General features: G+C 48.3%; 44 protein-coding genes, 3 pseudogenes and 1 riboswitch. Of the genes and pseudogenes, 36 read left to right on the top strand and 11 right to left on the bottom strand.

Annotation, left to right across the window (positions count from 1 at the left end):
- Window positions 1-240 precede the first annotated feature (240 nt).
- From JCM10914_RS24205 to JCM10914_RS24165, 10 genes and pseudogenes are all read left to right on the top strand, one after another.
- The gene (locus JCM10914_RS24205; protein WP_023965786.1) at window positions 241-1,365 is read left to right on the top strand and encodes a CapA family protein; all 1,125 of its coding nucleotides are present in this window, start codon (window positions 241-243) and stop codon (window positions 1,363-1,365) included.
- A 292-nt stretch (window positions 1,366-1,657) separates the two neighbouring features.
- Window positions 1,658-7,753, top strand: a complete 6,096-nt coding sequence (locus JCM10914_RS24200; RefSeq protein ID WP_036719936.1) for a phosphodiester glycosidase family protein — start codon at window positions 1,658-1,660, stop codon at window positions 7,751-7,753.
- A gap of 140 nt (window positions 7,754-7,893) precedes the next feature.
- Window positions 7,894-8,220 (top strand): antibiotic biosynthesis monooxygenase, encoded by a 327-nt coding sequence (locus JCM10914_RS24195; RefSeq protein ID WP_023965782.1) that lies wholly within the window; start codon window positions 7,894-7,896, stop codon window positions 8,218-8,220.
- A 37-nt stretch (window positions 8,221-8,257) separates the two neighbouring features.
- Window positions 8,258-9,246: pseudogene (locus tag JCM10914_RS24190) on the top strand (Gfo/Idh/MocA family protein).
- Between the two features lie 218 nt (window positions 9,247-9,464).
- Entirely contained in the window at window positions 9,465-10,010 is a 546-nt protein-coding gene (locus JCM10914_RS30965; protein WP_023965776.1) for a hypothetical protein, read from the top strand.
- Window positions 9,989-11,302 carry a metallophosphoesterase family protein gene (locus JCM10914_RS30960; protein ID WP_231638757.1) on the top strand — a complete coding sequence of 438 codons (1,314 nt, stop codon included), beginning with the start codon at window positions 9,989-9,991 and terminating at the stop codon, window positions 11,300-11,302. Before JCM10914_RS30965 ends, JCM10914_RS30960 begins: the two co-directional genes overlap by 22 nt.
- Window positions 11,245-13,527, top strand: a complete 2,283-nt coding sequence (locus JCM10914_RS30955; RefSeq protein WP_231638756.1) for an S-layer homology domain-containing protein — start codon at window positions 11,245-11,247, stop codon at window positions 13,525-13,527. Before JCM10914_RS30960 ends, JCM10914_RS30955 begins: the two co-directional genes overlap by 58 nt.
- A 301-nt stretch (window positions 13,528-13,828) precedes the next feature.
- Window positions 13,829-13,993: a hypothetical protein gene (locus JCM10914_RS30950; protein WP_231638755.1), complete on the top strand. Its 165-nt coding sequence runs from the start codon at window positions 13,829-13,831 to the stop codon at window positions 13,991-13,993.
- Window positions 13,972-17,382 carry a family 10 glycosylhydrolase gene (locus tag JCM10914_RS24170; RefSeq protein ID WP_231638754.1) on the top strand — a complete coding sequence of 1,137 codons (3,411 nt, stop codon included), beginning with the start codon at window positions 13,972-13,974 and terminating at the stop codon, window positions 17,380-17,382. The genes JCM10914_RS30950 and JCM10914_RS24170 overlap by 22 nt, the downstream gene beginning before the upstream one ends.
- Before the next feature lie 109 nt (window positions 17,383-17,491).
- Entirely contained in the window at window positions 17,492-18,124 is a 633-nt protein-coding gene (locus JCM10914_RS24165; protein WP_023965769.1) for a TVP38/TMEM64 family protein, read from the top strand.
- Here JCM10914_RS24165 and JCM10914_RS24160 read toward each other — a convergent pair.
- Together JCM10914_RS24160 and JCM10914_RS24155 are read right to left on the bottom strand one after the other, a co-directional pair.
- Window positions 18,105-19,709, bottom strand: a complete 1,605-nt coding sequence (locus JCM10914_RS24160; RefSeq protein ID WP_023965767.1) for a PH domain-containing protein — start codon at window positions 19,707-19,709, stop codon at window positions 18,105-18,107. The two genes, JCM10914_RS24165 and JCM10914_RS24160, sit on opposite strands and share 20 nt — an antisense overlap.
- 36 nt (window positions 19,710-19,745) lie before the next feature.
- Window positions 19,746-20,180 carry a PH domain-containing protein gene (locus JCM10914_RS24155; RefSeq protein WP_023965765.1) on the bottom strand — a complete coding sequence of 145 codons (435 nt, stop codon included), beginning with the start codon at window positions 20,178-20,180 and terminating at the stop codon, window positions 19,746-19,748.
- A 236-nt stretch (window positions 20,181-20,416) separates the two neighbouring features.
- On the opposite strand from JCM10914_RS24155, the gene JCM10914_RS24150 reads away from it, so the two are divergent.
- From JCM10914_RS24150 to JCM10914_RS24140, 3 genes and pseudogenes are all read left to right on the top strand, one after another.
- The gene (locus tag JCM10914_RS24150) at window positions 20,417-21,367 is read left to right on the top strand and encodes a YafY family protein (protein WP_023965763.1); all 951 of its coding nucleotides are present in this window, start codon (window positions 20,417-20,419) and stop codon (window positions 21,365-21,367) included.
- Between the two features lie 55 nt (window positions 21,368-21,422).
- On the top strand, window positions 21,423-21,929 hold the full coding sequence (locus JCM10914_RS24145) for a GyrI-like domain-containing protein (protein WP_023965761.1): 507 nt from the start codon (window positions 21,423-21,425) through the stop codon (window positions 21,927-21,929).
- Between the two features lie 41 nt (window positions 21,930-21,970).
- A pseudogene (locus tag JCM10914_RS24140) lies at window positions 21,971-22,150 on the top strand (pectate lyase); the annotation flags it as partial.
- A 61-nt stretch (window positions 22,151-22,211) separates the two neighbouring features.
- Here the strand turns inward: JCM10914_RS24140 and JCM10914_RS24135 are convergent.
- Window positions 22,212-22,685: a GNAT family N-acetyltransferase gene (locus JCM10914_RS24135; protein WP_023965757.1), complete on the bottom strand. Its 474-nt coding sequence runs from the start codon at window positions 22,683-22,685 to the stop codon at window positions 22,212-22,214.
- Between the two features lie 104 nt (window positions 22,686-22,789).
- Complete coding sequence (locus JCM10914_RS24130; protein ID WP_023965755.1) at window positions 22,790-23,575, bottom strand: YheC/YheD family protein; 786 nt, start codon at window positions 23,573-23,575, stop codon at window positions 22,790-22,792.
- A 163-nt stretch (window positions 23,576-23,738) separates the two neighbouring features.
- On the opposite strand from JCM10914_RS24130, the gene JCM10914_RS24125 reads away from it, so the two are divergent.
- Genes JCM10914_RS24125 through JCM10914_RS24115 form a run of 3 tightly spaced genes read left to right on the top strand, consistent with a single transcriptional unit; the run spans window position 23,739 to window position 26,964 of the window.
- A complete protein-coding gene (locus JCM10914_RS24125) occupies window positions 23,739-24,998 on the top strand; it encodes an AMP-binding protein (protein WP_023965753.1) in 1,260 nt (419 codons plus the stop codon).
- Window positions 24,999-25,003: 5 nt separating this feature from the next.
- Window positions 25,004-25,990, top strand: a complete 987-nt coding sequence (gene sbnA, locus JCM10914_RS24120; protein ID WP_231638753.1) for a 2,3-diaminopropionate biosynthesis protein SbnA — start codon at window positions 25,004-25,006, stop codon at window positions 25,988-25,990.
- A 2-nt stretch (window positions 25,991-25,992) separates the two neighbouring features.
- Window positions 25,993-26,964 (top strand): ornithine cyclodeaminase, encoded by a 972-nt coding sequence (locus JCM10914_RS24115; RefSeq protein ID WP_023965750.1) that lies wholly within the window; start codon window positions 25,993-25,995, stop codon window positions 26,962-26,964.
- 80 nt (window positions 26,965-27,044) lie between these two features.
- Here the strand turns inward: JCM10914_RS24115 and JCM10914_RS30945 are convergent, their stop codons facing one another.
- Together JCM10914_RS30945 and JCM10914_RS24110 are read right to left on the bottom strand one after the other, a co-directional pair.
- Window positions 27,045-27,473 (bottom strand): AraC family transcriptional regulator, encoded by a 429-nt coding sequence (locus JCM10914_RS30945; protein WP_231638752.1) that lies wholly within the window; start codon window positions 27,471-27,473, stop codon window positions 27,045-27,047.
- Entirely contained in the window at window positions 27,410-29,305 is a 1,896-nt protein-coding gene (locus JCM10914_RS24110; RefSeq protein ID WP_023965746.1) for a hypothetical protein, read from the bottom strand. Before JCM10914_RS24110 ends, JCM10914_RS30945 begins: the two co-directional genes overlap by 64 nt.
- A gap of 360 nt (window positions 29,306-29,665) precedes the next feature.
- On the opposite strand from JCM10914_RS24110, the gene JCM10914_RS24105 reads away from it, so the two are divergent.
- From JCM10914_RS24105 to rlmD, 11 genes and pseudogenes are all read left to right on the top strand, one after another.
- Complete coding sequence (locus JCM10914_RS24105) at window positions 29,666-30,574, top strand: sugar ABC transporter permease (protein ID WP_023965744.1); 909 nt, start codon at window positions 29,666-29,668, stop codon at window positions 30,572-30,574.
- Between the two features lie 15 nt (window positions 30,575-30,589).
- On the top strand, window positions 30,590-31,471 hold the full coding sequence (locus tag JCM10914_RS24100; protein ID WP_023965742.1) for a carbohydrate ABC transporter permease: 882 nt from the start codon (window positions 30,590-30,592) through the stop codon (window positions 31,469-31,471).
- A 36-nt stretch (window positions 31,472-31,507) separates the two neighbouring features.
- Window positions 31,508-33,133: an extracellular solute-binding protein gene (locus JCM10914_RS24095; RefSeq protein WP_023965740.1), complete on the top strand. Its 1,626-nt coding sequence runs from the start codon at window positions 31,508-31,510 to the stop codon at window positions 33,131-33,133.
- 652 nt (window positions 33,134-33,785) lie between these two features.
- Window positions 33,786-33,952: riboswitch (FMN riboswitch) on the top strand.
- 139 nt (window positions 33,953-34,091) lie between these two features.
- Entirely contained in the window at window positions 34,092-35,075 is a 984-nt protein-coding gene (locus tag JCM10914_RS24090; RefSeq protein WP_036719923.1) for a DMT family transporter, read from the top strand.
- Between the two features lie 430 nt (window positions 35,076-35,505).
- Complete coding sequence (locus tag JCM10914_RS24085) at window positions 35,506-36,468, top strand: sugar ABC transporter permease (RefSeq protein WP_023965734.1); 963 nt, start codon at window positions 35,506-35,508, stop codon at window positions 36,466-36,468.
- 12 nt (window positions 36,469-36,480) lie between these two features.
- A complete protein-coding gene (locus JCM10914_RS24080) occupies window positions 36,481-37,353 on the top strand; it encodes a carbohydrate ABC transporter permease (protein WP_023965732.1) in 873 nt (290 codons plus the stop codon).
- A gap of 41 nt (window positions 37,354-37,394) precedes the next feature.
- Window positions 37,395-39,020 carry an extracellular solute-binding protein gene (locus JCM10914_RS24075; RefSeq protein ID WP_023965730.1) on the top strand — a complete coding sequence of 542 codons (1,626 nt, stop codon included), beginning with the start codon at window positions 37,395-37,397 and terminating at the stop codon, window positions 39,018-39,020.
- 89 nt (window positions 39,021-39,109) lie between these two features.
- The gene (locus JCM10914_RS24070; protein WP_023965728.1) at window positions 39,110-39,913 is read left to right on the top strand and encodes a Nif3-like dinuclear metal center hexameric protein; all 804 of its coding nucleotides are present in this window, start codon (window positions 39,110-39,112) and stop codon (window positions 39,911-39,913) included.
- Window positions 39,914-39,948: 35 nt separating this feature from the next.
- A complete protein-coding gene (locus JCM10914_RS24065; RefSeq protein ID WP_023965726.1) occupies window positions 39,949-40,623 on the top strand; it encodes a GntR family transcriptional regulator in 675 nt (224 codons plus the stop codon).
- A gap of 63 nt (window positions 40,624-40,686) precedes the next feature.
- The gene (locus JCM10914_RS24060) at window positions 40,687-42,759 is read left to right on the top strand and encodes an alpha-glucuronidase family glycosyl hydrolase (RefSeq protein ID WP_081739888.1); all 2,073 of its coding nucleotides are present in this window, start codon (window positions 40,687-40,689) and stop codon (window positions 42,757-42,759) included.
- Between the two features lie 187 nt (window positions 42,760-42,946).
- Window positions 42,947-44,474: pseudogene (gene rlmD / locus JCM10914_RS24055) on the top strand (23S rRNA (uracil(1939)-C(5))-methyltransferase RlmD).
- A gap of 295 nt (window positions 44,475-44,769) precedes the next feature.
- On the opposite strand, the gene JCM10914_RS24050 reads toward rlmD, so the two are convergent.
- The 3 genes from JCM10914_RS24050 to JCM10914_RS24040 are packed head-to-tail and all read right to left on the bottom strand — an operon-like array spanning window position 44,770 to window position 46,233.
- Window positions 44,770-45,180 (bottom strand): CPBP family intramembrane glutamic endopeptidase, encoded by a 411-nt coding sequence (locus JCM10914_RS24050; RefSeq protein WP_052019913.1) that lies wholly within the window; start codon window positions 45,178-45,180, stop codon window positions 44,770-44,772.
- A 17-nt stretch (window positions 45,181-45,197) separates the two neighbouring features.
- Window positions 45,198-45,557, bottom strand: a complete 360-nt coding sequence (locus tag JCM10914_RS24045) for a hypothetical protein (RefSeq protein WP_052019912.1) — start codon at window positions 45,555-45,557, stop codon at window positions 45,198-45,200.
- A 1-nt stretch (window position 45,558) separates the two neighbouring features.
- Window positions 45,559-46,233: a TetR/AcrR family transcriptional regulator gene (locus JCM10914_RS24040; RefSeq protein WP_158442479.1), complete on the bottom strand. Its 675-nt coding sequence runs from the start codon at window positions 46,231-46,233 to the stop codon at window positions 45,559-45,561.
- 579 nt (window positions 46,234-46,812) lie between these two features.
- Here JCM10914_RS24040 and JCM10914_RS29050 point away from each other — a divergent pair.
- Window positions 46,813-47,253: a hypothetical protein gene (locus JCM10914_RS29050; RefSeq protein WP_148300253.1), complete on the top strand. Its 441-nt coding sequence runs from the start codon at window positions 46,813-46,815 to the stop codon at window positions 47,251-47,253.
- Between the two features lie 31 nt (window positions 47,254-47,284).
- On the top strand, window positions 47,285-49,078 hold the full coding sequence (locus JCM10914_RS24035; RefSeq protein WP_023965712.1) for an alpha/beta hydrolase: 1,794 nt from the start codon (window positions 47,285-47,287) through the stop codon (window positions 49,076-49,078).
- 423 nt (window positions 49,079-49,501) lie between these two features.
- Here the strand turns inward: JCM10914_RS24035 and JCM10914_RS24030 are convergent, their stop codons facing one another.
- Window positions 49,502-50,446 carry a ketopantoate reductase family protein gene (locus tag JCM10914_RS24030; protein WP_023965710.1) on the bottom strand — a complete coding sequence of 315 codons (945 nt, stop codon included), beginning with the start codon at window positions 50,444-50,446 and terminating at the stop codon, window positions 49,502-49,504.
- A gap of 151 nt (window positions 50,447-50,597) precedes the next feature.
- Here JCM10914_RS24030 and JCM10914_RS24025 point away from each other — a divergent pair, with 151 nt between their 5' ends.
- From JCM10914_RS24025 to JCM10914_RS24020, 3 genes are all read left to right on the top strand, one after another.
- A complete protein-coding gene (locus tag JCM10914_RS24025) occupies window positions 50,598-51,185 on the top strand; it encodes a TetR/AcrR family transcriptional regulator (RefSeq protein WP_023965708.1) in 588 nt (195 codons plus the stop codon).
- Between the two features lie 185 nt (window positions 51,186-51,370).
- Complete coding sequence (locus JCM10914_RS29420) at window positions 51,371-51,529, top strand: hypothetical protein (RefSeq protein WP_023965706.1); 159 nt, start codon at window positions 51,371-51,373, stop codon at window positions 51,527-51,529.
- Window positions 51,530-51,762: 233 nt separating this feature from the next.
- Window positions 51,763-52,209, top strand: coding sequence for an NUDIX hydrolase (locus JCM10914_RS24020; RefSeq protein ID WP_023965704.1), 447 nt, complete (start codon window positions 51,763-51,765; stop codon window positions 52,207-52,209).
- A gap of 105 nt (window positions 52,210-52,314) precedes the next feature.
- Here the strand turns inward: JCM10914_RS24020 and JCM10914_RS24015 are convergent, their stop codons facing one another.
- Window positions 52,315-52,611: a hypothetical protein gene (locus tag JCM10914_RS24015; protein WP_023965702.1), complete on the bottom strand. Its 297-nt coding sequence runs from the start codon at window positions 52,609-52,611 to the stop codon at window positions 52,315-52,317.
- Between the two features lie 356 nt (window positions 52,612-52,967).
- Between JCM10914_RS24015 and JCM10914_RS24010 the strand changes: the two genes are divergently transcribed.
- The 4 genes from JCM10914_RS24010 to JCM10914_RS29415 form a co-directional block, all read left to right on the top strand.
- Window positions 52,968-54,236 carry a hypothetical protein gene (locus tag JCM10914_RS24010; RefSeq protein ID WP_023965700.1) on the top strand — a complete coding sequence of 423 codons (1,269 nt, stop codon included), beginning with the start codon at window positions 52,968-52,970 and terminating at the stop codon, window positions 54,234-54,236.
- A 626-nt stretch (window positions 54,237-54,862) separates the two neighbouring features.
- Window positions 54,863-55,903 (top strand): Cfr family 23S rRNA (adenine(2503)-C(8))-methyltransferase, encoded by a 1,041-nt coding sequence (locus JCM10914_RS24005; protein WP_023965698.1) that lies wholly within the window; start codon window positions 54,863-54,865, stop codon window positions 55,901-55,903.
- A 172-nt stretch (window positions 55,904-56,075) separates the two neighbouring features.
- Window positions 56,076-56,339, top strand: coding sequence for a CD3324 family protein (locus JCM10914_RS24000; protein ID WP_036719916.1), 264 nt, complete (start codon window positions 56,076-56,078; stop codon window positions 56,337-56,339).
- 223 nt (window positions 56,340-56,562) lie between these two features.
- Window positions 56,563-57,671, top strand: a 1,109-nt coding sequence (locus JCM10914_RS29415; RefSeq protein WP_036719913.1) for a thioester domain-containing protein, incomplete at its 3' end; no start/stop codon positions are given.

Genomic DNA, 57,671 nt, shown 5'->3' with positions numbered 1-57,671 from the left:
CGCCATTCGGATAGTACATGAAATAACGCAATTAAATATGCTATTTTGATTACGAATAGTATAAATATATGATCATTTGGTTTCGATTTCAATCATTTTTGGAAAAAATGAAACTTTTGGGCTCGTCCCGCTGTCTATGATGGTGACATGTTCGATTGGAAGTCGTTCACAATTAGCGTAGTGGGTAAATAGATAACACATAGATTACATCTTGAATAACAAGGGGAGGAAGGTGCATTTATGGAGAGAGTCCTAAGTCTTGTCTTGGCCTGCTGTTTAATTCTTCCCGTTCCTGGGGTATCCGCTGCAACTTCAATTGGTAAAGAGACTCAAGTCAATGCGAATAAAGGTGCCGTCGCTGCTTCTGCTAAGCCCACGTCAGAGAAACCCAACACGGATAAAGCGAAGCCTAAATCCACGAAGCCGATTGAACTTATATTCGTGGGAGATATTCTGCTGGATGGCTTTGTAGGCAATCAGATCGCGCGTTATGGCAACAAGTTTCCCTTCGAGAAGGTTGCTCCCATATTGAAAAAAGCAGACATGGCTTTCGCTAATCTGGAAACCCCGGTCTCGGAACGCGGTACAAAAGCGAATAAGACGTTTGCTTTCCGCTCCAAACCGGAGACGCTGGAGGGATTAACCTACGCAGGCATTGATGGTGTGACGCTTGCCAACAATCACATTCTGGATTATGGTCCGAAGGCGATGCTGGATACGCTGACCCATCTAAAGCGCAACGGCATCGGATACACGGGGGCCGGACGGGATATCGATGAGGCTTTTAAGCCCTATGTTCAGACCATTGAGGGCAAGAAAATCGCCGTGCTTGGGGTGAGCCGGGTGCTCTCGGATACGTCCTGGATAGCGGGCAAAGACCATCCCGGAGCTGCGTCGGCGTATACGATGGAGCCGATGATCAGCCACATCAAACAATCGGCGAAGAACAATGACTATACGATTGTGTATATTCATTGGAATCAGGAATTCGCCGATTACCCTGAGGATTATGCGCGCGCGATGGCGAAGAAGATGATTGATGCCGGAGCAGACATCATCATAGGATCACACAGCCATACGCTGATGGGGATCGAGTATTACAAGAACAAACCGATCTATTATTCACTCGGGAATTTTGTGTTCAACCGTTCAACCCGAGGCGGTGACAAGACGCTGCTATCGATGATGGTGCATGTTGAAATTAAAGGATCGAGCATAAAAAGCAAGGTCACACCAGTCAAAATCATCGGCGGACAGCCGAATTTAATGAACAACAACTACAATCAGAACATCATCGCCATGCTGAATAAATTCTCATACAATGCCAAGATCGATTCCAAAGGCAATGTCACGCAGAAGAAATAAGTAACATTCCTTGAACCCTTCAATTCCGCTTTCCGGTGGATTTGAGGGGTTCTTTAATTTAAATCGAGGAGAAAGGCTTCTATTACGGCAATCGATCTCAAATTCCTGCTATAAAAATAAAATAAAATTTTACAAAATGTATTGTAATTTGAAATAATATTTCACTATGATAAAGAGGGGAGCATCATGGAATCGGAATTAACCCTACTCTTACACATAACGGAGGTGGAGTTAACAAGCTATCGCTATACTTTTGTAAATACTTCAACGGGATAAGGAGGAATTGATGTACATGTTCAGGAGTAAAAAGAGAATGTCGTCCCTGCTCAGCGGAGTGATGCTTCTTTCTCTGCTGTTTCCTGGAATACAAGGGCAGGCTGCCGCGGCCCAGCGTGATGCGGATGCTTCATCCGTTATCGATATGCGGCAGATGGAGATCGGACCGGGCGCTACATATACGTGGGCTAATATGCAGAAGGGCGGCGGTGAGCAGAAGGTCCACATGGTGGAGTTCGATCCTACGGACGGTCATCTCGCTCTTCAGCCCGGGCTGACCGATGGCAAAGTCTATGGCATGCAAGGCGTCAGCCAAATGGCCATGGACGCTGATCAGGAGGGGAATCGGGTCATTGCGGCCGTTAACGGCGATTTCTATGATATGTCGACCGGCATTCCGCTTGGATTGTTCATGGGTGAGGGGGAACTGCTCACGGATCCGCCCAGCACACGCAATGCATTCGGAGTCAAGGCAGACGGGACCACTCTGTATGGAATTCCGAAATTGACCCGCAGCTTGTCGATTCAAGGAGCGGAGACTCCGATCACTTCGATCAACAGGATGCGCGGCAATGACGCACTCGTGCTATACACGGATAAGTTTCACGGTTCCACGATGACGAATAATTTGGGGATCGAGGTCGTTCTCGACGTGGTAAGCGGAAGTGTCGCCAGTGGCGAGACGTTAACGATGAAGGTAGCTTCCGTCCAACCGGATCGCGGCAATTCTCCGATCGCCCCGAATCAGGTCGTACTGTCTGCTTCGGGAACGCAGCGCGGCAAGGTCGAGCATCTTAAGCCGGGCGATGAGGTAACGGCAAGCTTCGAGCTGGAAGGCGAGTGGAACGACGTTACGATGGCAATTGGCGGTACGGTGATGTTGGTGAAGGATGGCGCGGTACAGCAGCATCCAGATCCAGCTGTTCATCCAAGGACCGTGGTCGGGACGAAGGCAGACGGCTCCATCGTACTGTTCGAGGTGGACGGGCGGCAGCCTGGCTTCAGTGAAGGCGTGAACTATATCGAGCTTGGCGAGATGCTGCAAGAGCTCGGCGTCGTGAACGCCCTTAACCTGGATGGAGGCGGTTCGGCCACTTTCGTCGCCCGTTTGCCGGGCGAAACGACACGGAAGGTATTGAATTCTCCATCCGATGGAGGAGAGCGCAAGACGGCCAACGGTATACTGCTCGTTAACAAAGCGCCGGAGGGAACGGCAAGCAAGCTGGTGGTTTCCCCAACGCTGGAGCGGGTGCTGACCGGTTCTTCCACGACTTTCGAAGCCGCGGGCGTGGATGATTTCATCCATCCGGCCAAGATCCATGAGAATGTAACTTGGCAGGTGGATTCCGCTTTTGGCACGATAGCGGCCAACGGTGAATTTACGGCAGGGGAGCAGGTTGGAATCACCGAAGTTACAGCCCTATCGGGTGCTTTGGGCGGCACAGCCAAGCTGGAAATCGTGGATGATCTTACGGCTTTGGCGTTTAAGGATAAGGTTAGGGCATTCTCCTCGGGTTCGAGCGAGATGCTTAAGGTGAGTGCGCTCCGCAATGGTCAAGTCGTTCAAGCGGATAACCACCGCTTCAAGTGGAGTACGGTGGGAGAGATCGGGACCATCGATGAGAACGGCGTGTTCACGGCTACGAACGAGCAAGATGTGAGCGGGAAGATTCAAGTCCAATACGGAAATGTGGAAGCAACGCTCGAAGTGAACGTGGGCTTGCCGCCGGTCATGCTGGAAGACTTCGAGAACGGCCTGGATCGTTATAAACCAAGCTCAGGCGCTCTGTTTAAATCGACGAGCGTATCGATCGAGACCGATGAGACCTACATCCGTTCAGGCAATGGGGCCTTGAAACTGGAGTATGATTTTACGGGTACGACGGGGACATCGGGTGCTTATTTGGAGACGAAGAGTGCTGCTGAGAATATTGAAATACCGGGTTACCCGGAGAAGATCAGCATGTGGGTCTACGGGGACGGCAAGGAGCACTGGCTCCGGGTCCAGCTCCGTGACAGCAAGGGAACGATTCCGCTAAATATGACCGAGCAGAGTGAAGGCGTTAATTTCACGGGATGGAAATATCTTGAGGTGGACGTGCCGAAGGGAAGAACGCTTCCGCTGGTGATGGACATGCCGGTTCGTTACATGGAGACGCGCAACGACAGGAAGGATGCCGGGGCCATCTACGTTGATGAAATCCGGGCGCTGTACGGTCCGGCTGACGATGATATCGAGCCCCCGATCATGAAGGGCTTCTCCCCTGCCAATGGTGAGGAGATACAGAGCAATCAGCCGACAATTATCGTCTACGCCGAAGATGCGGGTTATGATCCGGCTGAGCATCCGGGCACGACCCTTATTGATCCTGACAAAATCCGCTTCTATCTGGACGGCGTGCTTGTGGAGCATACGCTCTATCCTCCGGAAGGACGGATTCACTACACCCCGAAGGTTCCGCTTGCTGATGGTGTACATCAGGCGAGCGTTAACGTGCGTGACCTATCCGGGAACCAAACGACGGAGACGTGGAACTTCGTTGTTAATACGGGAGCAGCGAAGATTGTATATGATACGCCGGATACGGTTTATGCCGGCAATAGTTATCGCGTGGATATCGGAGGCGTGCAGGCATCACAAATCCATAGCGGTCATATTGACTTTCAATTTGATCCTGCCAAGGTGGAGAACCTGGAACTCGTGATCGGAGACAAATTGGACTCTTCCAAGGTGGCTGCGGATATTGACGAGACGAAGGGAACGGTGAACGTAACCTGGTCGTCTATTCATATGGCGGGTTTACGTGATGACGATTCCATCGCATCGGTACGGTATGACGTAAAAAAGGTGGCCACTGGCGCTAACATCATCAAGCTGTTATCCGGTGGCGTATCATTCGTTGATTCAGGCAGTACGGAGTTCTCTTTCTTCGGCCTGCCGTTGGAATCGCGGATTGCGAATCATTACAGCCTGAACTGGAACGAAGAAGGAATCGTAGAAGGATATGAGACGGAATTTAAGGTAACGGACGAACAGGGGGCACCTGCCGCAGACGTGCTGATTATGGCGGACGACAATCTGGTCGGCACTACGGACCCTACCGGTATTTTGAGAACGAACGTCTTGACCTCCGAGATTAGAACCTATACCGTTCAAGCGGTTAAGGATAACCAGTACAGCCCGGCGATAGCGTTCAAAGTATCTCCATTAGCCGGAACGCCGACGCCGACTAACATAAGTGTCGGCATGGGGGAGGATCCGACCAGCTCTCGCAGGTTCAACTGGCATACGACGCCATCCATTGAACAGAGCGTGGTCGAATTGGCGAAGAAATCCGAGTTCACCACCTTCGATGCTCCGAACGTGCAGAAGGTAAGCGGGACGGCCGAATTGTACCATACGCTGGATCTGGGCTCGGTGAGGACGCATAAAGTAACGGTGGACGGTCTTGAGCCTGGCACCGAATACGTGTACCGCGTAGGGGATGGTCAAGGACACTACAGCGAGCAGGGCATGATCCGCACGACAGATGCCTCTGGCGATACAACGAAATTTTTGTATTTTGCCGATTCTCAAGCCGCATCGGCTAAGGAATTCGAATTATGGGGCAATACGATCGATAAGGCGGCTGCCGAGCACCCGGATTCGGAATTCATGGTGCATGCGGGCGATATGGTCGATAAAGGTTTTGTCGAGGAACAATGGAATTATTGGTTTGCTGAAGCGCAGCAGCATTTCATGCAGACCACGTTAGTTGCAGCCATTGGCAATCATGAAGTGATGGGCAGCAAGGAGAACGGTGACTTTCTTGCCCACTTTAATCAGCCGGGTAACGGCATTGAGCCATTGAAAGGCACGAATTTCTCCTTCGATTACAAGAATATCCATTTCGTGATGCTGAACAGCGAATATCAACTGGAGGAGCAGAAGGTGTGGCTCCAGCAGGATCTGGCTGACAATACGAAGGAATGGACCATCGCCATCTTCCACCGAGGACCGTATGGCAGCATCTACGATTCGGCGGAGGTGCGGGACGCTTGGGCTCCCGTGCTGGAGGAGCACGGCGTGGATCTGGTCTTGAACGGACATGACCACATCTATTATCGTTCTTACCCTATGAAGAATGGCCAGATTGCACCGGATGGTCAAGGTACTGTCTATGTGGTAGCGGGCTCTTCGGGTCCGAAGTTCTACTCGCATACGGAGCGCGGCTGGCATGAGGTTATTGACGAGGAACAGACGCAGATGTATGCATCGATTGAGGTGAAGGGAGACGAACTGGAGTATATCACCAAGACGGTTGGCGGTCGTGTGGTTGACCATCTGACACTCTCCAAGTCGGATAAGACTCCGAAGCCAGAACCGGAAGAGATTGTGGTCATGCCGGACGAGCTGACTTTGGCCGTGGGCCAAAGCCAGGAGTTGCAAGCCGAGGTGAAGCCAAGCGGTGCTGAAGCAACAGTAGTCTGGTCTGTGTACAGCTCTGAACCACAGGATGTGGTAAGCGTGACTGATGACGGGTTCGTAACAGCCAAGGCACTTGGCGAAGCCGTGGTCAGAGTAACCAGCAGCGTATCACCTAACGTATATGCGGATGTGCACATTGTGGTGGATCGCGTTCCCGTAGGAGAGATCGAATCGATTGTCCTTACGGGTGCTTCAGAACTAAAAGTCGGTGAGACCGCCGCGACGGTTACCGAAGCGGTATATATGGATGGGACTCGCATCCGTTTAGTGGAAGGCGTCACGTACGAGAGCACCCAAGCTCATGTGGCGGCGGTAGATATGACCGGAGTGATCACAGCTATAGCCGAAGGCGAGACGATCATATCGGCTTCCTATAACGGCTTGAAGTCTGAACTTCGTGTGAAGGTAGTTCCTCGCGGAGGCGGCAACCCGGGACCGGAACCGCCAGTCGATCCACCGGTTGATCCGCCCGTGCAACCGCCGGTCGTTACTCCGCCACCCGTGCAGCCGCCAGTTGTACCACCTTCGGGCAGCTTGAATATGACGGGGAGTGAACTTGTAAGCCAACTTGTGCATGGACAAGTGACTCTGAAGCTGGAAGAAGATTTTACGGATCTTACGCTGCCGGGTAATGCGGCAGAACTGATACGGGATGGCGTTATTCAGATCGAGGCAAGGAATATGGGGATGCGGATTCCGTCAGGAGTGCTGCGTCAGTTAAGCGGTCTGGCGGGAGATACAGCACTTGATACGGCCCAAATCACGCTGACTGCCACCACCTTGGAGGAGGCAGATGCGAATAAACGCCTTGCCGAGGCTGCCCGGACATCCGGAGCGAAGCTGAGTACGGCAGGAGTCTGGATCATGTTCGAGCTGCAACTGACTACCGCGGCTGGCAAGGTGGTCAGCCTAAAGGAATTCGAGCAACCGATCATGCTCGAGCTGCCGATCAAGCCAGGTACCGATAGCAAACGAACCGCACTTTACGGTCTGTTCCCTACAGGTGCGTTGGATTATATCGGAGGTGTCAAGAAGGACGGACGAATTGCCGCGGCTGTTACGCACTTCAGCACATATGGCTTGCTGAATTTCGAGAAGAGCTTTACCGACGTGCCGTCCTCTTTCTGGGCAGCAGAAGTGATTGGCGATCTCGCGGCGAAGCAACTCGTAGAAGGTATAAGTGCTGATCGCTTCGGACCGAACCAACGCATAACGAGGGCCGAATTTGCGGCTATGCTGGTTCGACTTCTCGATCTTCCAGCGGAGGCGGCACTGCCATTTACCGATGTTGCCGCTGATAAGTGGTACGCGGATGCCGTGGCGGCAGCCGTTCAAGCCGGTATCGTGAATGGACGAAGCGAGGATACCTTTGCGCCCGATGCGCCGATTAAGCGTCAGGAAATGGCTGCGATGATGGTACGTGCTTATGCGTATGCGATGAACGAGCAGGAGGAAACCACGACATCGAGAAGTCCGTTCACGGATTTATCCGATGCGCCTGGCTGGGCTCAAGAAGCGATTGAAACGGCCTATGCACTCGGTTTCATACAGGGGCATAGCGCAAGCCGCTTCGCACCGGAAGGTCTGACCACGCGTGCAGAGAGCGCGCAGGTCATCTATCATTTGCTGAGCAAGCTTCAGTAAAAGCAAGGATGAATTGAAGCCGCTGTTTCCCTCTTACCCGAGTGGAAGCAGCGTTTTTTTTACCTGATTATAGTTAAAGATTGGCTCAGACTGATCTATAATGGATACAAGCGAGAGCAGATTAAGGGAGTGTGAATGTGATGGCTGGATATGCGAGGACGCCCAATCCACCCTATTATGCCTGCATTTTTGTATCCACACGGACAGAGGGGGACCGGGGTTACGGCGAGATGGCTGACAAAATGGAAGAACTTGCGGCCAAGCAGCCCGGCTATTTGGGCGTGGAGTCCGCTCGAGATGATAGCCTGGGGATTACGGTATCATACTGGGACTCGCTTGAGGCTATTCGTCTATGGAAAGAGAATGCCGCGCATCAGGTAGCCCAGGAACGGGGCAAGAACGAGTGGTATAACAGCTTTGGCCTGAGAATTTGCAAGGTGGAGCGAGATAGCTTCTACACGATCTAGCAAGACCGAAACATGGAGAAGAAGAGGAGGATATATGATGCTAAAGGACAAAGTGAGATGGGGAATCATGGGGACCGGCTGGATTGCGGAGCAGTTTGCAGCGGATCTGGCGTATGTGGAGAATGCCGAGTTTCTCGCTGTGGGATCCCGGACGGCCAGCAGTGCAGGAGAGTTTGCTTCGAAATACGACATACCGCGGGCCTATGGCAGTTATGAGGAACTTGTGTCAGACCCCGATGTCGACGTGGTGTACATAGCGACTCCGCATCCGCTCCATCGGGACAACGTTATGTTGTGTCTTCAAGCCGGTAAAGCTGTCCTGTGCGAGAAGCCCTTCACGATCAACGGGGATGAGCTGGAGGAGTTGATTGCGGCTGCGAAGGAACACAAGCTGTTCCTGATGGAGGCCATGTGGACGCGTTTCCTGCCGCCGATAAGGCAAGTGCGTGAATGGCTGAGCGAAGGCTGATCGGTGACGTACAGCTGTTGAAGGCCGATTTCGGCTTTCGAAGCGGCTGGAATCCGCTAGGTCGACTGCTCAATCGGGAACTGGGCGGAGGTGCGCTGCTGGATGCGGGCATATATCCGGTGTCGTTTGCATCCATGGTCTTTGGGACGGAGCCAGAGAAGATATGGAGTACCGCGCATATCGGCGAAACGGGGGTTGATGAGCAGTTCTCGGTTATTTTATCCTATGAATCGGGCAAGACGGCATCGCTGAACGGAGCCATTCGGCTTGGCTTGACGAATGAAGCTTATATATATGGAACGAAGGGACATATCCATGTGCCGTCCTTCTTGAATGCAACAACCGCTTCACTTTATGTAGATGGAGCAGAGCCGGTACAAGTTACCGATGATCGTCAAGCGAAGGGGTATCACTATGAAGCATACGAAGTGGGACGGTGCCTGTTGGAAGGTCGACTTGAGAGCGATGTGATATCGTTGGATGAGTCGCTGGAGATCATGAAACTGCTCGATCAGATTCGAGGGCAGTGGGGACTTCGGTATCCTTCGGAAGGATAGCATTCTTGGTTAATATAGCAGGGCGAGGGTTTCTTCTCGCGCTGCTTTTCGTTTTTTTAAGGAAGGAGGACGAAGGCAAGGAGCGAACAGATCGTATAAGTGTCATTATTTACATAAGTTTTACGTTAGGATAACAAGCCATTAATCTCCCGTTGTTATGATGGAACTGTTTGAGAGCCTTCATGCAGACCCATCCTACATAATAAAAGGAGAGAATAATGATTAAGCACATGTACAAAAAGCTATTATCGATGCTGTTATCCACGGCACTCGTATTTGGATTCTTTGCAGGTATTGGATCCCCGGCGGCGGTGGAAGCCGCAACGCAGGACCAACCGGATATTTTGCTACAGCGTAATGCTCAGTGGAAGTATTTTGATCAGGGTCAGGATTTAACAACCGTTTGGCGTGCGACCTACGATGATTCCTCATGGAGTTCCGGACTGGCTCCATTCGGATATAAGGATAACGGAAAGGGCATATCCACCCCTGAATTTGGACCGCTTCAGACCGAAGTGGACTATGGTGCTAACAAAAGTCTCAAACACACCACGACGTACTTCCGTACGAATCTTCAGGTCAACAAGGATCAAATCGACGGTTACGGCCAGATTCTCGGAACGTTTGGCATTGATGACGGTGCCGTACTTTACGTAAACGGACATGAAATCAGACGTATGGGCATGCCGGAAGGAGAGATTACATACTCCACCAAGCTACCTCCAACAAGGACCTGCCGGTTGTGTATGCGGATGTGGATCTGACTCAACCACTGAAAACATACCTTCAGGACGGTGACAACGAAATTGCAGTCGAGGTTCACCAGCAGAGCGACGGCAGCTCGGATCTATACTTCGATATGGAGCTGATCGCGTTAGCCCAGGCTCCGGTGCTGGATATCTCGAAGATTACGGTAACCTTCTATGGAGATGCAACAAGCTCCAAGGGCTTTACATGGTATACTCCGCTGGGATCGTCCCGGAGCGATGTACAGGTTGTAGAGAATCGCGGCAGTGCGCCTGATTTCGCGCAAGCGCAATTGTTCAGCGGCCGGACTACGGTCTCTTCGAACTCACCAGGCGAACATGTTCATAAAGCGGAAGCGACAGGTTTAGCGGCGGATACGTCCTACTATTTCAGAGTCGGGGACGAAAGTTTGAACATCTGGAGCGAGGTAGGAACCTTCGAAACGGCCCCTGTAAGCGGCCCCTTCTCGTTCATCGACCTGACGGATACGCAAGCGAAGGAAGAAGACGAGGCGATGCTGTCGGCAGCCACCTTGTCCAAGGCGCTCGCTACGATCCCTGATGCCAAATTCGTTGTTCATAACGGGGATGTGGTAGAGAACGGTACGTCGGAGCAGGAGTGGAACTGGCTGCTTGGCCATTCACAGTCCAGTCTATTGAATACAACGATCGCTCCGTCCGCGGGCAATCACGAGAATAGGAATTATGCTTTCTACGAGCATTTCAATGTGAAACAGCCGGATCATGCAGCAACCGTAACCGGCGCATATTACTCTTACGACTATAGCAATGCGCACTTCATCGTGCTTAACTCCAATGAGGATTCGAGCGAATATGCGAACTTCTCCGCGGAACAAGTAGCATGGATGAAGCAGGATGCGGAGCAAGCGAAGGCTGCGGGCGCAGAATGGATTATCGTTAACATTCACAAAGGTCCGTACACAACTTCGAATCACGCAACCGACAGCGATATTATTGGCGCTAATGGGGTGCGAAACCAAATCGCGCCATTGATGAATGAATTGGGGATCGATCTCGTGCTTCAAGGTCATGATCACATCTATGCACGAACGAAGCCGATTAAGCGTGACGGAACGGCCGAAGATGTTACCAAAATCACCGAGACATTGAATGGTGAGAGCATCGAGTATGCGGTCCAGCCCGATGGAACGATCTACATGATCCCGCTACCGCAGGCGCCAAGGTTTATTTCAAGAACCAGAAGCCGGAGCTGGGGGACGCGTACTTCAATTTGTTCGAGCGCGCGGAAGAGAACCACGCCCGTCAGTATGGGAATACGACCAGCTTAGCGAGAGGACATGTGCAGAATTTCGTCGGCATTACGATTGACGGCGGCAAGCTGACGGCTGTCACATACGAGATTGATCAGAATCAGAACCAAGCACAGCCGTTCATCGTGGATCAATTCGGCATTATGAAAGAGACAAAGCCGGGTCCTGTTCAGGAAAAAGTGAGCAAAGTGACGGTTACGTTCCATGGTGATACCACAACATCCAAGGGTTTTACCTGGTATACGTCCCAGCAGGTAACGGGCAGTGACCTTCAGGTAATCGAGAAGACGTCTGCCGCACCGGATTTCATGAACGCGAACTCGTTTAGCGGGCGTCGGACGCCTTCTACCAATTCGCCAACTGAGCTTGTGCATAAAGCAGAAGCCACCAAACTCAAGCCTAATACCACTTATTATTTCCGGGTAGGCGATGCGTCCCTCAACGTTTGGAGTGACGTTGGAACCTTCCAGACCGCACCGGAGAAGGGAGCGTTCACATTTATTGATCTGGCCGATACGCAGGCGAAGGAAGAAGATGAAGCCGTGCTTTCTTCCGAGACGCTTGCCAAGGCGCTCGCCACCGTACCGGAAGCGCAATTCGTTGTTCACAATGGAGATATCGTGGACAAGGGTGTAAAGGAAGAACAGTGGGATTGGCTCTTAGGACATTCGCAGGAAAGCTTGCTCCATACGACGTTAGCGCCTTCCGCTGGTAATCATGAGGACGAGAATTATGCTTTCATTGAGCATTTCAACGTACAGCAGCCGGAGCATTCGGCAACCGAGACCGGAGCTTATTATTCTTACGATTACAGCAATGCGCATTTCGTGGTCCTGAATTCCAATGAGGATTCGGCTGAATATGATAATTTTTCGGTTGAGCAAGTAGAGTGGCTTAAACAAGACGTTCAGAAGGCTAAAAAAGCCGGAGCGCAGTGGGTGATCGTCAACATTCATAAAGGTCCGTATACTACGTCGAACCACGCAACGGACTCCGATATTATGGGGGCTAACGGGGTTCGCACCAAGATTGCTCCAATCATGGCTGAACTCGGCATTGATTTTGTATTACAGGGTCATGATCACATCTATGCCCGCACCAAACCGATCAAGTCGGATGGCAAAGCAGCAGAGCCTGAGAAAATTACGGAGATGTTGAACGGCGAGAAGCTGGAATACTCGGTAAATCCTGACGGTACGATTTATTTGATTCCGGCCACCGCAGGACCGAAGGTATATTACAAGAACCCTAGCCCAAGTCTGGGGGAAGCTTACTACAATCTGTTCGAACTTGCAGAAGAAAATCATGCGGCCAAATACGGTCCGGACCCGAGCGATAACCGGCGTCCGAAACGCAGCCAGGTACAGAACTTCGTCGGCATTACGATCGACGGCGGCAAGCTGACAGCTGTCACGTATGAAATCGATCAGAATCTGAATGGAGCGCAGCCATTTATTATTGATCAATTCGGGATCGTGAAGAAGGATGTTCAAACGCCGAATCCTGATCCAGGCACACCAGGCCCGGGACCGGGCACAGGCACACCAGCTCCAGGACCGGGCACATCCAATCCAGGCCCAGGAAGCAACCCGGGCTCCGGCAGTAATCCAGGTTCCGGTTCAGATAATGAAACGGATCCTGGCAACGGTTCGGGCACAGGCCCTCAACCAGGCGGCAACCCAGGCGGTTCAGGCGGCGGTAATCAGCCGGCGTTGAAGGATACGGCGGGGCACTGGGCGAAATCAGCCATCGATAAAGCAGTGGCCGCGGGCTTCGTGAACGGATATGGAGACGGAACGTTCCGGCCGAACCAACAAGTGACGCGTGCAGAATTCGTCACGATGCTGGGACGTGCTTTGGGCCTGAGTGCTAGCGGTACTCCGCTTACATTCACGGATACGACAAAAATTCCTTCCTGGGCGAAGGATGCTGTATCCCAGGCAATCGAGGCCGGCATCATTAGCGGTTACAAGGATGGATCCTTTGGTCCACTTAAACCCTTAACGCGCGCAGAATTGGTTGCTATGATTGTTCGTGCCGGTGGACTGAATCCCGATCCGGCAGCGAAGCTGAATTTTAAGGATGCCAAGGATGTTCCGGCTTGGGCAGTGCCATACGTAGCGGCTGCAGTTGATGCTGGACTTGTAGGCGGAGTCGGAAGTAATCGATTTGCCCCGCAGCAGACGGCAACGCGAGCCGAAGCGGTAACCCTGATTATAGGATTGCTAGGGTTTATCAATTAATTTCAAACGACTAGAGAGCCGATGCGGGAGTGTTTCTCCCGCATCGGCTTCTTTTTATGCCGACTACGTCATCGGCCATGAAAATTCCTGCTAATATTATAAAATATTATTTTATAATAACTATTGATATTTGAAATAAAATTTCAATATGATAGAGATAGAGATTAATCTCTGTAAGGCCGTTCTATATTGGTTCAACAACTTCTACAACCAGGAGGTGATCGTTGCCGTTCAGTTTGGATACGGTTTCATAGTGTTATACACAGGCTCAATCAATAATATATGGGGAGTGAATTCATGAATGATATCCAACAGGCGCATTCAATGCAGCAGTGCCGTGCTTTCGCTAACGCTTGCAATCGCCGTCATGTTTAGTACGGCTTTAAGCGGCTGGGGCCCTTGGCGCAAGTACATGCTGATCCGCTCGGTACGGGGAGTTTCGTCGTGGAAGAGTTCGAAACGGTAGCGAATGTATCTGGCAGTGCAGTGAGAGGGAGTGCTCAATTGGGATTGGTCGGCAGACCCGATCCGGTATATTACGGCTATCACGCAGCCAGTCTGAGTTATGATTTTACGGGCGAGACGGGAACTTCCGCTGCTTACTTGAACTTTAAGGACCCGGACGGGACCGCTGGCCGCAGCATCCCTGGTACCCCGAGAGCTTTCGGCGTATGGGTGTACGGGGACGAGGGCAACCATTGGCTGCGGGCACAGCTTAAAGATGCCGCTGGCGTTAACCATGTGGTGGATTTGACCGGTTCTACCGGGTTTAATTGGAAAGGGTGGAAGTATGTCAAATTTAACGTTCCAGCCTCCATTTCCACACCGCTTAAGTTGAATCAGATCTATATCGCCGAACTGAAGGATACGAATAAGAACAGCGGGACGGTGTATTTTGACCAACTAACCGCTTTCTATACAACATCTAACGTATATGGGCTGGATATAGGGGGGTTAACACCGATGGGCGTCGGTGAGACCATTACCCCACAGGTCTATGCAACGTACGAAGGTCAACAGGAACCGACTCTACTTCCCTCAGGGCCCCGTTTTACGAGCAGCGATGAGAGCATAGCGACGGTGACCGGTTCTAACTATGATACCATCGAGGCTCTGGCGCCCGGGACGGTAACCATCACCGCCGAATATGGGGATGCACCAAGGGCGCAAATGGAACTGCATGTGATGGAGGAGGTTCCAGTTCCGACTGAATTGCTATTGTCCGGTCCGCTGCATCTGGAAACGAGCGTTACCGATAAGCTTAGGGCGAGCGTAGTTTATTCGGTATATGGTAACAACACGAATCCGATCTGGTTGGCTGAAGAGGTTGCATACGTAAGCGACCAGCCGCATGTGGTGTCCGTAACGGCCGATGGACAATTGACAGCCGTAGGAACGGGCTCGGCCATCATCTCGGCGACTTATAAAGGAACCACCGCCCAGCATACCATTACGGTATCCGAGCCGGTTCCGGTTCTGCAAAGTATCGAGCTTCAGGGGCTGACGGCCGTAACGGTTGGCGACACTTTCCAGACACGGGTGTCCGCGACCTATTCCTGGATTGAGGAGCCGGTAACGGTAACGGAAGGCGTCACCTACGCCAGTACTAATCCTGCTGCGGTTGCAGTGGATGACAAGGGGGTTGTGACAGGCTTGCAGATCGGTTCTTCAAGAGTAACCGCAACCTATGAAGGCAAGACGAGTTCGCTGTACATCGTGGTGAACGAGGTGTCCGAGCAGCCGAAGACGGAGATGCGTGCCGCCTGGATCGCCACCGTGGATAACATCGATTGGCCAACGAAAGGGGTGACGGACCCTGCTCAGCAGAAGCAGCAGTTCATTCAACTCCTTGATCAGTTGGAAGATGCCGGAATGAATGCAGTGATCATGCAGATCAAACCGACGGCGGACGCCTTTTATCCATCGGAGTATGGTCCTTGGTCGGAATGGCTGACAGGGGTGCAGGGCCAAGATCCCGGTTATGATCCGCTCGCCTTCTTGCTGGAGGAAGTGCATCGCCGTAATATGGAATTCCACGCCTGGTTCAATCCGTATCGCATCAGTCTTCAGCCCGATATCAATAAGCTTGTGGCGGATCATCCGGCCCGGCAGAATCCGAGTTGGGTAGAATCCTATGGCGGCAAGTTGTACTTTAATCCGGGTGTGCCGGAGGCACAGCAATTCATACTCGACGGCATTATGGAAGTTGTTCGCAATTATGATATCGATGCGGTGCATTTCGACGATTATTTCTACCCGTATCCGGTAACCGGATTGGATTTCCCTGACGAGGATACGTACAACCAGTATAAAGGCAGCTTCACCAACAAAGGCGATTGGAGAAGGAACAACGTTAACCAGTTCATCCAGAACGTCAACGCGGCAATCAAAGCAGAGAAGAGCTATGTGAAGTTCGGTATCAGCCCGTTTGGTATTTGGAGGAATAAAGCGAATGATCCTGCCGGTTCCGAGAGCAATGGATTGGAAAGTTACAGCGCGATCTATGCGGACTCCAAGAAGTGGGTGGAAGAAGAGTGGATCGATTATATTACACCACAAATCTATTGGAATATCGGTTACGCAGCAGCCCCATACGATAAATTGATTGAATGGTGGAGCGACTTGACCGCAGGTAAGAACGTACATCTGTATAGTGGCCAGGCGGTCTACAAGATCGGAGATGCAGGCGATTGGTCGAACCCGGAAGAGATGCCGAACCAGGTCATCTACAATCGCAACTTCGAGGAAGTTCGGGGAAGCATGTATTTCAGCTCGAAATGGTTCAAGAATAATGCGCTCGGCTTTACGGATCGACTGAAGAATGATCTGTATCGTTACCCGGCCTTGATTCCGACGATGCCATGGCTGGACTCTACTGCACCGGCAGCCTTGAGTAGGCTGGAAGCAGCCTACGTTTCGGATGCCGTGAAATTGACATGGACGGCATCGGATGATGAGACCTATTATGCGGTTTACCGCTTCGACGGAAACAGCGCCGGCCAACTGAATGATCCGTCTCATCTGCTGGGCACCTTCCGGAAAACGGCAGGCCAGCAACAGAACTATGTTGATTCATCCATCGTCAAGAATCAGCAGTACACCTATGTCGTTACCGCGCTGGACAGGCTGCATAACGAGAGTGGAGCGAGCCCAGCGACCACGATCACGGCGAAAGGTGACATCCTGGCACCAGTTGATCCGCCAGCGACCTCACCAAGTAGTCCAAATCCACCGATCACACCACCGGTGACTCCAACGGTCACTCCCCCAGTGACTCCACCGATATCGCCGCCAGTTACACCTGCGGGGCCGATATTTAACGATCTGGCCAACGTTAGTTGGGCGTCAGAGGCTATTGAGAAGCTTGCATCTATTGGGGTTGTTGAAGGCACGGGCACGGGTTTATTTCAACCTCAGAAGTCTGTGACCCGGGCTGAGTTTCTAGCCATGCTCGTTCGTGCTTTTCATCTGAGTGGAGTGGCGGATCTTGAATTTGTTGATGTAAACGAATCCGACTGGCATTATGTGGTGATAGCTGCTGCGGTTGAAGCAGGGCTTGCTCAAGGTGTGGGTGGCGGGAAGTTTGAACCGAACCGCCCGATCACTCGTGAAGAAATGGCAATCATGAGCGCCAGTGCGCTTAGGCTATTAACAGGTATACGTGTAGAAAATGAAAATGCAGCTTTAGCGAAATTCAAAGACAGCATCCGTATAGCCAGCTATGCTAGAGAGGCTGTAGCCTTATTGGCGGAGCAAGGCGTCATCCAGGGAACAGGGGGGGATTTGTTTACTCCGAAAGGGACAGCTACTCGTGCACAGGCAGCAGTTATTATATTTAATTTGTTGAATCTGTAAGTAAGAAAAAGGGGCATGTCGCGCAGTTAGTTTGCGGCATGTCCCTTTGTGTTCGTCCACTTTCAGCGTTCATGGTACAATAGGTGCATTACAACATGGAGTGTGGTGCATGGTCAAGAAATTTGTAATGGCCCTGATGTATGTTGCCATCGGTGGCTTGATCTACGCGTATGGTGACGCAATCCTGTCATGGTTCCAGGCTGCGGATCATTTACTGCTTATCGTCTTGATGGCGATTGTCATGGCCTTATTCCCGGTGATACCTTATCCGATCGTAGGCGGTGTTATCGGCGCGGCCTTGGGACCCGTTCTCGGCGGGGTGATTACCTGGGTCGGCTCAACAGCGGCTTCCATCCTGATGTTCATGTTCATCCGATACGGATATCAGGAATGGGGGAACCGCATTCTGCATCGATACAACCGTCTGGGAAAAGTGACCTCAATGTTTGAGCGGAATGCGTTCTTAACGATTCTGTTCTCACGTCTCATTCCCTTTATTCCTTCGATCATTATTAACGTATACGCTGCTTTAAGCAAAGTTTCTTTCACCGCGTATACCGTTGCATCCGCGCTCGGCAAGATTCCCGCGATGCTGCTGTTCTCGATGGTCGGTGATAATCTAATGACAGATCCATCGAATATCGTCATGACCATCGGGGTGTATGGGGTATTTCTCACGCTGACGCTGCTCATCTATAAATGGTCCGGCGTTGGCGGGAGAGTTAAGAAGAGTGCAAGTTAGGATCTACGAAAGGGGTGTGAGTCTGCGGTTCTGGATGAACGGGGTTTACACCTCTTCTATGTTGGAACCAGGTTCGCACCCTCTCCATGTCCTCTTGCTCCATTCCCTTCAAGTTAACGTTGATTTCACTGAAAATCATATTCGTCTTTAAGGATAAAAGCTTCCGCCGCCGCTGTCGACGCGTGCCGTTAATCTCCAATGTCAAAATTTGTGGACGTCTGACATATCTGGTGGTGAGCGCAATGAACCGACTGCGGATCGTAAGCTGCTTGTCGGATAGATTCATGCCGGAGTCGCGATGAGACATCAGACCGCCGATTAAGGCCAAGGGAAGCAGCAACAGCGTCAGCCAGCCGAAGCGATCGAAATACCAGATTCCTGCTGCACTTGCCGCGGCAGCAAAGGCCAGGTTCCAACGCAAGTAGATCCACCGTGCACGTGCGGGCGGAGCAGAGGTTATGGAATGGGCTTTGAATTGCGGCGTTACGGATTCCAGCAATGCCGCGATCTGGTCCGTCTTCAGCAAGGGATGAAGCAGAAAGTGCTTCTCCGATTCGGAGGTGAGTACGTGCACCTTGACCTCCGCATATCCGAATAACCGGCGGAATATCCCTTCTTTGACGGTAATTGCAAGTACTCGCTCCGGCGAGAACAAGAGTCTCTTGCGATCGAGTAAGCCGCAACTGACCGAAATTTGCTTACCGATTCGCTCCACGGTAAATCCGGCATATTTTATGGTATACAAGACACCTGACAACAACCAGGACAGGATCAGCACAGCTACAGCGATCAGCATCCAGCTGCCGAGCAGCAGCGTGCCTGCCTGTTGGAATACGCTTTGATAGATTTGATCGGGCAGCAGATCGTCGGCAAACGACAGCACACCGCCGACAAACGCAAGGGCCAGCGAGAAGTTCGGCGACGTGAGCGCCGCGATGAGCAGACGCCCGGAGGATAGCTTCAACAGGGTGCTACGTTCCTCTTCTAGTGCTTCCGGAATTGCGCGAGCAGGTGCCTCAACAGGGAGTTCGTCCGGCCGAGTGCCCGCATCCGCTAGGGTCGCATCGCCTATTGGATGGACTGCTTGTTGTGGATCTGAAGGCTCAAGCGGCGTCACCGTTTCTTGACTGCGAGTGCGCTCACGTAACCAGCGTTGGAGCCGCTCTCCCTCTTCGTTGGAGATGGCCGGGAGTATCCCGCCGTCCTTGCTTTTGCCTGGGGTCTCGATTCGAGCCTGCGTTAACCCGAAGATTCGTTGCACAAGCGGCTGCTCCATATTCATGGAATGAATCCGTCCTGTATAAATGGATAGCTCCTCGCGGAACAATATCCCGCGGCGAATTAGGATTTTATCCTCCTCCAGCGAGTAGACAAACCGCTTCCAACTCAGATATCCGTAAAGAAGCAGCAGCGAAGCGACCACCACCAGGATACATCCAGCCCAGAACCATGGAAATTCGTGCAGCGAAGAATTGTTCAGGAAGCGAATGGACAATAGGATCGCTAACGGCACCAGGGATTTAATGCTGCCAATCAGCGGGAATACGATATACAGTTTATGCAGTTGGGTCGGTTTATTCTTCATGATCGACTACCTTCGCCAACTCGCCAATCTGCTTCTTCAAATTCTCGCTTCTTCCAGTTCCAGCGCCAGGATGACATGTGTTGTCGCCGCGGTCACAACCTTAATCTTGGCTAAACCATACTTGCGGAGCAAAGGCCCCCGTTCTAACTCCACATGCTGGATGCGCGTCATCGGAACGATGGTATCTCGCAGCCAGATCCAGCCGGATCGGAGTTCCAATTCCTCTTCGCTGATCTTAAACCCGAACTGCCTGTAGATGAACGCCGGGATCATCCAGTTGAGCCATGTACTGAATGCCAACAGCCCGAGCGCGATCCAAACCGGGATCCAAGTCCATTCGAACAGTAAGGCCAGTATGGAATAAGCAATGGCGGTTAGCAAGATCGTACCATCTGTGATGATGCCGCTAATGCGAGACACCTTGACATAATGGGGGTGGCATCGTTGCATCGCGTCCAGTCGATGGTCCATGATGATTTCCTCCTTGATGTTTAGTCGAGTCATGAAATGTAACTTCATATGTATGTCTACGTTGTGAAGGGAAGAGCGTTTCAAGCTGCGCTTCACTTGCTTGTGCTTATTGATTGTAGCACAGCGGTATGAATAAGAACTAAATCCAGCTTTACCATTACATGAACGGATTACAGGTCTGTTAAGCTTGAATTAAGGAAGCGCCTACAGAATGAAGGATGAAAGGAAAGTATGGGATGAAAATAGATCGGCTATTAGCCATTACCGTCCTCCTTCTGAATAGAGGAAGATTGAGTGCGAATGAACTCGCCGAGCGGTTCGAGGTCTCCAGCAAAACGATATATCGAGATATGGATACCTTGTCCCAAGCCGGAATACCGATCATCGCACACCAAGGAATGGCCGGTGGATTTGAGATTATGGAGCATTACACGATCGATAAGTATTGGTTGTCACGTGAAGAGATGAGTTCGCTTGTTATGGCCGTCAAGGGTTTGAGCCGTGCGTTGGATGATACGCAGGTGAGCATGCTGCTGGAGAAGGTGAAGTCGCTGCTTCATCGCGTTGAGCAGGGGCTGGACGTCGAAGATCGTCATGAAGCCATCGTCATGGATTTTCAGCCCTGGGGTCAGCGTCAAGGAATGAAATCAACGGTGAGTTTGCTGAGACAGGCCATACAAGATAAGCACAGGGTTACGATGAGATACATTGATGTGAAGGGCGATCACGAACGAAGAACGGTGGAGCCTGCATCGTTGATACTGAAGGGGAATGTGTGGTATCTGCACGCCTTTTGCCTGGAGCGCGAAGATCAGCGCATCTTTCGATTGTCACGTATGCAGGATATGGAGGTTCTGAATCAGACGTTCGGTCCGAAGCCCGTTTCGAGTATGGAGCGATTGGAGTGGGAGCCTGCATGGTCGGAAACTCGGGAGCAAGAAGTCGCGTTGTTGTTCGATACGACGGTGGGTCAACGGGTAGCAGATATGTTTCCACCGCATCTTATCACATACAGCTTGGAAGGCTCCATACGTGTCCAGGTGTCCTATCGGCTGGATGAGTGGTTCTACGGCATGATTTTAAGTTTTGGTGATCACGTGAAGATCGAATCTCCGACCGAGGCAGCTGCGGAGATTCAGAGGCGTGCACGGTTGATTTTGCAACGCTACGATAACCAAGACAGATAGATGTCCAGGTTACCTCTTTAGAATGGAGTTATATCCATCTTAAGGAGGAAGCAGTATGAGTCAGAGTGATAAGAAGTACGGCGAAAGATCTATCAAGGTAGGTTCTGCCTTTCGTATTCTGGGTGTGGGTGTCAGAACGTCGAATGAGACAGAGGCTGGCCCACAAAGGAAAATCCCGCTATTGTGGGAACGATATTTTCGGAGTGGAACGCCCCGTTCATCATCCGACAAGGATTCATCGATTTACGCCCTATACACCGATTACGAAAGTGACGCGTCCGGCGCCTATACCTTGATTATCGGCCAGCAGATGGAGGAGGGAGAAGCGACATCATCCTCCGAGGCCTTGCTGGAGGCAGTCGTTCCTGCATCCAAATATTTAGTATTTCGGAGCAGACGCGGCCCCATCATGGAAATTGTACCTCAGCTGTGGTATGAAATTTGGAGTTATTTCGAGCATGCAGAGGAAACCAGGACGTTTACCGGAGACTATGAGTGCTATGACATGCAGACATTTGATCCGGAACATACGGTGGTTGACGTGTACATTGCAATCCAATAATGCTTAACCAACAAGGCAGCCCGATGGAGGGGCTGCCTTGGTTCAAAGTGGTTATGAACGTGGAGAACAGTGACATTTCCCAAGTGAAGGATGCCATTCTGAGAACGGACAGCGGCACAACGACGGGGCGGATCGTCAACACGCGGTATTCCGGCGTACCTACGCTGTTCAAAGGGTTTGCATCGGGCAATACGTCTCAATCCGGCAATACGCCGTATTGATATTGAAACGAACTAAAGCAAGACCCCTTAAGATTTCAACGTCTTAAGGGGTCTTTGTCTGTTAAGTAAATTTCTCCATTGTGATGAACGTATGGCTTCCATTAGAGAATGTCGCCGTTTGAACAAAACCAGCAGCTGTGTACAATGCGATGGCGCGGGTATTAAATTCAGCTACGGTTAACCGGAAGGATGGGGGATCGTGCAACTGCGAGATGGACTTCAGGACGAATGTGAAGAACTCACGCCCACGGCCCTGTCCCGTCAGAGCCGGAAGCATTCCAATGCCAAGATCGATTTGATTCTTATCATATACGCCCAGCTGGACACCTGCCGGTACTTGGGCGGCAACGCCGACACAGAAGAATCCGACCAGTTGACCCGTTTCATTCAATACGGCGGTATAAGGCTGCTCCAACAGCTCCTGCAACGACTCTTCATCTTCATCCTGATTATACAGATCATAGGGGGACTCGTACTTCCATTGCAGAATTTCTTTTGCGAGCGCTGTCGTCATCCCGGACGCTACATAAGACATGCGTACCACCTTCTCCTCACTACCTATAATTATAGTAACCATTGTACGTGAACAGGCATTATTAAGATAGCAAGAGATTCAATTCTTAATAGCCGTTTTTGATGCTATTCACCCTGTTTCGATTTCGTACAGTTAAGCGGATACCGCCTTCCGTATTTTTTGCCATAAGCTATGATTCGCTGAATCGTGGTTTGATCCTTCAATTTCGTAAACGGACATGGGTCGGGAAGTGTATTCACTTCGAGTATCCAGGGTGTGAGGTCTCGATCCATAGCTAGGTCGAGTCCGAGTTCGTTTAATGCCGGATAGGTCTGGCTCATTTGGGTAGCCACAGACAGCGCAATCCGATCGATCTCTTCCAGAAGTTCCTCTGTCCTGGATTCACTCGCATTCGCCCGAATCAGATGGTCCGCTGCGTAGATCGTACCGCCTTGACTGCCGTTAGTGACCGCTTTCCGCGGATGAGCGACGCGTCCTACCGTTCCGGTAGCTTCCCACTCCCGTGTGGGATTTCGCTGAATCATGACCCGCAGGTCGAAGGGACGATCTTCGTACGTTAACAGATGAATCCCTTGCTGGATTAAGTAGCGCTTGCTGCCGATCTGCTGGCTCAGGGAGCGGAACAATCCATCGAAAGTACGGAATGACGACGTCGTTACGCCGTTCTGATACGAAAATGCGGCCCCATCCTTCTCCACGCGCATGACGCCTTTGCCTTGTGAACCGACATCGGGTTTTACGTATACCATGCGGTAGCGCTTCAGCATGTCAAGCAGATGCCGACGAGAGAATAGCTTGGTAGCGGGAACGAACTTCGTTAATTCCTGCTGACGCTGCAGGAGCTTGGTTTTGGTCCATTTGCTTTTCACTGTGAACCGGGAGGTTTTCATTTGATGTACCTCATTTCTGGAGATATGGTGTTATTGTACGAAGCCGACGGTCAAAGTGTAACCGTGCGGCTTTTTTCCATAGGGGGAATCGAACGAAATGAAGGAAGCGACATAGACTATAGTCAGGGGTGGTGGACCCCAATCGGTTGAAGGGGGAAGCGAAGTGGGGGATTCCAATATTCTGCAGCAGGCCTTGGTCCGCTCCCGTCGTTATTTGCCATGGTATGAGGACTGGGCGCGGGCAAGCATCGGGGGAGCATTGGATGAAATGGCGCTGGAATTTGAGCTGATACCAGGGCTGGAGCGACTGCCACTGATGACACACGCCATACTGGAGGAGCAATACTATACAGACGACAATCCGCTGGCCGTTCGCAGCGACATCCATTATTATCGTACGTCCGGCACGAGTTCGGGTCGGCGCAAAGCGATCTATTACTCTGAAGCCGATGAAGAAGATTATGTTCGGGTGAAGCTCGAGGTGTACCGACAGATTCTTGGAGGGGATGCTTATCAATCAGCGCTGGCCGATATGGGTACCGGGCACGCCGAGGCAACGTCGATCGAAGTGTTCCGCAGATTGGGGATGCTCGCAGAGTCGATCCCTTTCCAAGCGCCGATTGCGCAACATCTCGAGCATCTTGAACAGTGCAGGCCTGAGGTCTTGTATACCATGCCCTCCATATTGGATCGCATCCTGAACGCTTCGAGCAACCCGGCCGCATATGGCATACGTCACGTCATACTAGTCGGCGAGATGGCTTCCCCCGCCTGGATTGAGCTCACCGCCACGCGGCTCGGAATCAGCGTGGATCATATCACGGATACGTACGGTTCCATCGAGATCGGTACGATTGCTTATTACTCCCATGAGCATGGACGCTATCTGCTGACGGACGGTTTGCTTGCCGAAGGGGTACGCCCGGAGCAACTGGACCCTGATTTGGAACCGCTGGTTAATGCAGAGGAATCCGTGCTCGTCCTAACATCGGCTCATCGAGAAGCGTTTCCCGCGATTCGATACGTTACCTATGATGTCGTGCGCGATTTGCGCCCGATTATGGTGAATGGAAGACTCCGCCAAAGCTTCAGCAGTATCGTCAAACGGATCGGACCTGATCTGAAGCATGGAGAGAAGATTAGCATCTATGATATTGAAAATGTCGTCCTGCGCCATCTCCATGCAGGCAGCGTTCGGGTGAAGGTGGCCCATAACGCCTTGATTATATACGTATTCCATTCCAAGGTAGAACCAGCGATATTACAGAAGATCAAGCACGATATTGAGCAGCAGATTCCCGAGATCGGCATGATGATCCAGTCCGGCATTCTTGGCGAAATCCAAGTGATTCGCGGGGATGAGGAGCTTGGATCTGGATCAGGCACGGCATCGGTTAAGCATAAAAAAATATGGTACGAGTAAGGAGAATGAGCTTGGAACTTCGAGACGGGATTGCCGGCGTGATTGGCGTCACCCCATTAATCCGCCTTAGTCGATTGTTTAACAACGATCCGTTCGATGTATACGGCAAGCTGGAGTGGATGAATCCCGGCGGCAGCACGAAGGATCGACCGGCGCTTCATATGCTTCGGGAGGCCATGCGCCGTGGCGAGATCACGCCGAGCACGGTCGTCATTGAATCCAGCTCAGGCAATTTGGGGATTAGCCTGGCACAACTATGCAACTACCTGGGACTGCGTTTCATCTGCGTCATCGATCCGCGTACAACGGAACAGCATCGGCGCATCATTCGCAGCTTCGGCGGGGAGATTGAGCTTGTCACCGAGCCCGATCCGCAGACGGGCGAATTTCTGCCGGCGAGAATTCAAAGAGTCGGCGAGCTGGTAAGTCAGCTGCCCCATGCCTACTGGACGAATCAATACGGCAATCCGGATAACTATTTGGCGCATAAGTATACGACCATGGAGGAGATGGCCGAGCAGCTAGGGGAAATGGATTATTTATTCTGCGGCGCGAGCTCATGCGGCACGATACGCGGCTGCCACGAGTATATCGCGGAGCGGGGCTGGTCCACGAAAGTTGTAGCCGTCGATGCCAAGGGCAGTGTTATATTCGGTGGCGAGAAAGGCCCGCGCAAATTGCCCGGCTTAGGTGCCGGCATCACGCCGCGTTTGTATCATGGGGACATCGCGGATCACGTAACGTATGTATCGGATCTGGATTGCATTCGAGGCTGCCGCGATCTGGTTACGCATGAATCGATTCTGGCCGGCGCTTCTTCCGGCGGAGTTATTGCCGCGGTTCAGCGGATGGCGGGCACGATCCCACGGGGCGCGGTCTGCGCGGTGATCTTACCCGATCGGGGGGAGAGGTATTTGGACACCGTATATAATGATCAATGGGTACAGAAGGAATTCGGGGTGGATTCGGTTTCTTTCTCAGATGGAGGATAGGTATGCTGTATTTACATGATGGACATATACGTGAGCTCGGGATGGATTGGAAAGCGCTGGTTGACTTGATGGAAGGTATCCTTAGGATCAAGGATAGCGGGGATAGCGTACATCCGTTGAAGCCCTATCTTCGCTTCCGTGCTCCGGAGAATCGGATCATTGCGATGCCTGCTTACGTCGGTGGAAGCGTCGATATGTCCGGCATCAAATGGATCGCAAGCTTTCCTGGAAATCGTCAGTTGGGCTTGCCAAGAGCACATAATACGCTGATTTTAAATCATACATCGACGGGAGAGCCGCTCGCCGTCCTCTATAGTGGCATGCTGAACGGAATCCGAACCGCTGCAGTAAGCGGAGTTATGCTCACAGCGTTCCAGGCGGCGAGACAATTAAAGCACGTTCGGGTTGGCATTATCGGCTGGGGGCCAGTCGGGCAGATGCACTTGCGAATGTGCAAGGCGCTGCTCGGGGATAGGCTGGAGCGCGTACGGCTGTACGATTTACAACATATCGACCCGCAGACCGTCCCTGCGGATGTGCGGAACATCACGGATATTGCAGATACTTGGCAGTCGGTCTACCAAGCTGCTGATATATTGATTACGTGTACCGTCTCGGAGAAGCGATATATCGATCAGAAACCGGCAGAGGGGATGCTGCTTCTACACGTGTCGCTGCGTGATTATACCACCGACAGTGTGGCCAATCTGAAGGCGATTGTTGTTGATGAATGGCAGGAGGTTTGCCGTGAGAACACGGACATCGAGCTGCTGCATCTAAATAATGGTTTGCAGGAGGCGGATGTGCTGACGCTTGCCGATATCGTATGCCGGGATGGGCTGAATGCCTTCGAGGGGCGTGAAACGGTATTCTTTAACCCGATGGGGCTCGCCGTATTCGATATCGGGGTAGCGAGCTATTATTACCAAAAAGCACGGCAACTTGGCATAGGCAACGTATTGGAGCAAGCATAATAGTTTCTCATAAGATAAGGGCATCCCATAAGATCCAAAATCTTGCGGGATGCCCTAGTTCCGTTGTCTGCTCTATGAATCTAACCGCTCGCATGCGAGTGCACGACATGCTGCCTGCGGTAGGCACCCGGGGTCATGCCGATCGTCTTCTTGAACGTCCGGTTGAAAGACGTAATATTCAAATATCCGACACGCTGGCTGATCTCGTTCACGGTTAAGTCCGTGTAGGCCAATAGTTCTCTGGCCTTGTTCATCCGAATACCCAGCAGATGTTCGCTGAAGTTGAGTCCGGTCTTCTCCTTTATATAGACGGAGAGATAGGCGCTGGAGAGATTCAGCTTGGCAGACAGGTAGTCAAGCGACAGATCATCGGCATACTGGTTGTGGATAATATTCATGAACATGGCGATCAGCGGTTCATCGCCCGTATCCTTCTTCTTGCGAATCAGGCGCAGGATGCCTCGATTAGTTGGCGGAAGACGCCTTCGTATTCCGCCAGGCTGTGGCATTCGGCCAGACGGGCGCTCCAATGTTTCAACGATTGGACGGAGGTCTTGTCAATCTGAGCCATCTCGACATAACTTAGAATCTTAGATGCAACCGAGTCGGCGAAGAAGCGGAATTGGGCGATGCCGGCTTCCTTCTTCTGCAAGGCGTCCAGCGCTTGTTCTATAATCTGCAGCGAGCGGCTATTGCTGCCGGACTGGAGTGCATCCAACAGTCCTTTTTCCTGGGATGGGCTCAGGTTAACGGTTGTCGGTAGTATGCGCTGAGCCGTGACAATCTGGGATTCCTCGAGCAGCGGTGCTTGTGCCGTCAATCCTTTGATCTGATGATATGCCTTATTGAAACTCGAGGAATCGCTCACTTGTGAGCTGACGGCGATGGTCACGAGGAATAGATTCTTCTCTTCGTTGAGCATGGCTTTGATTTCTTGCAGCAGCACCTCAAGGTTCGTTGCCTCTTCTCGTTTAAAAATGGATACGATTTCATTTTTCTCAATCTGAAACGTATGCGAGCCCGGATACCGCTCTGCCGTATGCAAATGGATATGTTCCAGCATATGGCGCACCGCCTGATCGCTTTGGAGCGGCAGTTCATAGACGGGATTCATACGGAAACGGATGTGGTACAGCACGACAATGAAACTTCCGTCATCCGAGAGGAAATCCTCCCATTCGCTAATATCCGTATTGATGCTCTTCAGTTGGCTAATATACGAATAGCTGGTCAGAACCGATTGGTGTTTGTCCATGCGTTCCCTGATCTCTTCTTTCTCGCGGACCAGCTCCTGAATCCGATTATGAATCAAGTCATATTCGGATATATGGGCGGAGTCGGAAGCTTGAACGGCCGGCTTGCGATTTAACACGGTTGTCAGTATTTGTTTGACCGGTCGATGCAATCTGCGGCTGAAGAAGTAGGATGCGGCTAAAGCAACGGCTACGGAGAGGCAGAAAATAAGTAATAAAGCGCCCGTAATCCGGCTAAGCTGCGCCGACACATGACTGTACGGAACGGAAGAGATATACGTGAATCCGTTCATATCGGTATCCATGAAATAATACGTCCCATCGTGCAGCATGGATTTCTGTCCATTGAATGCCGGGAGTTGCCGGAATGAATCTTGACCTGTGGCGTACAATACTTCGCCCGAAGTGTTCAGAATCGCGAGGGAGCGATCTCCTGATTCGCCGAAGAAGGACTGCGCGGCTTTGTCAATGTCAATCAAGGCGATGATCTCGTATGGACTCTCCGGTTGTTTGAATACGAACGGCATCAGTCTCTTCTGGGACAAATCGTGGTTAATCCGATATGTAGCTGATGGAAGCAGCGTGAAGGATTCCCGCTGGTTATTGTCATTTCTCCAGAACGAGTATGGATATTGCGCGCTGCTATAAGACCTGCCAAGCATATAGGATGCTTCGCCGCTGCCGGATTTGCTTAATACAAAATCGTGCTCCGGTAAATAAATGAGCGTATCTTCCAGGAAGAAGAGCGGGTTGTAGATATCGCTGCGCATTTGGAGCATTACATCACGAGCCTTCAAGTAATTCACTTCGGTGCCGAATTGATGGCGGAGCTGATTATTGAAACCGATCAGATCGGAGTGGTTATAAATATCGAACATCAGCACTTGCAATCTGCTGAACTGGTTCGAGAATCGTTCCATCGTATCCCGAACCGAGCGCTGGTTCGTTTCGATGATTTCTTTTTGCAGGCTGGTCTTGAACAACTGGAAGATCACCATATAGAACATGCCAAATAATACGATAATGGCCAGAAAGCTCAGAAAAATTTTGAGGAATAAGCTTTGACTTTTATTTCTGATCCAATTCATGATGACGCCCCCTTGTATTTTTTGCGTTCTATGGTCTTCCCACATTATATAGGACAAGTATTAAGAATCTTGTACTTCTCTGTAAATTCTTCGTAAGAACGGCATAGCAATATTTTAGATTATAGACATTGCTTTGGATTTCAGGTGATTTCGCCTGTACATCCAATGAGATGCGTCATATCCAAAGAACCGTCAATACCCCTCCCGGAGCGGAAGCCTTATGATGCAATCATGGACCACAGCACAAGTTAACACTGGCGAAAGTTGGTACAGAACATTAGACAGAAAGTGAGGGGATCGCCAATTTTACAACGACAACTGAGCAATGTGGAAGCGCATTCAACAATAGGCAAAAGAAGCATGTGGCAGCGAGCGCTTAAGCAGATGCGCAAAAACTGGCAGCTCTACGCCTTGTTCACGCCGGTCCTGATCTATTTCATCGTATTCCATTATGTGCCCATGTACGGAGTACAGATTGCGTTCAAGGACTTTATTGCGAACCGGGGCATCATGGATAGTCCTTGGGTCGGATTCAAACACTTCGAACGCTTCTTCAACAGCTTCTATTTCTGGCGCATCATTAAGAATACGATGGGCATTGGACTTTATGAGCTGATCGTCGGATTTCCGATTCCGATCATACTGGCACTGATGATCAATGAAGCGAGATCGAGTAAATTCCGGCGTTTTGTCCAGACGGTAACCTATGCACCCCATTTCTTATCCACGGTAGTCGTGGTCGGTATGATCATGATGTTCCTGTCACCGGTCAGCGGCCTCGTCAATAATGTCATCACCTCCTTTGGTGGAGAGCCGATTGCCTTTATGACAGAGCCTTCGTGGTTTAAGAGCATCTATGTCTGGTCCGGCGTCTGGCAAGGCATGGGCTGGAGTTCAATCATCTACCTGGCAGCTCTCGCCGGCATTGATCCGCAGCTGCATGAAGCGGCTAAGGTCGACGGAGCAAGCTGGTTGCGGCGGATATGGCACATCAATCTGCCGGGAATCGCACCGACGATGACGATTCTGCTGATCCTGAACATCGGCTCCATACTGGGCGTAGGCTTCGAGAAGATCTTCCTGATGCAGAATTCATTGAATATGGAAGCATCGGACGTCATCGCCACGAACGTGTATCGAAGCGGGATCTTGGGAGCGCAGTACAGCTTCTCGGCCGCGGTAGGATTGTTCAACTCCATCGTGAACTTCATCATGCTGATTACCGTCAACCGAATTGCACGCAGAGTCAGCGAGAACAGCCTATGGTAAGGAGGATGATGGCGTATGCCCCAAAGCCGAAGTGAGCGGATAGCTGGTATATTTATCTACATTATACTCTCTTTTATCACGCTCCTTGTACTGTATCCATTATTTTTTGTATTGATTGCTTCGATCAGTGCACCCGAGACGGTGATGCGCGGAGAAGTATGGTTATGGCCCAAAGAATTGTCGTTTGTCGGATATGAGCGCTTGTTTGCCAATTCGGAGTTGATGAACGGATTCTTAAATACGCTGCTCTACACGACGACCGGTACGGCGCTTAATCTCGTCATGACGATATGCGCGGCATATCCGCTATCCCGGACGGATTTCAAAGGCAGGAACGCCTTCACGCTGCTGATCGTCTTCACGATGTTCTTCAGTGGGGGGATGATTCCAAACTACTTGCTGGTGAAGCAGCTCGGCATGCTGGATAGCATCTGGGCGATGATTATTCCATCAGCGGTTTCGGTATGGAACATCATCATTATGCGTACGTTCTTTCAAAATTCCATCCCCAAGGAGATGCAGGAGGCGGCTTTCATCGATGGCGCATCGAATATGCGCGTGCTGATGCGGATCGTGCTTCCGTTATCCGGACCGATTCTGGCGGTCATGATCTTGTTCTACGCGGTGGGTCACTGGAATTCATATTTTACCGCGCTGATCTATTTATCCGATCGTGCCAATTATCCGCTGCAGTTGTTCCTGCGTGAAATTTTGGTCCAAGGTCAAATGCAGGAGATGGTGGATATCAGCGACGATTCGCTGGCGCGCAGCCTGATGGATGCCGAAGCGATCAAATATGCGGCGGTAATCGTGACGAATCTGCCGATGCTGATGCTGTATCCGTTCTTGCAGAAGTATTTTGTCAAGGGTGTCATGATTGGTGCAATTAAAGGTTAGTTCGAGTCATGCGAAGAATAAAGGGAGGAAACATTGATGACGTTGAAAAAATGGACGACACTAACACTTACGGCGGTGCTTGCGGCAGGATTGCTTGCAGGTTGCAGCGGTGGAGGAAATAACGAGGGAAGCACGGGAGAAGGCAGCGAAGCAGCGCAATCGAACCTTAACGAAACAGGCTTCCCGATTGTGAAAGAACCAATCGACCTGACCTTCTTCACAGGTAAATCCCCTACGAACGGCAGCAAGTTCGAGAATACGCTCGTCTGGAAAACCTATCAGGAGATGTCCAACGTGAACGTGACTTGGAATCTGATCCCGTTCGAAACCTTGACGGAGAAGCGAAACTTGGCCTTGGCCGGCGGTGATTATCCGGATGTCTTCTATTCTGCTCGCGTAAGTTCTGCGGAATTGACTCGTTATGGAGAGCAGGGGGTATTCATTCCGCTGAATGATCTAATTGACAAGCATGCACCAAACATTAAGAAGCTGATGGAGGAGTACCCGGATATTAAGAAAGGCTTGACGATGCCGGACGGCAATATTTACTCCCTGCCATCCTTCTATGATCCGGCGCTGCTGTCCATGCTGATTGGAACGCCGCTCTGGATTAATCAGGATTGGCTCACGGAGCTTGGGATGGAGGAGCCTCAAACCACCGATGAGTTCTATGCGTATTTGAAAGCAGTGAAGGAGACGGACCTGAACGGAAACGGAAAGAACGATGAAATCCCATATGGCGCAACGGGAATTACGGGCATCATCGATCACCTGAAAGGATCCTGGGGACTTGGAACCAGCGGTCTCGGCCACAAATTTGTAGACGTTGATCCTGCTTCAGGCAAACTTCGCTTCACGAAGGCAGATCCGAAGTACAAGGAGATGCTTGAGTTCATCAACAAGTTGTATGCTGAGGGACTGCTCGATAAAGAAATCTTTACAATCGAGGGCGGCGCGCTGAATGCCAAGGGTCAGGAAGGCTTGCTCGGATCGACGGTTGTGCCGAATCCGGAGACGGTTATGGGCCGTAAAGAATATATCGGTCTTGGCGCCTTAAAGGGGCCACATGGCGATCAATTGTATTCTCATGTCAAAGTTCCGCTCGTACACGTAGGCGCATTCGCGATGACGGATAAGAATCAGAATCCGGAAGCGACTATCCGCTGGATGGACCACTTCTACGGTGATGAAGGTGCACAGTTCTACTTCATGGGCAAGGAAGGCGAGACATATAACAAGAACGCGGAAGGTCAACTGGAATACGTGAAGGAAATAACGGAGAACGCTGACGGGCTGACTCAGGATCAGGCGATGGCGAAATACTTCACCTGGCTTGGCGGCAGCTACCCGGGACTCGTACGCGAGCAGTGGTTCAAAGGTTCGGAGACGCTTCCTACAGCGATGGCGGCTGCCGAGAAAGCTGAACCGAATGCGGTCAAGGAAATCCTGTATAACTTCAACTATACGATTGAAGAGACCGACATTATGTCCTCCATCGGTAAGGATATTCAGGATTATGTAACGGAGATGGAAGCCAAATTCGTCAACGGTTCCGCGTCCTTCAGCCAATGGGATGAGTATGTGAACACGCTGAACAAGATGGGACTTGATCGGTACATGGAAGTGTATCAAGCCGCATATGATCGTTACCGCGCAGAATAGGTAAGAGGAAGCTGAGGCGCGTTGTGGATATATCCGCAGCGCGCTTTTTATTTATTATGGTGAAATATCCCAGGAGTATGATAAGATCGAATTACGATGATGGGTCAATGTTCTATGGGTGAGGGGCTTATGAGATGGAGACTAAAAGCGAAGCCGATGTACAAACGAATGAAAAACATGAAAGACCTCAGGTGAATACAAGCATTTATACGATACCCAGAGGCTGATGTGGCTGCTAAAGCCGAGACGAAGGTACAACTCCAGCAAAAAAATCGAGTGGATCGTGGAGTGGTTGATCAAGGGATTTCTTGTTTTTTGGGCATACACCTTTGTGCGGGCGATCATCATCCTCATCCTCGGTACCATGAGGCATTATGGAGTCATTGAATGAAGCCGTTGACTGTTAGAGTCACGGCTTTTGTTGTGTAACGAGAAATACCAATCATTTATTGTGGTAACAAAATAATACTTGCTATATAATTATCAGTGTGAAATGCTCATACAGGTGAATTTACCATTGTAACTTAAATTTATTTCGTATATTGTGAAAAAAGATGTATTTACATGAAACAATTCATGCTATAATTTCAATATTACTACTAAGTTTATTGGAATTATCGGTATATTTTTCTTTTAAAAATAAAACATGAATATGGATCTTCGGGGTAAGGTGAAATTCCTGACCGGCGGTGATGCTTCTATCTTGAATGAGATGAGGCTCAGCCCGCGACTCGCTAAGTTTGCGATTGAAGCGAACCTAGCGACTGACTTGGTGCAATTCCAAGGCCGACGGTAAAGTCCGGATGGGAGAAGATCAAGAATGAGTTTGTCTTGGCGCGCGATTTTTGTGCATCCCATGCAAGCTTATTTGATCAGCCCCCGTACACATCGACTTTCGTCGATTGGCGGGGGCTTTCTGCTAGTAAGACCTCCGTATTCAAGACAAGGGGAGAGCAAGATGGGTAATGTTAATACCGGGACTCAAGTCGGGTCCTACAATGCTGATGCAGAGGCAAAACGGCGTGCACGAGGAGGATTTTGGCTTGTTGTGCTCGGTGCTGCCTTATGGGGCGCGGACCCGTTATTCAGGGTCATCCTCCTTAAGAACTTAAGTTCCGCGCAAATTGTGCTTCTGGAGCATATCATCATCGCGCTCATCGCGATTCCGGTTCTGTGGAAGAACCGATTGGAATTAAGGGGGCTTGGCTGGCGGCATGTCGGTGCGCTGCTGTTCATTTCATGGGGCGGTTCCGCCCTGGCCACCGTACTATTTACGATGGGACTGTCAAGCGGGAATCTCAACGCAGTGCTGTTGCTGCAGAAGCTGCAGCCGCTCTTTGCCATCATTCTGGCGAGCCTGCTCTTGAAGGAGAAACTGCCGCGTCACTTTGGAAAATTGCTGGTTGTAGCCCTTGCAGGTACGTATATGCTAACCTTCGGCTTTACGTTGCCGATCGGGCATTGGAATGAATTTATCCAAGTCGGCAGCCTCTTGTCACTGGGGGCGGCGGCGCTATGGGGCGGCTCTACGGTCATGGGGCGCCTGATGGTCGGCAAGCTGAAATATGAGACCGTCACCTCCTTGCGATTTGTGCTTGCGCTGCCGCTATTGACCATCATTACCTGGACCGAAGGAGCAGCTTGGAATATGCCGAGCTTCGGCACGGGTGAATTTGCCCTCGTGTCCTTGAATCTGATTGGCCAAGCGCTCTTGCCGGGGCTGCTAAGCTTGCTGGTCTATTATAAAGGCTTGACCACAACCAAGGCTTCCGTGGCCACGTTGGCCGAGTTGAGTTTCCCAATGGTCGGCGTGCTGATCAATTGGATCGTCTTCCAGCAGATGGTTACTGGACCCCAATTACTCGGATTTCTTCTAATTTGGGTCGTATTGTTCCTAATATCCAGACAACAATCGGCATCTGCGCCGCCGATCCAGTCTTGATTATGGTTTTATAAGGATGGGAGTCTCTTTTCTCGTTTGTGGGTAGGCGTTGAGCTATGACAGACGCGAGAAAGGAGGCTCTCTTTATTCATGCCCCAATTTATTTCTAAAAAATGTATTGAAATTATCCAATGCGTCCTTTACAATAAACCCAACTACCATACTAGTTATACTAGTATACAAATTATGATTTCCTACATAACCATGAAGAGGCGTGATACCTCCGTTCGATCTGTCAGTGAATTCTCAGGAAGTCTAATTTTATCCGCATGAATGAAAGCGCTTAACAGTAGAGGAGGGACGCGTGATAAGAAGCTGATGTAGAGAATAGGAGTTTGTTGCTGACGGGATTTCCATAGAATATTATTTTCGAATCACATATTTGAAAGCGGTTTCTATAGAGGCCTTACGGATTGGAGTGATTACGACATTGGAGCCGAAACTTGCAAACGAGCCTTTTGAGACATCTCGAGAGGTTAAGAGATCCAAGCTGAAGACGGTAGCAACGCTAATCCGGAAAGATTGGCAGCTGTATTCCCTGTTAGTATTGCCGATTATCTATCTGTTGATCTTTAAGTACGGTCCGATGGTCGGGAATGTGATTGCGTTTAGACGTTTCATGCCGGGTGGCAATATTTACGGTGAGAGATGGGTTGGACTGCATTACTTTAAGATGTTTATCCATGATCCGGCGTTCTGGAACGTATTCACCAATACACTGCTACTCGGCGCATTATCGCTGCTCTTCACGTTCCCGATCCCGATTATCTTTGCACTGCTATTGAATGAGGTGAAGAACAAGCGGTTCAAGAAGTTCGTGCAGACTGCTTCATATCTGCCGCATTTCCTGTCGATTGTTATCGTGGCCGGAATGATTCTGCAATTGACTTCAGTCAACGGCTCGATTAATTCCCTGGTCGATTTCTTTAATGGGGAACGAATCAATTTCATGCAAAAAGCCGAATGGTTCCGAACGATCTATATTTCCTCGGAAATATGGCAGGGGATGGGCTGGGGTGCCATTCTATACCTTGCGGCGCTGACCACCATTGATGAGTCCTTGTACGAGGCGGCAAGAATTGACGGGGCAAATCGCTGGAAGCAGACATTATTCGTTACGATCCCGGGCATCCTGCCAACGATTGTGACGCTGCTTATTCTGAATATGGGGGCCTTCCTTGCGGTCGGATTTGAGAAAATCTTGCTGCTGTACAACCCGCTGATCTATCAGACGGCCGATGTTATCTCGACGTATCTGTACCGGGTCGGCCTTGTATCGAACAACTTTAGTTATGCTACTGCGATCGGACTGTTTGAGTCCATCATCGGGCTCATCTTGGTAGTTACCGTAAATGCGGTTTCCCGCCGCTTGACGGAGCGAAGCTTATGGTAAGGGGGAGGACATATGAGGGAGTCAATATCCTATAAAGTATTCAAAGTATGCAACGTTATCATTCTGCTGTTTGTCGTCTTCATTACGCTGTACCCCTTCCTGAACGTAGTGGCCCAGTCCTTCAGCAGCGAGTCCTACATTAATTCGGGCAAGGTCAATCTGATTCCGCGAGGATTCAATCTGGATACGTACCGTACGGTAACTAAGGACATGATGTTCTGGACTAATTATAAAAATACCGTGGTTTACAGCATAGTCGGGACGGCGATCTCTATGTTCCTGACCACGATCTTCGCTTACGCATTATCCAAGCGTCGTTTGGTGGGGCGCAAGTTCCTGACGCTGTTCGCCGTATTCACGATGTTCTTCAACGGGGGCCTGATTCCAAACTACGTGTTAATCAGCAGCCTCGGATTCAGCAACTCGATTTGGGCAATCGTTATTCCGGGAGCCATTAGCATCTACAATATGCTGATCATGAAATCATTTTTCGAGAATATGCCCGAAGAACTGGAGGAAGCAGCAGCCATTGATGGACTGAATACGTATGGCATGCTATTTCGGATCGTGCTTCCGCTTAGTAAAGCGGTGATCGCCACGATGGTGCTCTTCTATGCTGTCGGACACTGGAATTCCTGGTTTCCAGCGTTCCTCTACCTGGATCAGAAAGAATTGTTCCCGGTTACGATCTATTTGCGGAATATGATTGCCGGGGCAACGGGCGTTACGTCTGCTGGAGCGACTTCGGCGGATAATCTGACCCAGATCTCGGCCAATATCAAATCGGTAACCATGGTGCTCACGATCCTGCCGATTCTAACGATCTATCCGTTCGTGCAGCGGTATTTCGTTACGGGCATTATGCTTGGCTCCGTCAAACAGTAAGCAGTCAGTAATCAGAAAAATGAATTAGGGGGAAATGAGATATGTTGAGCAATTCTCGTCCATTGATCGGTAAAGCTTTCTTGTTATCGTTAATGATTGTCGTATTGGCGGCATGTAACAGTAATAATGGCGGAAATAAGTCAGAGATTAATGATGATGCCGCTATGGCTTCCTATGGAGTAGGCGATACATTCAAGGCGACTGAGCCGTTTGATCTCACGATCCTGTACAACGATAATCCTGCTTATCCCTTCAATAAGGATTGGATGCTGTTTACCAAGCTGCAGGAAATCACGAACGTAACGTTAAAACCGACCATCGTACCGATGAGCGACTATAGCCAGAAGCGCAGCTTGTTGATCAGCTCTGGCGAAGCACCGCTCATTATTCCGAAGACATATCCAGGAGAAGAATCAGCGTTCGTCGCATCAGGCGCCATTTTGCCGGTTAGCGATTATATTGATCTGATGCCGAACTTCAAGGATAAGATCGAGAAATGGGATATGGAGAGCGAACTGGAAGGCCTCCGTCAAGAAGACAAGAAATATTATGTGCTGCCGGGATTGCACGAGGCAATATGGCCCGACTATACGCTGATCGTTCGGACCGATATTTTCGAGAAGCACAACATTGCGATTCCAACGACTTGGGATGAGCTGTACACGGCGATGAAGCAGTTGAAGGCAGAATATCCGGATATCACGCCGTTCTCAGATCGCTTCAAGTTCAACAGTACACTAAATGTTGCTGCAACCGGGTTTAACACCAAGGGCGGATGGGGCTATGGCAGCGGCTTAACTTATAAGGAGGATCAAGACGAGTTTGTATACACGGCCACCACGGATGAATACAAGGAGATGCTGGCGTATTTCCATAAGCTTGTAGCGGAAGGACTTCTTGACAAAGAAAGCTTTACCCAGGATGACGACCAAGCCGTGCAAAAATTCGTATCGGGTAAGTCCTTCATCATTAACGGGAACTCCCAGACCGTCGTTATGCATCGGAATGATATGGACAAAACGCTGGGTAAAGACAATTATGCCATCCGTAAAATCACGGTTCCAGGCGGTCCAGCCGGCCAATTGATGTCAGGCGGACGGTTCGAGAACGGTGTCATGATTACGTCCAAAGTGAAAGAAAGCCCGAACTTCAAAGCCATCATGCAATTCATCGACTGGCTCTACTATAGCGATGAAGGCCAGGAGTTTGCGAAATGGGGGGTTGAAGGCGTGACCTTCACGAAAGAGAATGGCGTGCGCAAACTCATGGACGACATCAATTACAATGGATTGAATCCGGCGGGAACGAAGGATCTTCGCATCGAGAACGGTTTCTCGGGCGGTGTGTTTGCATACGGCGGAACGACGGAACTGCTGCAATCGATGTTTAGCGAAGAGGAGCAGGTATTCCAGAAGAACATGCAGGAAGTGAAGACCGTGGTCAAACCTGAGCCGCCAATCCCATACACGGTGGAAGAACGCGAGCGGGTAACCTTGCTGAGTACACCGCTGAAAGATTATACGGACCAGAATACGTTCAAGTTCATTCTGGGCGACCGTGATTTAGCAGAATATGATAAGTTTATTGCAGAGCTGCAGAGCCAAGGCGTTGACCAATACTTGGACATCGCCAATAAAACATATAAAACTTATAAAGAGCAGAAATAACTGTCGTATTAACAGGCTGCCTTTCGCTAAGAAAAGGCAGCCTGTTGTTCATTAAGCGGTGGTACGTAGAGAACGGAGGCTGCACCCCATTGAATATTACGGTACAGGATGTCATGGCTCATTTAACCGAATCCATATGTTTGCCTGAATCGACGGTTGACCGATTGATCAGCGGTACTCCAGCGGATGAAGTGCAGGGAATCGCCGTCATGTGGCTGGCTAGTTATGCTGCCATTCAGCAGGCGCTTCAACTCGGCGCGAACCTGATGATTACGCACGAAGGCGTATTCTACAGCCATCATGAGACGGCAGAGGATGAGGAACATGAGCTGAACCCGGTCTATCGGGAAAAATTAGACTGCATTCAGTCCGGCAAGCTGTCCATCTATCGTTTCCACGATGCTCCCCACCGTTACGTGCCGGATATCATCACCCGTGGTTTAGTGGCCACGCTCGGATGGGAGAATGAAGCCATGTATCCTCTTGCTACGGCAGCTACGGTGGCGCTTCCCGAGGAGAGATCGCTGCGGGATATCATCAATCATGTCAGACGAGCGCTGGACCTGCCTTACGTGCGTTTCGTCGGAGATCTGGACTCTCGCTGCAGCAGAATCGGCGTAACGGTCGGGTATCGGGGCGGTGGCGCCCATGCTATACCGCTGCTGCGCGAGCAGAAGCTCGACCTGCTCATCGCAGGCGAAGGACCAGAGTGGGAGACATCGGAATATATTCACGATGCGGTGTCGCTGGGCCGCCGCCAATCTTTACTCTTACTTGGTCACGCCGCCAGTGAGGATCCCGGCATGGCGCTTGTCGCCAAGAAACTGCAAGCGGCTTTTCCCGACGTGCCGGTGCATTATATTTCTTCCGAGCCGCGGATTCAGGTATTATAGAGATCAAAGAGTATAGGAGAAAGAGGTAACGATATATGTCAACGGAGCAAAAGATTAAAGGCTCTACCCGGGAATATTCCTATCAGTTATTGAAGGAACGGATATTCCATCTAGAGCTGGAGCCGGGCACGAAAATTTCGGAAAAGGAAATCGCGGATGAACTGAACGTTAGCCGCACGCCCGTGCGAGAGGCTTTCATGAAGCTGGCGGAGGAGGAATTGCTGGACATTATCCCGCAGAGCGGGACGATCGTGTCGCGAATTAATCTAAGGCATGTCGAGGAAGGCCGCTTCATTCGGGAGAAGATCGAGAAAGAGATTGTCTCGCTCGCTTGCACGCAATTTCCGGAAGAGTACCGCTTCCGACTGGAAACCAATATTGCCCTGCAAGATATATGTGCGGTGAATCACAATTTCCATAAACTATTTGAGCTGGATGAGGAATTTCATCAGATCTTGTTCGAGGGTACGCGCAAGGAGAGAACCTGGAAGATGCTGCAACAACTGAACATCCACTTTAATCGGTTAAGGTTGCTGCGTCTGTCGAAAGACTCGAACTGGGGAAATATTATCTCGCAGCATAAAGAGTTGTATCAGATGATTGTCAATCAAGAAGCGGAGCAGGCAAGACAAGTGATGGAGGATCACCTGCGGCTTGTCGTCGTGGAGCAGGATATTCTGCGTGAGAAATACCCGCACTATTTTATATAGAATATTCGGTACCCATGTTTGCCCCAACCTATGAGGGAGATGGCTTAAATCTTGGATCCATTTATGTTCACGTTGCCGTATTCGGAGGCCGATCCGTGTTGGCTGCGCTACGATCGAAAGCTCTCATTAGAAGAAGTCCCGTGTCTATCGAGAATCTCGGTATCCGAGTCCTCTGACTGTATCACTTCGGCGATTCATGAGTTGCGCTACGCTATAGGCAAAATGACTGGAAGAGTTCCTGTGGTGGACTATAAAGATGAAGACATAGCGTTAACATCCGCGGTCCGTCTTGTAAGCGCGGCCCGGGCATCCACTTTGCCCGACGAGTTCACCGCAAGCGGCCTGTTGGAATCGCTGGGCGATGAAGGGTATAGCCTAAAGCGTCTCACGCGAGGCGAGCAGGATATTCTCTATATCGTTGGCTATAGCGACAAGGGCTTATTGCATGGAACGTTTCACCTGCTTCGACTGCTGCAGTCCGGGGATTCCATTTCATCGCTGGATGTGACTGAGCGGCCGCGGAATCGACTGCGCATGATGAATCATTGGGATAACATGGATGGTTCTATCGAGCGGGGATATGCAGGGAAGTCGATCTTCTTCCAAGACAACGGTTTTGTCGAAGAGGATGGACGGATTCGGGATTATGCACGGCTGATGGCTTCCGTAGGGATCAACGGAATTTCCATTAACAACGTCAATGTTCATGAAGTAGAGACCAGACTCATTACGGCGGCGGAATTGCCGAAGGTCGCCCGGATTGCAGGCATCTTCAGAGCCTATGGAATCAGGCTGTTCCTCAGCGTGAACTATGCCAGCCCGATGCAGCTTGGTGGCCTTGCAACGGCTGATCCGCTTGATCGTGATGTACGGGAGTGGTGGAGCAGGACGGCAGCGGAGATATACGGTCAGGTTCCCGACTTTGGCGGAATCGTGGTGAAAGCGGACTCCGAGCATCGACCCGGTCCTTTTACGTACAACCGCACCCATGCCGACGGCTCGAACATGTTGGCAGAAGCGCTGGCTCCTTACGGCGGCATCGTGATCTGGAGATGCTTCGTCTATAACTGCATGCAGGATTGGCGGGACCGGACGACTGACCGGGCACGTGCGGCGTATGACCACTTCAAACCGCTCGATGGGCAGTTCCGGGAGAATGTGATCCTGCAGATCAAGAACGGCCCGATGGATTTTCAAGTGAGAGAGGCCGTATCGCCCTTGTTCGGCGCGATGCCGGATACGAATCAGATGCTGGAGCTTCAGATTACGCAGGAATACACGGGCCAGCAGCGGCATTTATGTTATCTCGTTCCGCAGTGGAAAGAGATATTGGATTTCGACACGTACGCCAGCGGTAGCGGTTCCGAGGTGAAGAAGGTCGCTTCCGGCGAGTTGTATGAGTATTCTCATAGCGGGATTGCGGCTGTAATCAACGTCGGGGACGATCGGAATTGGACGGGCCATGCACTGGCACAGGCGAATCTGTACGGATACGGGCGACTGGCTTGGAATCCGGATACCGAGGAAACGCAGATCACGGAGGAATGGGTGAAGCAGACTTTCGGCAGTCATCCCTTAGTCATGGAGCTTATCAACTCCATGCTTACGGATTCCTGGCGTATTTACGAGAATTATACGGCTCCGCTCGGCGTGGGCTGGATGGTGAATCCAGGCCACCATTACGGACCGAACGTGGACGGTTATGAGTATTCGGTGTGGGGCACGTATCATTTTGCCGACCTGCACGGGATGGGAGTCAATCGTACGCTCAAGGACGGTACGGGCTACACAGGCCAGTACTTCCCGGAGAATGCGGCACGTTATGAATCGCTTTACACCTGTCCGGACGATCTCCTGCTCTTCTTCCACCATGTGCCGTATACGCATCAGCTGAAATCAGGTAAAACCGTTATTCAGCATATTTACGATTCCCACTTTGAAGGTGCGGTGGGGGCGGAGTCCCTTGTGGAGCGCTGGATTCAACTGGAAGGATTGGTAGAGCCGGATCGTTATGATACTGTCTTGAAGCGGCTTCTTCATCAAGCTGACCATTCGAAAGAATGGAGGGACATCATTAATACGTATTTCTTCCGAAAGTCAGGCATCGGTGACGAGCAGAACCGGCAGATCTTTTAATGATCGTGTGACCAACACCTCAACTCTATGACAATAAGATGGAATGAACCCGTCTCTGGTTTCACGGTTTGGATCGTGAGCTGGATGCGGGTTTTTTCTCGCATGATGCTGGCTAAGTTGTTCGCATTCACGGTTCGGTCATGGTATATTGAACACGATACTTTTTAAGGATGGAGTCGTTAATAACATGAGCGAACAACGGCGTTCCGGTGAGGGAACGAAGTCTAAATCTAGAGCGGCATACGGAAAGAACACAGGATATAAGAAATCGTCGCAGCCTCATTCCAAGGCCTCGGCTAAACATACATGGGACAAGCAAGTAGCACGTACCTCTTCCAAGCGGGAGAACGCCGACGAGCTTCAAGCAGGTGACGTTATCGTCGTCACAATCAAACGGCTGGGTATTAACGGAGAGGGCGTCGGCTATTACCGCCGCAAGGCGGTGTTCATCGATGGAGCGATCACCGATGAGGTGGTCAAAGCTGAGGTGAAGGAGGTCCAGGCCAAGTTCATCAAGGCACGGCTGCTGGAAGTGGAGAAGCGCTCGCGTTACCGGATTGAGCCGCCCTGCCCGGTGTTCGGTATCTGCGGCGGCTGCCAGATTCAGCACATCTCGTACGAAGCCAATTACAGGCCAAGACGGATATAGTGCGTGAGGCGTTCAGCCGATACGCGGGACGGGACGACATCAAGTTCAAGCCGATTCTCGGAATGGAACATCCTTGGGATTACCGCAATAAGGCACAGCTTCAATTGAAGCGCAAAGGCCACGAGGTCATTGCCGGACTATATGAAGCAGACAGTCATACCATCGTTGATATTAGCGGCTGTCCTATTCAGCATCCGCAGGTGAATGAAGCGGTGGAACGCGTGAAGTCTGTACTGGAGGAGCTGCGGATTCCCCTTCACAAAGAGAATGGACAGAAGGATGGCGTAAGAACGATTGTGGTGCGGCATGGTTTCCAGTCTCAGGAGCTGCAAGTGACTTTGGTCGCGGCGGGGAGCAAGCTGCCACGGAGGATGAGCTTGTCCGTCTGTTGCGCTTGAGTCTGCCGAATTTGAGTGGAATCTCTTTGAATATCAACCCGAAGAAGACCTCGCTGATTTTCGGCGAGCGGACGATGACTCTGTGGGGGAGCGACAGCATGCAAGAATCGTTGAGTGATCTGCAGTTCTCCTTATCTCCAAGGGCGTTCTTCCAGCTAAATCCACAGCAGACCGTCAAGCTGTATGAGTCGGTTCGCGGGGCGGCTGGATTGACGGGGAAGGAAACCGTCATCGATGCTTATTGTGGAACCGGTACGATCGGTCTGTGGCTTGCGCCTTATGCGAAGGAAGTGCGCGGCATCGAGACGATTCCTGAAGCGGTGGAGGATGCAAAAGCCAATGCTGTACGTAACGGACGCGATAACGCAAGTTTCCATGTAGGACAAGCCGAAGAGCTGCTGCCGCGCTGGGTGAAGGAAGGTATGAAGCCGGACGTTGTCGTCGCCGACCCGCCGCGTACAGGGCTCGATCCACGCTTCCTGGAAACGGTGCTACGGACCAAACCGAAGAAGATGGTGTACGTGTCCTGCAATCCGTCTACCCTCGCGAAAGACTGCAAGGTGCTGCTGGATGGCGGGTACGAGATCGAGTGGGTGCAGCCGGTGGATATGTTCCCGCAGACGAGTCATGTGGAGAGTGTAATATTGATGGAAAGAAAAGAGAAGTGACAGATTCGCTTAAGAAAATAAATGGACAGGAAGACCTCACATGTGGAGTGCTATTCGTTGATAGTAAGTAGTAAAGAATAAGCAGAAGGAGCCGAGAATCTATAAAAGATTCTTGGGCTTCAGTCTACCTTAATTTCAATTCGATCGATAAGTCGATTCACACTACAATTGAGCATGAATCCGATAAGAAGGCTGGATGGGATTTCTTCAGAGCCTTCTCTTATTACTGTGATCAGGCCTTTTTCCTCCCTTCCCAACTCTTTGACCTTATTCTATCATTGCTTACTTCGTCATTCTATTTTAACTGATGGTTAATCATAGCCACGGCTTCCAATTTCCTGTTTCTTTTAGACAATGATATTACCAAATAAGAAACTGCTATCATCACAATAGTTGTGACCAAAGAGGATAACACATTACTTTCCGTCGTTATACTTTCGCCTAGAGCGTTCCAGATTGCGTGAAACAGAATGCAAAGCCAAATACTCCCACTAATTTTGTAGATAGCTGCCAGTATGAAAGATAAACCAATTACTGTTATGGCAAACGCAAAAAAGTTCCATGTATATTGATTAGTTCCTTTCATGAAAAATAAGGGTAAATGCCATATAGCCCAAACGACTCCCGTTAGCAGTGTCGCAAAGGTAAAGTTCATCTTTTTTTCAAGATTGGGCTGCAAAATCAGTCGCCAACCAACTTCCTCCAATCCACCGCCTACAATCATTATTGGAAGCATAGCAGGGCAATATATAGAGGAGCTGTAATTGTTGAAGTATCCATCACAATAGGTATTACATAGGATACAACAGCTGCTATTATAATAAAAATATAGAACCGTATAGGTTGTTTGAATCCAAAAATTTTGCGGATCAGTTCTTTTCCGGTCATCTCCTTTAATTTAAGCAATAATATAATGGCGATAATCGGTATTGTATTTCCACCAATCATATAGAGAACCAGCATCAAAGGTGTTCCATAAGTTAAGTATCCATACTGATTTGCTATTACAATTCCCCACCAAAGTATCCAAGTGATTCCTATCGTTAGGATGACAAAAGATATCGCGATATTTTTCGACTTCATTTTATTTCCCCTCGCTTTCTTCTATGTAGTCCACGATTGCTATAATAAGTGTATCAATAGCTTCGTTTTTTCCCTGTATTGAAATAGATGTATTGTTATTGAGATTACCAACACAATCCAATAATGCACCCAATACCTCCATTTGAACTATATTAATATTGAACATTTTCATGGAATCTGCCATATTATTTTTCGATTTTTCATTTTCTGCTTCACTAAATTCAGGGGGGAGTTTTCGTAAAAGGATTTCCATATCTGTTGGACTTACATATCTACTAATACTGTCCTCAGAAAGATACCTTTCCCTAATAAACATTGTGATTTTTTCACGTTGCATCATTTCCGTTTTCATTATTGTTTCAAACTGCTCAAACAAAGCTGTTTCCCATTTCTTGATTACATCGTATAAACATTCCTCTTTAGAATTATAATAAGAGTAAAATGAACCTTTCCCCATACCCACAAGTTTAACAATATCATCCACTGTAATATTTTTAATTCCATTGTTCGTGCAAATAAGTTTTCTTGTGTTTTCAAAAATTGCGTTTTTTGTTTTGGCTCGTTCATGTTCGCTGATGATCTTTGGCATTGGAACTGCTCCTTTTTTATTTTTATTGACTGTAAAAATATTTCTGGTCAGTAAAGATACTGTAGACCCTTCTCTATATTTTGTCAATAATAAAACCCTCATCTACCCCATCAGAATGATCAGAAAAATCCGATTACAAACTATATATATCGCATCTCCCAGCACTGGACATGGTTTTTTCAAGAAATGCAATCTGCTCACCTTTTGGCTTGTATTTTTGCACTGCTGGGTAGTAACGGTACAGAAAAAAACACTGTGATCAAAATTTTCACAACGTTATTTAAGTCTAATAGTTGTACTATAACTGTAAACGGCTATGGCGCATCTTTATTCGCATTAGATACCCAAAAATAAGAGCTAAGAAGGACCTGAGTATGAAATAAAGGAGCGGCTTTATCTTAGCCGCTCCTTTAGTGAGCAAATGCCATTCATATAATTAATGCCGTCTGTACTCCCTATCAACTCGACACATGTGGAGTGTTGTGTGTCGCTCGTAAGGGAGTAAAGTAAAGCCGCATTTACCGATAATATTAAGATAAGTAAGCTCAAGCTGTTACTGCTTGGGCTTATTGTTTTGTATTAATAGTTACACTTGCAGTTATCTTCGAAGGTTATGCAGCGCTAGTGTGTTATATTATAGTTAAAAACTATAAATAGGGTGGCAATATGATACAACATGAAATAAAAGAAACGCCAATTAAACAAAGATTCAGCAAAATTAAAAATCGATTTTTAATACTTACTCCAGGGTGGAAAGGTGCTTCTATTGCAATAACCATTTTTGCAATAATAATGTTCTTCATTCAGAGTTACTTTTTTATGGAGTCACGTGGGTACGTCGATGTTCTAACTGGTACATCAATATCCTTAATTGTAATAGTAGGCATTACTGGTATATTGGCTGGGGCATTCCATCTCTCAAAACGTTTTCCGACAAATTACATATGGTTAGCACTTGTATCCTTTTTCATATTAATACTCTGCTTTATCGGTATGTTGCAGGTTGGATTAATTATAGCTATGGCGATCATTGCCGCACTTTCCGTATTAGGAGCTAATATACCGATGGAAGTCAGGTGTTTATCGCGGGGCAAGGCTTATTTCTAGAACAGTAGCAGTGATATTAGCTGCCATTTCAATGCTCTTTATTGTCATCATTGGGTATTGGCTTATTGGTAACGGTACTTCTGAACTCGCAAGCCCATTTCGATTGCAAGATATGAAATCAGCAGACCGCTATTTTACAACAATGACAAACCCAGCGTTGCAAGGTACTTATGAGATCAACTCATTGACCTATGGCAGTGCTAATAACTACAGAAAAGAATTTAATCAAAGCACATCCCTTGTGACGAAATCAGTAGATGGTTCTGCATTTGTTGATAACTGGTCAGCTCTTCGCAAAAAAACATTTGGTTTCGGTTCAGACCAAATGCCTTTAAATGGGCAAGTCTGGTATCCAGATGGTGAGGGTCCCTTTCCTTTGATCATTGCTGTTCACGGTAATCATATCGCAACGGATTATTCAGATAAGGGATATGACTATTTAGGCAAGCTGCTTGCGAGTCGTGGTTACATATTTGCATCGATAGACGAGAATTTTCTCAATTCATCTCCATTTGATGATCTCCTCTTCCTCCAATCGCTCAAAAATGAAAATCCAGCAAGAGGTTGGCTGATGCTCAAGCATTTGAAAGTGTGGGAGGCGTGGAACGAGACAAAGGACAATCCATTCAATGGGAAAGTCGACATGAGCCGAATTGCGTTAATCGGACATTCTCGCGGTGGAGAAGCGATAACGGCAGCTGCAGCGTTCAATCAGATGACAGCCTATCCAGAGGACGGAAATGTTAAATTTGACTATCATTTCAGTATCCGTACCATCATCTCTATCGCTGGTACAGACGGACAGTATAAACCGGCAGGCCAAACCACATCTCTAAAGGATTTGAACTACTTAGCTTTACACGGATCTCACGATATGGACGTCAGATCATTTAGTACGCTAAACCAATATAATCGAATCGGCTTTACGGAAGGAAGCGATTATTTTAAAGCATCTGTGTATTTGTATGGAATGAATCATGGTCAGTTCAACACAATATGGGGAAAGAATGACAGTATAGGGCTTAACAACAAGCTTTATAATACGAAGCAGCTCATCACTCAGGAGGAGCAAATGGAAGCAGCAAAGGTATTGATTTCAGCCTTCTTGGATGCAACACTTAAAGATAATAATGATTATCGATCAGTCTTCCAGGATATTGGCTATGCCCGTGATTGGCTACCAAATACGATGTATATTAGCAATTATATGGATTCACAAACAATCTTAATAAGCAACTTTGAAGAAGATATTGATCCAGGTACGACAACACTTTCAGGTGGTCGACTAATCGGAGAAAACTTAAAGTTGTGGAAAGAGGAAAAAGTAGAGATGAAATTTGGGTCTGACATGTATAGCGCAGTAAAGCTCGGATGGGCCCACATGACGGATACTGATACTCCATCGTATACGGTTATTTTACCAGCTCAACAAATGGTTATAGGTGATAACAGCTCCATTGTTTTTGCTATGGCGGATGTGAATGAGAAACAGGAGCTCGCAGATCAAGATTCACTTATTGACCTGACTCTAACAGCCGAGGACAAGCGCGGCAATATAGCAACCTTATCCCTTAGCAGTGAATCCTATCTACTTCCCATGTTCGCTGGAAACATCGTTAAATTTCCATTCTCATCTCTAACGCCAACCAAGGAGCCAGTGTTTCAGAACTTTGCATTCCAATTAATTGAATTTAAAAAGAACAATCCAAATTTTCAACCCGAACAATTAAGCAAATTTAGCTTTGTGTTTGATAAAACAAATGAAGGAACCATTTTGATTCGTGATATTGGCATTCGCAACAACAATGCTCAAAATGACACGTAGACCACATATTCAATCATTTTAGAGTTGTGGGATATTCCTACAACTCTTTTTATATCTCGTCTAAAGTAGCATTAGGTCATTTGCGAATTACACTTACTTTTTGTATTGCTCAAGCTACATGTTTTGATTCTGAAGGCAGATTGAGTTATTGGGACAAACTTGTCTCCTAACTATATTTGAGGTGGTATAAATCACCTCTACTCCATGCTGGTTCATCATCGCATTGAAACGAGCTGTGGCACAATTGAATAGAATAGCAGAAACGTACACCACTACATCAAATGTCTGCGATCTCCACTCAAGCCATGTGGAGTGTTGTGTGTTGTTGGTTAGGGAGTAGTGTTTTGGAGCCACATTTACCTGATGGTATTAACGCTGTGATACGGGCGGGTGCTTGCCACGATAATCAAATCCTGCAAATTTCTATGATATGGAATTTTCAATAGCTTTGTGATGTTCAGTGTTTTCAAATGTCCCAGTAAGACGCGGTAAAGGTATGCCTAATTTCTTTGCTTCTCTCACAACTTCAAGTACCGCAAAACCTGCTTTACTATTGTTGTATTCCATGAAAAGTCGTGGTAAGCTGCCCTTTGCAAAAATAACCTTGTTAAAAAGCGTGCCGAGAAGTGCCGGTGGAATCTTAGTCAACAATAGAGAAATCGTATCAATCTTTGCGCCTCTTGCTTTAAGTACAGGGATAATTTCCCTCATATTCTTACCAACATTTGCGAATGAGTCACTATGATTCATGAGTGCTGGAAAACTTCCCAGTTTTAACACCTCGGTCTCTATAGCCGCATTCATGGCAAAGTGACCCCATAGCCAGTTTTGCATATTCTTTATCCAACTAATTTTAAAATGGGCACTTTCAAATAGTTCTTTGACCTTGTTGTTAATGTGTTCAGTGCCTCCCCGTGGTTTTTCCAGAAATAGCATTTTCAAAAAGCCACCTCTAAGCCTATTGTCCGCGATGCCTCCTCCTCCTCCTGGGAACCCAAAGACAACATTGTTCATAGACAATGGTGAGATCGATGATTTCAAATCTTGCCAAACATTATTGAATATTAGGACAGGGGTGTTTCCAACAGCAGTCGATAGTAATTGGGCTGCTGCTGGAAGCTGTTCCGTGTTGACACTCACAATAATGAGATCGTAATTCGGGCTCAGTTCCTCATGCAGTTTGACGTTCCAGCTTTCTTTTATGAGTTGTTTCCCTCTTCGTGCGTCCCACATTTCAAGCTCTATATTGCTTCCGAAGGTTTCTTTTCTCCCTTTTCTAACGTAAAACTCAACTGTATGCCCTGCCTTTTCAAAAGCCCAAGCATATTGGGTCGATATTACACCTCTACCGAAGAATAAAATTCTCATATTAGCCTCCCAAAAAAATATATATAAATCCTTGTTGATGATCAAACAACGTGTTGTATAATGTCATTGTATAGATTCACTATATGGTCATCAACCATCAGATTTTTAATATCTGTCGTATAATCGATTGAGCATAAAATGGAGGCAAAAAATGAAAAAGCAACCTGAAATTACGGACAAGACAAGGCAAACATTTGTAAATGTATTCTGTGATTTATATAGCCAAAAACCAATCGAAAAAATATCCATTCAAGAAATTGCCAACCAATCAGGATATAATCGCAGTACATTTTATCAATACTTTACCGATATCTATGAGTTGTTGGACTACGTTGAAGAGCGTATCATGAAATCCATTAACGAGGAAATGGCAGGCAGAGAGTTTTCTACACATACTTTCCAAGATGCACTTCAATGCTTGGAAAATGCAGAGGAAATTTCAATTCTTAAAGCCCTCTTGGGTGACTATGGTTCTGTTCATTTTGTTGAACGCCTAAAAAGAGAAATTCCCTTTGAGAGATTGATTGTGGACTTTCCAACAAATGATGTCTTAGCACCATACATAATTGAGTTTTACTTATCAACATTAATATCTATGTTTCGCCTTTGGATACGCAACGGCAAAGATCTATCGTCGGAAGAATTGGTCAAGTTGATAGATAACCTATTTGCAAATGGGATAACACCTTATCATATCTTTGGCACGGTCAATCCGCGGCGCCCTGATTCTAATAATTGAGAAGATGGAATTAGAGACCTTGAAGTAATACATTGCCAACGGCCGACAGATTTTTAATCACGCTGTTCACTCAAACCCTGTTTAAGGAAAAAAAACCTTTTACAACCACTATCCGTGCGTTATAATACAATCATCAGATAGCTTGAGCAACTTATTATTAAAGAATAGATAGTGGAGGTATGGTCATGGTCAATAGCAATAGAAAAGTGATTGCCACAGCCCTCAGCACAGCGCTAGTCGTGTCTATTTTGGTGACAGGCAGCACAGTCTATACCCAGAACCAGACTTCGTTAGAGTTGGCGAAGACAGCAGGAGATAAAAAGGTTGAAGTTATTAAAGCATAATTGTTAATGAAATAACATACCTATCTGCGAAGACAGCCTTGGCATTTCATGAGGGCTGTCTTCCTCTTTCTTCCGAAAATCGAGACAAAAAAATATCGATAGAGACCAGTTAATGCTATCGGAATAAGTCGCTGACAAAGCGGCTTTTTTGGTATGGTATTATGACTATGATTGCATAAAATGATCAAGGGACAGAAGGGAAGTACGAATATTACATTGGGAGGAGAGTAGTTATGAGTAATCTTTTGCAGGTTAGAGTAACAGGGATTTTGGTTGAGGATGGTAAAATCTTATTGGTCAAACAGAACGTAACGTCTGACCGAGAATGGTCTTTGCCGGGAGGCAGAGTTGAACAAGGCGAGACACTTGAAGATGCAATTGCAAGAGAAATCGAAGAAGAGACAGGACTTAACACTAAAGTTTCTAAGTTATTATACATATGCGATAAACCGGATGCTTCGCCTTCACTACTACACATAACGTTTCTACTAGAAAAAATAGGTGGGGAAATATGCTTCCCATCGAACGAGTTGGATAGTAATCCTATAAGTGGTGTGGAGATGGTTCCGATTCAGGAACTTGCAGCTTATGGATTCTCTGAGAAGTTTATGACGATTGTTACAAAAGGCTTTCCTGAGTCAGGAAGCTACAAAGGTCTAAAAAGCAATATTGGCTTATAAGGGTGGAGTGCTGCACGCTGTTGATCAGGAAATACGAATAGTTAAGGTGTATTGGCGGATATAGTGAAGAGGGGAGTTGAACCCCTCTTGTTGCTATTCCGCTATTTAATCTACCTCACTCAGAATCTTTTCAATTTTTTCGATGCGGGTTCGAATTTGCGACAATTCCTCAGATGATTTGTCTTGTCTGTCCTTGATTTCGTGCTGCATAACGGAAAAGCTTCCCGTTAACTTGCGGAACTCATCCTCCAAGTTGGTCGACATTGCGTTTTGGGTTTCCAAACGATTGGTCTTGGACTTCTGAATAGTGACTACGATTGCAACAATTACCCCCAGAATGAGAATTCCGAATCCGAATGCCATTCCGAAATAACCATATAAACTTCCGCTACTTGGATTCATGGACAGACCTCCTATTATTCATCACTGATTTGAGCTTTGGCACTTAATGTTGGAACCAATTTCGCAATTGTTTCCGGCGAGAGCGGGATATTAAAATCCATTAGCTCATAGAACTTCATCGCCTTCCCGTCATTTGATAGCTCTAAGCTGCCGGATACCAAACCGGCTCCTTTTAGTTTCAACTATTTTTTGAATGGCTTTATTACAACTCGATTAGTTGATGATAAAGAAGGAAATTAAAAATGCAGAATCGAAAGGTGTATGAGAGAAAAAATAGCCAAGGATATTGGAAGCCGACCTCATGAGAATGACAGAATATGTATAAATAAATCTGTGAGGAAATGGAGTTGTATCATATGGATTTCTTTTTTGACGGAAATATATCAAGAGAAGTTTTAAATCATTATCTGTCACGTGCAGTAACACATTGCGGCATTGGCGAGGATAACAGTCTGGCTTCGGCAACCTTTGAGGACGATATTCGAATGCTAAAGAACGAGGGTGCAAAGTTTATCGGACGAGCTTCCTATGTATGGGACAGCACGGATGATGAACGGCATTTCCGGATTGCGAAGGAACGGGCCGACCGCGCACATGAGGTGGATCCGGATTTTATATTACAAGCTTGCGTATTCGAATGTATTCAAAAAAGCTTCGTAAACTCCGTGAAAGTACCCGCATGGGTGTTTGAAGCTTTTGGACTTGATGTGGAGGACCGTTATTTCTCCTATGAGAATATGGTTTTTGAAAATGGCAGGTATATCCATCAATGGGGGAAGGACTCCTCGGTAGAGGACATTAACCGTTTGGAATCCCGTTTATGGATTTACTACAGAGCCTGTTCTTATATCCGTGCAGGGTTTGAAGGCATTCATTTCGGACAGGTGCATTTGATCGGTGCGGAGGATGAAGGCTTCCGGTATTTTAAAGAAGTGATAGGTATGATCCGGGATTATGCTAAGCAGCATGCCCGCCGCCATTATGTATTATGTGATGCGCATACTCACGGAATCAGCGTGGACGGTGTTAGTCTGTTTGACTATAATTGCTTTCCCATTCGCTTAAAGGAAGTATTGAATAAGCCAATGGAATGTATCTGTGAAGAGGGATACTTGGACAGCTTGTTCGCACGCAGTGCACCAGGCGTATCCCCAAGCGGCTGGGCGGCTGATTCGATGCCCTTTATCGTAGAGTTTGATAATTTCGGTCGAGATCGTGCTCGTGGGGTGCCGAACCATGAAAGCCATTTTGCCTGGGGATATGACGAAATCACATGGTTTGGACTTCTCCGGGATGATGCCCGTGCCGAATTTCTGCGCTATATCGATCAATGGGTGAATGAGCGTTATCCTGAGGGATGGGTTCAGATGCCATCCCGCCGCATCATGATGGAAAGCATCAAGAGGACTTATACTTCGAAAACGCTGACTGCAGAAAGACTTGCAGAGCTTGCGCCGGAAGAATATATAACTGCATACGCAAAATATGAGGACTCCTATGATATGTACCGTTGGTATTACAGTGCTAACCGTCCTTCTGATGAATGTCCCTTTGGATATGGTGATGAGGATGTCATCAGGGAATTGTTTGCCTCAAGGAGCAGTAAGGAGAAAATCCTTGAGTAGATCGGTTGGATGCAATAATGCAATAGGTTCGCCAATCAAATCTAGATTCGGTCTTATGAGGGGGATTCAAGGAGTATACTGGGTTGAAACAGAAGTGTAATTATGCTAGAATGCTAACTAAATTATGGACAGGAGTTGAAGTGAATAATGTAATATTTCTTGCTTATTTACAAAAGATAAAACTTTAGCTGTTTTATTCTTTTTAAGCATGAAAGTTACTTATTCTCTTTACTCAAAGTATATACATTGCTAGTCCCGTTAACTGCTATGGACTAGTGTATCTATTTGGGCTACAAGAAGGGTAACTTTCTTGTAGCCCTTTATTTTTTCATGAAGGATTTTGTATATGTCTTTAATCCATGTGACCAATCTAACTTTTGCTTTTGTAAATTAGGAGGTTGAAATAAATGTTTGAAGTTGTAAATATTCATGTGAACTGTTCATTGTCCGTTGGCATGGTTCACGATCAAACTAAACGGATGCCGGAGCATTTTCCATCTATTGATAGATGCACGTAGCGAATCTAGCTACAATCTTGGTTTGTTTTAATTAGTTGGTTAATGTAGATTTTATGCACCTTTTATGGTTGCTTAAGGCATTTTCTCCGGCGTAAGAGGAGAAAAAACATGAAATTAACTTCGAAATACGAAATGATTCAACATATATTAACTGAAATGAAACAACCAGCATATCGGTTCCAACAAATTGCGGATGCGATCTTCAAGCAAAGAATTGGTGAATATGAGCGAATGACCATACTACCCAAGAGGATAAGACAAGAATTAATTAAGAACCTTGGCGAACACGTTTTAAACTTAACACCTGTTATACAAAAGACATCCAATCAAGTCAGTAAAGTGCTTTTTGCTATTGAGGGTGGTGAACGTATAGAAGCAGTTCAACTAAGCTATGAGCGAGGCTGGAAATCATACTGCATTTCAAGCCAATGCGGATGCGGATATGGTTGTAGCTTCTGTGCTACAGGTACAATCGGATTGAAACGGAATCTAACCGCGGATGAAATTACCGATCAGTTGTTGTACTTTCATTTAAATGGTCAAACCTTGGATAGTGTATCATTTATGGGTATGGGAGAGGCACTTGCCAATCCTAATATCTTCGACACGCTTAAGATTCTAACAGATCCACGTATCTTTGGTTTAGGGCACCGAAGAATTACTGTTTCCACCATCGGAATTTTGCCGGGTATCGATCGTCTGGCAAAGGAATTTCCACAAGTTAACCTGACCTTTTCACTACACTCTCCGTTCGACGACCAGCGGAGTGAACTAATGCCCATTAACAATCGATTTCCGCTTAATGATGTGTTAAACAAGTTGGATCAGCATATTCGTGATACAGGTAGAAAAGTATATATTGCGTATATATTACTTCGAGGGGAAAACGATTCAAATGAGCATGCGGAAGCCATTGCTGCCTTATTAAAGCACAGAGGTCCTTGGGAACATTTATATCACGTCAATTTGATCCCCTACAATTCAACCGACGTAACGCCTGAAAGCTTTCATCGATCAGACAAAGATCGAGTTCAAAAGTTTGTCAGTATCTTAAAGTCAAAGGGAATTAAAATCACTGTACGAACTCAATTCGGAACGGAGATTGATGCAGCATGCGGTCAACTCTACGGGCACAATAAGCAAATATAAATAAAAATTCTTCAACAGAGGAGAATGGGTTATGTCTCAAAACTTCACAGTAACTCATGTTCAATTCCATGCAAAGACAGATATTTGGTGATAATTGCATGGAATAATAGCATCACCAATCATGCTGGCTTTGCTACTTGAGATATTACATTTATTCGAGGAGTGAGTCTACATGAGGTATGTCAACGCTAATGATATTCTTCCAAAAGAATTGATTGAAAAATTGCAAGATTTTGTACAAGGTGAATACATCTACATTCCTGCAATAAAAGATCATCATAAAAATTGGGGAGAACTCTCTGGTTTTCGGAAAGAGATTGATAGGCGAAATAGAGAAATAATACAAGCATATACTTCAGGTAATTCGATTCAAGAACTTGCAGAATCTTACTACCTTTCTGTTTACGCTATCAGAAAAATAATTTATAGCAAATAAAAACAACACTGAACTGTCAGAAGATGATCCCTGTATTCATTTCATATGGGATTGGATTTTTTTGAAATAACGAAAAAGGCGGAATCCATATCAAACCATTGATTGTAGACTATATTCGATAAAAATATTCAAAATACGACATCGATAACCGATATAGCAAATAACAGAACACACTCGAGTGTGTTCTGTTATTTGCTATGATCATAGAAGGGAGAGATGTCAAATGAGTAACATAAAAGTGAAGCTAGCCGTATTTCTGATTATTCTGCTAGGTTCAACCCCATTTCAAGTTATCCAAGCAGCTCCTACAGTTGTTGAGAAGTTTGAGGTCGTAGATCATTGGTTTCCTGATGTGCGAATGTACCCTATCCTTGTTTTAGCTGAATATAATAACGGAGTTTATGAACGAAGGCCGAACGGAACAGGTCTTCCTGCTGGCATTTTAGCTTATTGCTTTGATAAGTCGAGAAATTATCCATTTACGAAATATCTTCCCGGTTATCGTACCGGTGAAGAGTTCTATTCACCACTTAAAGAAATTAACAACTACCTCATTAAAGGAAAGGTGATTAATGGGGATATGCTAAGAGCGGTTCTGCTCAATAGTTTTCCGATGAAAAGTGTTGCAGAATTAGAAGCGACCACTGGTATTACAGGTTTGGACGATAACATGGCACTTTGGGCTACGCAATATGCCATTTGGCATTACACGAATGGAGCGACTTTGGAACACTGGTACAATGAACATTATCCGCCAACACAAGCGGGAGAGGATTTGTTTAATTACTACCTCAGTTTAAATCCTATAGGGCCAACGTATACAGAATCGGATGTGGATGTATTTGATCAGCAATTATCATTTGATGCGAATGATAACCTGGTTGCATCGGTATCCTATAAAGCAACAGAAAAGAACTATGACGGAACGGTTATTTTACCATCAGTCCAGCTTGATAGTGCTACGAAGGCTAGATATCCAAACGCGACTGTAGTTGAATCAACATACACTAATGTAGGACTTGACAGTAGGACGATCACGATTACAGTCGCAAACGGCGATTATGATAATACGGCTTCGGATGTAGATATTGGACTCCAATTTATGATGCGTCAATCTGTCAACGACGTGTTCATCACTTCGTCAGTGAGGTATGTCGATGATGTTCAAGATTTAGGTGCGGTGGCAGTCAATGTATTGGATGTGCAAAGAAATGTACTATTGAACTTTAAGAATCCTGTGCCGCCAACGCCAACGCCAACGCCGACAACGCCAACGCCGACGCCGACGCCAACGCCAACGCCAACAAAAGAACCAGAACTGGTAGAAGAGCC

It is taken from the genome of Paenibacillus sp. JCM 10914 (genome assembly GCF_001315105.1).
Classification (GTDB): domain Bacteria; phylum Bacillota; class Bacilli; order Paenibacillales; family Paenibacillaceae; genus Paenibacillus_AQ.
This window is presented reverse-complemented; position numbering and strand designations above follow the sequence as displayed.

Coding starts and splice junctions, on each gene's coding strand:
- JCM10914_RS24205 (WP_023965786.1), top strand. CDS start 241: ATGGAGAGAGTCCTAAGTCTTGTCTTGGCCTGCTGTTTAATTCTTCCC.
- JCM10914_RS24200 (WP_036719936.1), top strand. CDS start 1,658: ATGTTCAGGAGTAAAAAGAGAATGTCGTCCCTGCTCAGCGGAGTGATG.
- JCM10914_RS24195 (WP_023965782.1), top strand. CDS start 7,894: ATGGCTGGATATGCGAGGACGCCCAATCCACCCTATTATGCCTGCATT.
- JCM10914_RS30965 (WP_023965776.1), top strand. CDS start 9,465: ATGATTAAGCACATGTACAAAAAGCTATTATCGATGCTGTTATCCACG.
- JCM10914_RS30950 (WP_231638755.1), top strand. CDS start 13,829: ATGATATCCAACAGGCGCATTCAATGCAGCAGTGCCGTGCTTTCGCTA.
- JCM10914_RS24165 (WP_023965769.1), top strand. CDS start 17,492: ATGGTCAAGAAATTTGTAATGGCCCTGATGTATGTTGCCATCGGTGGC.
- JCM10914_RS24160 (WP_023965767.1), bottom strand. CDS start 19,709: ATGAAGAATAAACCGACCCAACTGCATAAACTGTATATCGTATTCCCG.
- JCM10914_RS24155 (WP_023965765.1), bottom strand. CDS start 20,180: ATGGACCATCGACTGGACGCGATGCAACGATGCCACCCCCATTATGTC.
- JCM10914_RS24150 (WP_023965763.1), top strand. CDS start 20,417: ATGAAAATAGATCGGCTATTAGCCATTACCGTCCTCCTTCTGAATAGA.
- JCM10914_RS24145 (WP_023965761.1), top strand. CDS start 21,423: ATGAGTCAGAGTGATAAGAAGTACGGCGAAAGATCTATCAAGGTAGGT.
- JCM10914_RS24135 (WP_023965757.1), bottom strand. CDS start 22,685: ATGTCTTATGTAGCGTCCGGGATGACGACAGCGCTCGCAAAAGAAATT.
- JCM10914_RS24130 (WP_023965755.1), bottom strand. CDS start 23,575: ATGAAAACCTCCCGGTTCACAGTGAAAAGCAAATGGACCAAAACCAAG.
- sbnA (WP_231638753.1), top strand. CDS start 25,004: ATGAGCTTGGAACTTCGAGACGGGATTGCCGGCGTGATTGGCGTCACC.
- JCM10914_RS24115 (WP_023965750.1), top strand. CDS start 25,993: ATGCTGTATTTACATGATGGACATATACGTGAGCTCGGGATGGATTGG.
- JCM10914_RS30945 (WP_231638752.1), bottom strand. CDS start 27,473: ATGCCACAGCCTGGCGGAATACGAAGGCGTCTTCCGCCAACTAATCGA.
- JCM10914_RS24110 (WP_023965746.1), bottom strand. CDS start 29,305: ATGAATTGGATCAGAAATAAAAGTCAAAGCTTATTCCTCAAAATTTTT.
- JCM10914_RS24105 (WP_023965744.1), top strand. CDS start 29,666: ATGTGGCAGCGAGCGCTTAAGCAGATGCGCAAAAACTGGCAGCTCTAC.
- JCM10914_RS24100 (WP_023965742.1), top strand. CDS start 30,590: ATGCCCCAAAGCCGAAGTGAGCGGATAGCTGGTATATTTATCTACATT.
- JCM10914_RS24095 (WP_023965740.1), top strand. CDS start 31,508: ATGACGTTGAAAAAATGGACGACACTAACACTTACGGCGGTGCTTGCG.
- JCM10914_RS24090 (WP_036719923.1), top strand. CDS start 34,092: ATGGGTAATGTTAATACCGGGACTCAAGTCGGGTCCTACAATGCTGAT.
- JCM10914_RS24080 (WP_023965732.1), top strand. CDS start 36,481: ATGAGGGAGTCAATATCCTATAAAGTATTCAAAGTATGCAACGTTATC.
- JCM10914_RS24075 (WP_023965730.1), top strand. CDS start 37,395: ATGTTGAGCAATTCTCGTCCATTGATCGGTAAAGCTTTCTTGTTATCG.
- JCM10914_RS24065 (WP_023965726.1), top strand. CDS start 39,949: ATGTCAACGGAGCAAAAGATTAAAGGCTCTACCCGGGAATATTCCTAT.
- JCM10914_RS24060 (WP_081739888.1), top strand. CDS start 40,687: ATGTTCACGTTGCCGTATTCGGAGGCCGATCCGTGTTGGCTGCGCTAC.
- JCM10914_RS24045 (WP_052019912.1), bottom strand. CDS start 45,557: ATGAAGTCGAAAAATATCGCGATATCTTTTGTCATCCTAACGATAGGA.
- JCM10914_RS29050 (WP_148300253.1), top strand. CDS start 46,813: ATGATACAACATGAAATAAAAGAAACGCCAATTAAACAAAGATTCAGC.
- JCM10914_RS24035 (WP_023965712.1), top strand. CDS start 47,285: ATGCTCTTTATTGTCATCATTGGGTATTGGCTTATTGGTAACGGTACT.
- JCM10914_RS24030 (WP_023965710.1), bottom strand. CDS start 50,446: ATGAGAATTTTATTCTTCGGTAGAGGTGTAATATCGACCCAATATGCT.
- JCM10914_RS24025 (WP_023965708.1), top strand. CDS start 50,598: ATGAAAAAGCAACCTGAAATTACGGACAAGACAAGGCAAACATTTGTA.
- JCM10914_RS29420 (WP_023965706.1), top strand. CDS start 51,371: ATGGTCAATAGCAATAGAAAAGTGATTGCCACAGCCCTCAGCACAGCG.
- JCM10914_RS24020 (WP_023965704.1), top strand. CDS start 51,763: ATGAGTAATCTTTTGCAGGTTAGAGTAACAGGGATTTTGGTTGAGGAT.
- JCM10914_RS24015 (WP_023965702.1), bottom strand. CDS start 52,611: ATGAATCCAAGTAGCGGAAGTTTATATGGTTATTTCGGAATGGCATTC.
- JCM10914_RS24010 (WP_023965700.1), top strand. CDS start 52,968: ATGGATTTCTTTTTTGACGGAAATATATCAAGAGAAGTTTTAAATCAT.
- JCM10914_RS24005 (WP_023965698.1), top strand. CDS start 54,863: ATGAAATTAACTTCGAAATACGAAATGATTCAACATATATTAACTGAA.
- JCM10914_RS24000 (WP_036719916.1), top strand. CDS start 56,076: ATGAGGTATGTCAACGCTAATGATATTCTTCCAAAAGAATTGATTGAA.